The 57,671-nt window shown below is 45.7% G+C and carries 56 protein-coding genes and 2 tRNA genes (2 of these 58 cut by a window edge); 36 read left to right on the forward strand and 22 right to left on the reverse strand.

Going from position 1 to position 57,671, the window contains the following annotated elements:
* From glgB to A3IE_RS21945, 5 genes are all read right to left on the reverse strand, one after another.
* A protein-coding gene (glgB, locus tag A3IE_RS0106620) for a 1,4-alpha-glucan branching protein GlgB (protein ID WP_020394819.1) crosses the window boundary here: on the reverse strand, positions 1–1,586 show its 5' portion. The gene continues 643 nt to the left of window position 1, outside the view; the window shows 1,586 of its 2,229 coding nt (coding positions 1–1,586); its start codon is at positions 1,584–1,586; its stop codon lies off the left edge, out of view.
* Positions 1,587–1,613: 27 nt separating this feature from the next.
* Positions 1,614–3,017: a 4-alpha-glucanotransferase gene (gene malQ, locus A3IE_RS0106625; protein ID WP_020394820.1), complete on the reverse strand. Its 1,404-nt coding sequence runs from the start codon at positions 3,015–3,017 to the stop codon at positions 1,614–1,616.
* Positions 3,014–4,744 carry a glycoside hydrolase family 57 protein gene (locus A3IE_RS0106630; RefSeq protein WP_020394821.1) on the reverse strand — a complete coding sequence of 577 codons (1,731 nt, stop codon included), beginning with the start codon at positions 4,742–4,744 and terminating at the stop codon, positions 3,014–3,016. Before A3IE_RS0106630 ends, malQ begins: the two co-directional genes overlap by 4 nt.
* A gap of 100 nt (positions 4,745–4,844) precedes the next feature.
* Complete coding sequence (locus A3IE_RS21940) at positions 4,845–5,399, reverse strand: GspH/FimT family pseudopilin (protein WP_020394822.1); 555 nt, start codon at positions 5,397–5,399, stop codon at positions 4,845–4,847.
* Positions 5,400–5,408: 9 nt separating this feature from the next.
* A complete protein-coding gene (locus tag A3IE_RS21945; protein WP_020394823.1) occupies positions 5,409–6,050 on the reverse strand; it encodes a GspH/FimT family pseudopilin in 642 nt (213 codons plus the stop codon).
* A 133-nt stretch (positions 6,051–6,183) separates the two neighbouring features.
* Between A3IE_RS21945 and hemW the strand changes: the two genes are divergently transcribed.
* The 3 genes from hemW to A3IE_RS0106655 all read left to right on the forward strand — a co-directional run bounded on the left by hemW (position 6,184) and on the right by A3IE_RS0106655 (position 8,936).
* Positions 6,184–7,335, forward strand: coding sequence for a radical SAM family heme chaperone HemW (hemW, locus tag A3IE_RS0106645; protein ID WP_020394824.1), 1,152 nt, complete (start codon positions 6,184–6,186; stop codon positions 7,333–7,335).
* A gap of 537 nt (positions 7,336–7,872) precedes the next feature.
* The gene (locus tag A3IE_RS0106650) at positions 7,873–8,202 is read left to right on the forward strand and encodes a hypothetical protein (protein WP_020394825.1); all 330 of its coding nucleotides are present in this window, start codon (positions 7,873–7,875) and stop codon (positions 8,200–8,202) included.
* An 11-nt stretch (positions 8,203–8,213) separates the two neighbouring features.
* Positions 8,214–8,936 carry an SMI1/KNR4 family protein gene (locus A3IE_RS0106655; RefSeq protein WP_026154821.1) on the forward strand — a complete coding sequence of 241 codons (723 nt, stop codon included), beginning with the start codon at positions 8,214–8,216 and terminating at the stop codon, positions 8,934–8,936.
* A gap of 165 nt (positions 8,937–9,101) precedes the next feature.
* Here A3IE_RS0106655 and ubiD read toward each other — a convergent pair whose 3' ends face one another.
* The gene (ubiD, locus tag A3IE_RS0106660) at positions 9,102–10,571 is read right to left on the reverse strand and encodes a 4-hydroxy-3-polyprenylbenzoate decarboxylase (protein WP_020394827.1); all 1,470 of its coding nucleotides are present in this window, start codon (positions 10,569–10,571) and stop codon (positions 9,102–9,104) included.
* On the opposite strand from ubiD, the gene A3IE_RS0106665 reads away from it, so the two are divergent.
* A complete protein-coding gene (locus A3IE_RS0106665) occupies positions 10,560–11,792 on the forward strand; it encodes a GNAT family N-acetyltransferase (protein ID WP_020394828.1) in 1,233 nt (410 codons plus the stop codon). The two genes, ubiD and A3IE_RS0106665, sit on opposite strands and share 12 nt — an antisense overlap.
* Positions 11,793–11,847: 55 nt before the next feature.
* On the opposite strand, the gene A3IE_RS0106670 is transcribed toward A3IE_RS0106665, so the two are convergent.
* From A3IE_RS0106670 to A3IE_RS0106680, 3 genes are all read right to left on the reverse strand, one after another.
* Positions 11,848–13,083 carry an N-acetylmuramoyl-L-alanine amidase gene (locus tag A3IE_RS0106670; RefSeq protein WP_020394829.1) on the reverse strand — a complete coding sequence of 412 codons (1,236 nt, stop codon included), beginning with the start codon at positions 13,081–13,083 and terminating at the stop codon, positions 11,848–11,850.
* A 122-nt stretch (positions 13,084–13,205) separates the two neighbouring features.
* Entirely contained in the window at positions 13,206–13,643 is a 438-nt protein-coding gene (gene tsaE / locus A3IE_RS0106675) for a tRNA (adenosine(37)-N6)-threonylcarbamoyltransferase complex ATPase subunit type 1 TsaE (protein WP_020394830.1), read from the reverse strand.
* A gap of 4 nt (positions 13,644–13,647) precedes the next feature.
* On the reverse strand, positions 13,648–15,153 hold the full coding sequence (locus A3IE_RS0106680; RefSeq protein ID WP_020394831.1) for a bifunctional ADP-dependent NAD(P)H-hydrate dehydratase/NAD(P)H-hydrate epimerase: 1,506 nt from the start codon (positions 15,151–15,153) through the stop codon (positions 13,648–13,650).
* Between A3IE_RS0106680 and queG the strand changes: the two genes are divergently transcribed.
* The 3 genes from queG (at position 15,152) to A3IE_RS21950 (ending at position 17,645) form a co-directional block, all read left to right on the forward strand.
* Complete coding sequence (queG, locus tag A3IE_RS0106685) at positions 15,152–16,231, forward strand: tRNA epoxyqueuosine(34) reductase QueG (protein WP_020394832.1); 1,080 nt, start codon at positions 15,152–15,154, stop codon at positions 16,229–16,231. The two genes, A3IE_RS0106680 and queG, sit on opposite strands and share 2 nt — an antisense overlap.
* 137 nt (positions 16,232–16,368) lie before the next feature.
* Positions 16,369–16,698 (forward strand): hypothetical protein, encoded by a 330-nt coding sequence (locus A3IE_RS0106690; RefSeq protein ID WP_033406597.1) that lies wholly within the window; start codon positions 16,369–16,371, stop codon positions 16,696–16,698.
* A gap of 182 nt (positions 16,699–16,880) precedes the next feature.
* The gene (locus A3IE_RS21950; protein ID WP_020394834.1) at positions 16,881–17,645 is read left to right on the forward strand and encodes a DUF3299 domain-containing protein; all 765 of its coding nucleotides are present in this window, start codon (positions 16,881–16,883) and stop codon (positions 17,643–17,645) included.
* Here A3IE_RS21950 and A3IE_RS0106700 read toward each other — a convergent pair.
* From A3IE_RS0106700 to A3IE_RS0106725, 6 genes are read right to left on the reverse strand one after another with little or no spacing between them, the layout of a single operon-like run.
* Entirely contained in the window at positions 17,642–18,013 is a 372-nt protein-coding gene (locus A3IE_RS0106700; protein ID WP_020394835.1) for a VanZ family protein, read from the reverse strand. The two genes, A3IE_RS21950 and A3IE_RS0106700, sit on opposite strands and share 4 nt — an antisense overlap.
* 10 nt (positions 18,014–18,023) lie before the next feature.
* A complete protein-coding gene (locus A3IE_RS0106705) occupies positions 18,024–19,016 on the reverse strand; it encodes a patatin-like phospholipase family protein (RefSeq protein WP_020394836.1) in 993 nt (330 codons plus the stop codon).
* A gap of 55 nt (positions 19,017–19,071) precedes the next feature.
* Positions 19,072–20,304, reverse strand: a complete 1,233-nt coding sequence (locus A3IE_RS20100; RefSeq protein ID WP_157832845.1) for a cytochrome-c peroxidase — start codon at positions 20,302–20,304, stop codon at positions 19,072–19,074.
* Between the two features lie 10 nt (positions 20,305–20,314).
* Positions 20,315–20,740 (reverse strand): FixH family protein, encoded by a 426-nt coding sequence (locus A3IE_RS20105; RefSeq protein ID WP_020394838.1) that lies wholly within the window; start codon positions 20,738–20,740, stop codon positions 20,315–20,317.
* Between the two features lie 11 nt (positions 20,741–20,751).
* Positions 20,752–21,915 (reverse strand): copper amine oxidase, encoded by a 1,164-nt coding sequence (locus A3IE_RS0106720; RefSeq protein ID WP_020394839.1) that lies wholly within the window; start codon positions 21,913–21,915, stop codon positions 20,752–20,754.
* Positions 21,916–21,928: 13 nt separating this feature from the next.
* Positions 21,929–22,603, reverse strand: coding sequence for a hypothetical protein (locus tag A3IE_RS0106725; protein WP_020394840.1), 675 nt, complete (start codon positions 22,601–22,603; stop codon positions 21,929–21,931).
* 295 nt (positions 22,604–22,898) lie between these two features.
* On the opposite strand from A3IE_RS0106725, the gene A3IE_RS0106730 reads away from it, so the two are divergent.
* Genes A3IE_RS0106730 through A3IE_RS0106740 form a run of 3 tightly spaced genes read left to right on the forward strand, consistent with a single transcriptional unit; the run spans position 22,899 to position 27,488 of the window.
* On the forward strand, positions 22,899–25,835 hold the full coding sequence (locus A3IE_RS0106730) for a molybdopterin oxidoreductase family protein (RefSeq protein ID WP_020394841.1): 2,937 nt from the start codon (positions 22,899–22,901) through the stop codon (positions 25,833–25,835).
* Positions 25,836–25,841: 6 nt separating this feature from the next.
* The gene (locus tag A3IE_RS0106735; RefSeq protein ID WP_020394842.1) at positions 25,842–26,537 is read left to right on the forward strand and encodes a 4Fe-4S dicluster domain-containing protein; all 696 of its coding nucleotides are present in this window, start codon (positions 25,842–25,844) and stop codon (positions 26,535–26,537) included.
* Between the two features lie 12 nt (positions 26,538–26,549).
* Entirely contained in the window at positions 26,550–27,488 is a 939-nt protein-coding gene (locus A3IE_RS0106740) for a dimethyl sulfoxide reductase anchor subunit family protein (RefSeq protein WP_020394843.1), read from the forward strand.
* A gap of 137 nt (positions 27,489–27,625) precedes the next feature.
* On the opposite strand, the gene A3IE_RS0106745 is transcribed toward A3IE_RS0106740, so the two are convergent.
* The gene (locus tag A3IE_RS0106745; protein WP_020394844.1) at positions 27,626–27,967 is read right to left on the reverse strand and encodes a hypothetical protein; all 342 of its coding nucleotides are present in this window, start codon (positions 27,965–27,967) and stop codon (positions 27,626–27,628) included.
* A 75-nt stretch (positions 27,968–28,042) separates the two neighbouring features.
* A complete protein-coding gene (locus A3IE_RS20110) occupies positions 28,043–28,669 on the reverse strand; it encodes a response regulator transcription factor (protein ID WP_020394845.1) in 627 nt (208 codons plus the stop codon).
* 179 nt (positions 28,670–28,848) lie between these two features.
* Between A3IE_RS20110 and A3IE_RS0106755 the strand changes: the two genes are divergently transcribed.
* The gene (locus tag A3IE_RS0106755; protein WP_020394846.1) at positions 28,849–30,681 is read left to right on the forward strand and encodes a type IV pilus assembly protein FimV; all 1,833 of its coding nucleotides are present in this window, start codon (positions 28,849–28,851) and stop codon (positions 30,679–30,681) included.
* On the opposite strand, the gene pyrC is transcribed toward A3IE_RS0106755, so the two are convergent.
* Positions 30,678–31,727: a dihydroorotase gene (gene pyrC / locus A3IE_RS0106760; protein ID WP_020394847.1), complete on the reverse strand. Its 1,050-nt coding sequence runs from the start codon at positions 31,725–31,727 to the stop codon at positions 30,678–30,680. The genes A3IE_RS0106755 and pyrC overlap by 4 nt on opposite strands.
* 75 nt (positions 31,728–31,802) lie before the next feature.
* On the opposite strand from pyrC, the gene A3IE_RS20115 reads away from it, so the two are divergent.
* From A3IE_RS20115 to A3IE_RS0106805, 9 genes are all read left to right on the forward strand, one after another.
* A complete protein-coding gene (locus A3IE_RS20115; protein WP_020394848.1) occupies positions 31,803–32,540 on the forward strand; it encodes an SGNH/GDSL hydrolase family protein in 738 nt (245 codons plus the stop codon).
* Between the two features lie 192 nt (positions 32,541–32,732).
* Positions 32,733–33,266 (forward strand): GNAT family N-acetyltransferase, encoded by a 534-nt coding sequence (locus A3IE_RS0106770; protein WP_020394849.1) that lies wholly within the window; start codon positions 32,733–32,735, stop codon positions 33,264–33,266.
* A 377-nt stretch (positions 33,267–33,643) separates the two neighbouring features.
* Entirely contained in the window at positions 33,644–34,753 is a 1,110-nt protein-coding gene (locus A3IE_RS0106775; RefSeq protein ID WP_110721379.1) for a PQQ-dependent sugar dehydrogenase, read from the forward strand.
* A gap of 66 nt (positions 34,754–34,819) precedes the next feature.
* Positions 34,820–35,554, forward strand: coding sequence for a 1-(5-phosphoribosyl)-5-[(5-phosphoribosylamino)methylideneamino]imidazole-4-carboxamide isomerase (hisA, locus tag A3IE_RS0106780; protein ID WP_020394851.1), 735 nt, complete (start codon positions 34,820–34,822; stop codon positions 35,552–35,554).
* The gene (hisF, locus tag A3IE_RS0106785; protein ID WP_020394852.1) at positions 35,555–36,331 is read left to right on the forward strand and encodes an imidazole glycerol phosphate synthase subunit HisF; all 777 of its coding nucleotides are present in this window, start codon (positions 35,555–35,557) and stop codon (positions 36,329–36,331) included.
* A 20-nt stretch (positions 36,332–36,351) separates the two neighbouring features.
* On the forward strand, positions 36,352–38,235 hold the full coding sequence (locus A3IE_RS0106790) for an AAA family ATPase (protein WP_020394853.1): 1,884 nt from the start codon (positions 36,352–36,354) through the stop codon (positions 38,233–38,235).
* A gap of 270 nt (positions 38,236–38,505) precedes the next feature.
* Positions 38,506–38,578, forward strand: a tRNA-Leu gene (locus A3IE_RS0106795).
* Positions 38,579–38,647: transfer RNA gene (locus A3IE_RS0106800), tRNA-Leu, on the forward strand.
* Between the two features lie 244 nt (positions 38,648–38,891).
* A complete protein-coding gene (locus A3IE_RS0106805) occupies positions 38,892–40,055 on the forward strand; it encodes a slipin family protein (protein ID WP_020394854.1) in 1,164 nt (387 codons plus the stop codon).
* 122 nt (positions 40,056–40,177) lie between these two features.
* Here the strand turns inward: A3IE_RS0106805 and cybH are convergent, their stop codons facing one another.
* The 4 genes from cybH to A3IE_RS0106825 are packed head-to-tail and all read right to left on the reverse strand — an operon-like array spanning position 40,178 to position 44,025.
* The gene (cybH, locus tag A3IE_RS0106810; protein WP_020394855.1) at positions 40,178–40,882 is read right to left on the reverse strand and encodes a Ni/Fe-hydrogenase, b-type cytochrome subunit; all 705 of its coding nucleotides are present in this window, start codon (positions 40,880–40,882) and stop codon (positions 40,178–40,180) included.
* Between the two features lie 2 nt (positions 40,883–40,884).
* Positions 40,885–41,100, reverse strand: coding sequence for a hypothetical protein (locus A3IE_RS0106815; protein WP_020394856.1), 216 nt, complete (start codon positions 41,098–41,100; stop codon positions 40,885–40,887).
* A gap of 9 nt (positions 41,101–41,109) precedes the next feature.
* Positions 41,110–42,924, reverse strand: a complete 1,815-nt coding sequence (locus A3IE_RS0106820) for a nickel-dependent hydrogenase large subunit (RefSeq protein WP_020394857.1) — start codon at positions 42,922–42,924, stop codon at positions 41,110–41,112.
* 3 nt (positions 42,925–42,927) lie between these two features.
* Entirely contained in the window at positions 42,928–44,025 is a 1,098-nt protein-coding gene (locus tag A3IE_RS0106825) for a hydrogenase small subunit (protein ID WP_020394858.1), read from the reverse strand.
* A 245-nt stretch (positions 44,026–44,270) separates the two neighbouring features.
* Here A3IE_RS0106825 and A3IE_RS0106830 point away from each other — a divergent pair, with 245 nt between their 5' ends.
* The 16 genes in view from A3IE_RS0106830 to hypD are tightly spaced (at most 12 nt apart) and all read left to right on the forward strand, a layout consistent with a single transcriptional unit that may run on beyond the window.
* Positions 44,271–44,963, forward strand: a complete 693-nt coding sequence (locus A3IE_RS0106830) for a HyaD/HybD family hydrogenase maturation endopeptidase (RefSeq protein WP_020394859.1) — start codon at positions 44,271–44,273, stop codon at positions 44,961–44,963.
* A 5-nt stretch (positions 44,964–44,968) separates the two neighbouring features.
* On the forward strand, positions 44,969–45,289 hold the full coding sequence (locus A3IE_RS0106835; RefSeq protein ID WP_211206803.1) for a HypC/HybG/HupF family hydrogenase formation chaperone: 321 nt from the start codon (positions 44,969–44,971) through the stop codon (positions 45,287–45,289).
* 4 nt (positions 45,290–45,293) lie between these two features.
* Complete coding sequence (locus A3IE_RS0106840) at positions 45,294–45,698, forward strand: thioredoxin domain-containing protein (protein WP_020394861.1); 405 nt, start codon at positions 45,294–45,296, stop codon at positions 45,696–45,698.
* A 12-nt stretch (positions 45,699–45,710) separates the two neighbouring features.
* Complete coding sequence (locus tag A3IE_RS0106845) at positions 45,711–46,583, forward strand: hydrogenase expression/formation protein (RefSeq protein ID WP_020394862.1); 873 nt, start codon at positions 45,711–45,713, stop codon at positions 46,581–46,583.
* Positions 46,580–46,813, forward strand: a complete 234-nt coding sequence (locus A3IE_RS0106850; protein WP_020394863.1) for a rubredoxin — start codon at positions 46,580–46,582, stop codon at positions 46,811–46,813. The genes A3IE_RS0106845 and A3IE_RS0106850 overlap by 4 nt, the downstream gene beginning before the upstream one ends.
* Positions 46,806–47,318, forward strand: coding sequence for a [NiFe]-hydrogenase assembly chaperone HybE (gene hybE, locus A3IE_RS20120; RefSeq protein ID WP_020394864.1), 513 nt, complete (start codon positions 46,806–46,808; stop codon positions 47,316–47,318). Before A3IE_RS0106850 ends, hybE begins: the two co-directional genes overlap by 8 nt.
* Position 47,319: 1 nt before the next feature.
* A complete protein-coding gene (locus A3IE_RS0106860) occupies positions 47,320–48,348 on the forward strand; it encodes a hypothetical protein (protein ID WP_020394865.1) in 1,029 nt (342 codons plus the stop codon).
* Positions 48,341–48,682 (forward strand): hydrogenase maturation nickel metallochaperone HypA, encoded by a 342-nt coding sequence (hypA, locus tag A3IE_RS0106865; RefSeq protein ID WP_020394866.1) that lies wholly within the window; start codon positions 48,341–48,343, stop codon positions 48,680–48,682. The genes A3IE_RS0106860 and hypA overlap by 8 nt, the downstream gene beginning before the upstream one ends.
* Positions 48,682–49,626, forward strand: a complete 945-nt coding sequence (gene hypB / locus A3IE_RS0106870) for a hydrogenase nickel incorporation protein HypB (RefSeq protein WP_020394867.1) — start codon at positions 48,682–48,684, stop codon at positions 49,624–49,626. The genes hypA and hypB overlap by 1 nt, the downstream gene beginning before the upstream one ends.
* Positions 49,623–51,092 carry a sigma-54-dependent transcriptional regulator gene (locus tag A3IE_RS0106875; protein WP_020394868.1) on the forward strand — a complete coding sequence of 490 codons (1,470 nt, stop codon included), beginning with the start codon at positions 49,623–49,625 and terminating at the stop codon, positions 51,090–51,092. The genes hypB and A3IE_RS0106875 overlap by 4 nt, the downstream gene beginning before the upstream one ends.
* A complete protein-coding gene (locus A3IE_RS0106880) occupies positions 51,085–52,080 on the forward strand; it encodes a sensor histidine kinase (protein WP_020394869.1) in 996 nt (331 codons plus the stop codon). Before A3IE_RS0106875 ends, A3IE_RS0106880 begins: the two co-directional genes overlap by 8 nt.
* Positions 52,077–53,096, forward strand: a complete 1,020-nt coding sequence (locus tag A3IE_RS0106885) for an NADH-quinone oxidoreductase subunit B family protein (protein ID WP_026154824.1) — start codon at positions 52,077–52,079, stop codon at positions 53,094–53,096. Before A3IE_RS0106880 ends, A3IE_RS0106885 begins: the two co-directional genes overlap by 4 nt.
* Positions 53,093–54,532 (forward strand): nickel-dependent hydrogenase large subunit, encoded by a 1,440-nt coding sequence (locus A3IE_RS0106890; RefSeq protein WP_020394871.1) that lies wholly within the window; start codon positions 53,093–53,095, stop codon positions 54,530–54,532. Before A3IE_RS0106885 ends, A3IE_RS0106890 begins: the two co-directional genes overlap by 4 nt.
* Positions 54,532–56,874, forward strand: a complete 2,343-nt coding sequence (gene hypF, locus A3IE_RS0106895) for a carbamoyltransferase HypF (RefSeq protein WP_020394872.1) — start codon at positions 54,532–54,534, stop codon at positions 56,872–56,874. Before A3IE_RS0106890 ends, hypF begins: the two co-directional genes overlap by 1 nt.
* Positions 56,865–57,149, forward strand: a complete 285-nt coding sequence (locus tag A3IE_RS0106900; protein ID WP_020394873.1) for a HypC/HybG/HupF family hydrogenase formation chaperone — start codon at positions 56,865–56,867, stop codon at positions 57,147–57,149. The genes hypF and A3IE_RS0106900 overlap by 10 nt, the downstream gene beginning before the upstream one ends.
* Positions 57,146–57,671 carry the start of a hydrogenase formation protein HypD gene (gene hypD / locus A3IE_RS0106905; RefSeq protein WP_020394874.1) on the forward strand. It continues 596 nt past the right edge of the window, so only the first 526 of its 1,122 coding nucleotides appear in the window; it begins with the start codon at positions 57,146–57,148; its stop codon lies beyond the right edge, outside the window. The genes A3IE_RS0106900 and hypD overlap by 4 nt, the downstream gene beginning before the upstream one ends.

The following is a 57,671-nucleotide window of genomic DNA, read 5'->3' on the forward strand; positions in this document are numbered from 1 at the left end:
ATATGGACGACTTCATCGTGTGATAAAGGCAGCACAAAATTCTCGCTGTAGGCATACATTTGGCTGAAAGTGAGCTGGTTATGGTGATATTTGCGGTAAATCGGGTCTTGGCTAATATAGCGCAAATTATCGTTCATCCAGCCCATATTCCACTTCATGGAAAACCCCAGACCACCAATTTCAATGGGGCGCGACACCGCAGGCCACGAGGTTGATTCTTCCGCAATAGTGACGACACCCGGATATTCCCAGTGCACGATTTTATTAAGTTCGCGTAGGAATTCGACCGCCTCTAAATTCTCACGTCCGCCATATTGATTGGCGACCCATTGCCCTGAGGGACGCGAATAATCTAAGTAGAGCATGGAGGCAACCGCATCCACACGCAGTCCATCAATATGAAATTCATGGATCCAATATAAAGCATTGGCTAGGAGGAAGTTTTTTACCTCTAAGCGCCCATAATCAAAAATCAGCGTACCCCAATCACGATGCTCACCTTTGCGAGGGTCGGCATATTCGTACAGGGGTTCGCCTATAAAGCGTGCTAGGGCGAATTCATCGCGCGGGAAGTGCCCCGGAACCCAATCCAGAATTACGCCTAAATTATTCTGATGGCATTGATCGATGAAATAACGAAAATCTTCTGGCGTACCTTGGCGGGCGCTAGGCGCGTAATATCCCGTTACTTGATAGCCCCACGATTGGTCAAGCGGATGTTCGGAAACCGGCAATAATTCTAAGTGGGTGTAGCCCAATTCGCGTGCATAAGGAATCAGGGTCTCTGCGAGTTCGCGCCACTTATAAAAACTGCCATCCTCATGTTGTCGCCATGAACCGGCATGAACCTCATAAATTGACATGGGTTGATGACGCCAGTCACCTTCCACACGATTTTTTATCCAAGTGTTATCTTGCCATACATAAGTATTTTTTTCTGGAACCCGAGAAGTTGTTTCAGGGCGCAAGAACATCTGTTGTGCATAGGGATCGGTTTTGCGCACAATGGTGTGATGGCGCGATAAAATTTCAAACTTGTACGCTTCGCCCGCAGCCATATCGGGGATAAATAATTCCCAAATACCACTAGCACCACGTGAGCGCATTGGGTGGCGTAAGCCATCCCAATCATTGAAATTTCCCACCACACTGACCCGCAAGGCAGTAGGTGCCCATACCGCAAATTGACAGCCACTCACGCCTTCTATTTCAGTCAGATGCGCACCCAGCATGCGCCAAGCTTGTAGATGCTTACCCTCATTAAACAGGTGCATATCCAGCTCACCAATTTGGGGTGCAAAGGTGTAAGGGCTATAGCCTTCAATCCATTGCTGTGATTTTTTTTCTAGCCAACGCAAAGGGATATGTGGTGAAGCAGGCATCGCTTTCAGGTGTAATTCAAAAGCGTCGGTGCCTTCAAAACGTTGAAAGACTTGACCATCTTGGGTTTCTAGCTGGTCGGCCTGAGGCATAAAGACACGCAAGACCTTGCCAGTCTCGCTATCATGCCAACCTAAATACTGAAAGGGATCGTGATGAGCTCCAGCCTGTAGGCGCTGTAGTTCAGAGTTCAGTTCCGTTGTCATGCTCCTCACTCCTCAATTATTGCTTTATTAGCTATCGGGCTGTGGTTGTAGGCGCTGGTGTTGCGCAAGTTTTTTACGCAAGGTGGTCGCTAAGGTTTCGGGTACTTGATTCCATGTAAAGCGCCATTGCCAATTGTGTGCACCCACCGTACCCGGGGTGTTCATGCGCGCTTCACTACCTAATTCTAGTAAATCCTGCCATGGTAGCATGACTAAACCGGCGCGGCTGGCAAACAGCGCTTCCATCACTAAGGCGCTTATAGAAGAGGTTGTGTCAGTTGAGTTTGACAACATCGCGCGCGCCCAGTCTTGTTGTAAGGTGCTAAGACTATTGAACCAACCCAGCAAGGTATCATTATCGTGAGTTCCACTATAATAAACCGTATTTTCTCGCACATTATGCGGTTTGTGAGGGTTGTCTGCAAAATGATCAAAGGCAAATTGCAACACTGCCATGCCAGGTAAGTGAAATCGGTTCCTGAGGGCATTCACCTCATGGGTGATAATGCCTAAATCTTCTGCCACCAAGGGGAGAATGCCCATTTCGCTTTGGACTTTCTCAAGTAATTGATCGCCGACAACCTTTTGCCAATGCCCATTAATAGCCGTTTCTGAATCATTCGGGATCATCCACACTGCTTCCAAACCGCGAAAATGATCAATCCGCACTAAATCAAAACAGTCAAAATGATAACGTAAGCGCTCGCGCCACCACTGGAACTGCTCCGCCTGCATAAAATCCCAGTTATAGTGCGGATTGCCCCAGCGCTGCCCCGTTTCGGAAAAGTAATCGGGTGGCACCCCGGTTACAAAAGTAGGATGGCGCTGCTCGTCTAAGAGAAAGCGCTCCGGATGCGCCCAAACATCGGCACTATCATAAGCGACGAAAATCGGCATATCGCCAAATAAACGAATACCGCGTTGCTGGGCAGCTTGGCGTAGTTGTTGCCATTGATACCAGCATTCAAACTGTTGTTTGATACGTGCAAAAATCGGCTTGGCATGGTCGGTGCGAAACTGGAGTAGGCTTGCGGGATCACGTAGGCGATAGTGGTCGGGCCAATGAAACCATTCTAAACCCCCTAGTTGTGTTTTTAATTCCATGAATAGGGCGAAGTCGTCTAGCCAAGCGTTATTTTCCGTATACCAACGCGTAAAAAGCGGCCAGCGCGCATCGCCACTTTGTAGATCAGTATCCAGCGCTGTAGCAGGAAATAAGTTGGGATCTAAGGCAAAGGCTGATGTCGATTGATAGGGCGATAGATCGCTTAAAGGCACGCCAATCGGAAGTACCTGCCAAACGCTAATACCGGCTTCTTTCAGCCAATCGAGCCAGCGAATGGCATCCTCACCTAAGCGTCCAGAAGGTAATGATGTTGGGTGTAATAAAATACCGGCTTGGCGTTGATCCGGTAATAACGCTGCAGTCATGCTTTATTCCTACGCATCGTGCCCGCATTTTCTGCGCCCGCTTGATTGCCGGTGGAAAGAGGAACATGAAGTTGCTCAGGAACAGCCAAGCCCAGCATATCGTACAAGCGCATCAATTGCTGGCGATATAATTGTTCAAAATCGCTCACGCTATCGGCTGGATTGTAGTCACCAAACCACCAAAACCAATCCGAACCTTCACAGACAGCCAATTGGCGCTCTGCGGCTAGTTGCTGTTCTGCACTAAGTGTGCCAGCAGCGCTGACTGTATCAAAGGCTTGCTTAGCGGCGACTAAATAATCCCAGCCGCGATTTTTATCGGGTGAACCAATCCAAGTCGAAAAAGAACCATAGACCCAACTACCAGCACAAAGGTTGGGTAAATGTTGCGTGGGTAGGGCTTGTAGATCTGAGAAATGACTGAGTTGTAATACTTCGCTATGTGTCAGGCTAGAATAGAGCGAGTCTAAGAAGGCATAGGCATTTTCAGGATAATATTCCCACGCATTTTCACCATCGAGAATAATAGAAACCACTTGCTGGGCAGCATCACCACCCAAGAAATCGCGAATATTTTCCAGATTTTGGACAAAGTCCGCTACAGCATCGGTGGCGTTCCAAGTGCTGTATTTAAAGCCAATTAAATCCGATAAACCATCGTCACGGAAGAATAAGCGTACTTGATTGTCGCCTTGGCGATAGGGCATAAATAGAGCACGTTTATTGTGAATGTTTTCGGGAGTCGTGCAACTGGAGCGTTGGCAGCTATTACGCCACACACCTTCGCCAGTAGCGGTCCAATTAATTTGGAACTTGTCGAGTAAGGCTAATTCAGCATCGCTTACGGCACCTTCAGAAAGCCATACCCCGCGCGGTGTTTGCCCAAAATACTGTTGGAAAAAGGCAATACCTTTTTCCATATGCCAATGCGTGCGTTCGGTTCCACCCGGATAGTGTGCGCTGCTTGGCATAGGGGCATCCGGCTGGGCGCAGTTCATGCTATGGAAATCTTCCAGCAGCGGCATAATCGGGTGCATATAAGGGGTCATGGACAATTCAATTTGCCCGCGCTCTGCCAAAGCACGATAGCGCGGAATAATGCCCGCAACACAAGCATGAATAATACTGAGTAAACTACGACGATCTGCTGCATTAAATAATGAGCCTTTATTCATCAGGGTTTGTACTGCAGGCGCTAGCTTTAACGCTTGCCCCAGCCAAGACAGATGATACCAAGTCAGCAGATCGAGGAAATATTGGTCACTTAAGTATTCCAGCGCGTATTTATATTTTTTGCGTCCAATGCCAACGCTATCGGTCGCGCCAATCATGGTTAAGAGGCGTTGGAAGCAGGGGTAAGGGTGAATCATACGTGGCGCATGGCAACGCTGGCATTCTTCAATGAGCTCACTGCGTGCTTGCACATCACTAGGAATAGGCGTTAAACCTGCCAGTAGATTTAATAAACGATCTTTGAAGGGCGTATTGTGTTGTAAGTATTGCTGTAGTTGGTGAGCATAATCATTAATTTGCTCTAATAATACAGGCGAGAAGTTGACCACCAAGCGCATACGGGGATGCTGTTCGAGGTGTGTTGCCATATCGCTGTAGTCTTTCATGGCATGGAGGTAGACCCATGGTAGGCGATAGTCGCCATCCAAGCCATCGCGATACCAAGGTTGATGCATATGCCAACACAATACTACATTGAGTTTTTGCTGCCCCATTTGCTACTGCCTTTTCCGCACATGAAGAAATAAACGAGAAGGTCACAGCATAGCATTATATTTATGATAGTCGAAAATATAAAAGCGCTATGAATATGGATTAGCAGCTGGTGCTGTTTTTAAGCGTACAAGCGCGAATACGTCCGGTAATGGCAAAGCTAATTTTTGCAAACAATTGCTGAGTTTGTTGGTGCGAAAGGTGGAGGCTAAATAAGCGGCTTGAGCATTGGCCGGACGGAAGGTAGGTGATGCTTCGGGTAGCGCTACTCACGTTCGCGGCAAGTATATAAGGTGAATGGAGTGAGCCACTACGTTGTACAAGGGTTTCAGGGGTATCCGCTTGTTTATCACCGTCCGTATCAAAAAATAAGGCTTTATCGAAGCGCCCATTGCCATTGTAATCCACAAATACCAACCATCCTTGTGAATAATCATTTGCCTCCAAATCACATTGCTCTTGGTCGGTGCTAGCGCAAAAGGTAACTGGATAGCCGCGTTTGGCAGCTTCGCTACGCGCTAAATAAAGGCTAGAGACCACTTGATTAGTAAAAGTAATTTGCTGATTCCTTTCGATCATAGACTTTACATTGGGGAAAGCCATCGTAGCCATGATGCTGCTAATGGCTACTGTGATCAATAACTCGGTTAAGGTCATGTAACTAGCTCAGCAGTTAGTATTACGCTTGAGATCGCAGGTACGCACCCGTCCTGTTGGTTCGATATTAACCCGCAGGCGTGTATCAGTAGGTTCTTTAGCTAAGCTCAGTTTAAAATGGACGTCCTTAATTTGCCCCTGTAAAGCACCGTTTGGTAAATAGGTTAGGGTATTATTCGTAGCGCGGGCACCACTAGGCATACTGCTTAGCCCCACCGTACCGGAAGAAGAGTTGCTATAAGCGATTTCTAATACGTAAGCCGGATTTGGCTCGGTCGTGAATAAGACTTTTTCTGCAATATCAGCACTGCCATTATTATCCCAATCTACTGTGACTGAGGGCTCATAAAGACCGTTATTATTGAGATCCAGAAAGCCAAACCAACCCGCCGCATAGTCCTGATTTGAGCTAGAACATACTGTGCTTGTTGGCGTGTCAGAAGGGCATATTTTTACAGGATAGCCTGTCTTAGCGGATTCACTACGCGCCAAGTAAAGATTGCTGACGACCTGATTGGCATAGGCTTTGACGCCATTCGTTTCAATCATGGACTTAAGGTTGGGAAGCGCGAATGCGGCTAAGATAGAGGCCACAGCGACGGTAACTAATAGTTCAGGTAAGCTGAAACCTAACGATTTATTGTTGTTCATGACACGTCGGATACTGGTGGGATTAAAATTAATTATAAGCTATTTGCATATTAAGTCAGCCTTTCTGAGACAAATGGTCGCGCCTTGGCTCAGTTTACATTAAGCTTGGTGCCGTTTTGTTTGGTAATAATTTATGACCCCGATTCCCCTCGCGTTGTACATTCATATTCCTTGGTGTATTCGCAAATGCCCTTACTGCGATTTCAATTCACACCAAAGTCCTAATGAGTTGCCAGAAGGCGCGTATGTCGATGCCTTATTGGCCGATTTAGCGAGTGAAATGCCCTCTATTTGGGGGCGTCGCTTAGAGTCCATTTTTATAGGTGGGGGCACACCGAGTTTATTTTCAGCGCCAAGTATTGAGCGTTTATTGTGCGGCATTCAGGCACTTTTGCCATTTCGTCCGAATATCGAAATTACCTTAGAAGCCAATCCAGGCACTTTTGAGCAAGAAAAATTCCGCCACTTTCGCCAAGCGGGTATTAATCGTTTATCGGTGGGCATCCAAAGTTTTAACGATAAGCATCTAAAAGCCCTAGGGCGAGTACATAATCGAGCGGAAGCGTTAAACGTGACGCAAATTGCCCGTAACGCGGGATTTGATAATGTTAATTTGGATTTAATGTTTGGTTTGCCCGATCAAACGATTGAGCAGGCCATGCAAGATTTGCAACAAGCCATTAGTTTAGCACCCACGCATTTATCATGGTATCAACTCACGTTGGAGCCAAATACGCTGTTTCATAAACAGCCTCCCATTTTGCCAGATGATGACTTAATCGCCGATATACAGCAGCGAGGCCAAGCTTTATTAGCCGATTCGGACTATCAACAATATGAGGTTTCTGCTTATAGCAAGGCTGGTTTCCAATGTCGGCATAATCGTAATTATTGGGAGTTTGGCGATTATGTAGCGATTGGTGCAGGCGCGCACGGTAAAATTACCCAAGCGCATGATTTCAGCATTCAGCGCTATCAAAAATACCGCCAACCTGCCGACTATATGAAAAAGGCTTTGGAGGGCACTGCAAGAAGCACACAGGAATTCATTGCGGCGACGGAAGTGAATTTTGAGTTTATGCTTAATGTTTTGCGTTTGCGCGATGGTTTTGAGTTGGCCTTGTTTACTGAAAGGACAAAATTGCCAGTCGAGCAACTTGAGCAAGGCATTCAAAAAGGTATAGAGCAGGGGTTGTTAGTGCGAAATGGTGGTCATTTGAAGCCAACAGCATTAGGCTGGCGGTTTTTGAATCAGGCGATTGCGTTGTTTTTGGGGCCTAAATAAAGCCAGCATTTTTTCTAGAGCCTTGGTCTTCACTTTATAGTTAATAGCACCCTTTCTAAAAAGGATGATTTGTCCAGCGAAATGAGGACAGCCCTTATATTTCTGAGCCATTGGCCTCAAAGAAGAGCCTCGAATATCATAAGATTTATTTAAGTCTACGGTTTCGAGTTTTTTAGGTTGAGTCTCAATCGACATTTGGTCATTTTTGAGATGAAATTTCACCGATCATTCAGTAATAGCGCTTTCATTATCTAACGCTGAAAAAAGTAAAGATATTTTCCTCTAATACTATTTTTCTTGGCATTAAAAAGCTGCAGTATTTCGAAGTGTTTGAAGCAATGGGGGGCTTAAAGATACTGTTGCTCGCATCACTTTTAATGCTGTTTTTTACTGCGCAACAACATGAGGCTATTTTTGATTTATAATCGGGAATTGGCTAATAAGTGATTTATGAAAGAGGTCTAATGATGGTTAATAGTGTAAGGTAAGTTGTAATTGTGAATCTCAGGCGAAAGCTTAATAGATGTGAGAGAAATTATGGAAGATAAAGTAAGCATTGTTCAATTAAAAAAAATAACCAATTATATTTTCGATAGTATAATTCAAGATTTGAAAATTAATACTGTTCAACTAAATGATGATATGTATTGGAGTATAGATGAAGATGAGCTTTATGAGATAAATAAAGAGCCAAGTAATTTCGGTATTGGCCAATTATATGATGATCTTTTCTTCTTGAGAAAGATAGTGACTGAGCCGAAAAATACAACGTCTCTAATGTTTATGCACTTAGCACCTATACTTATATATCTTGCTAAAAAAATCGATTGGTATAGTAAAGAGCTTGTTGATAAAACTGAAGTGTAATAAGTAATTTTATGAAAAGTATGCGTAAAATTTTAGCTGATTTTAAAGCAATACCTGATATACTATTTTTTCAGCCCTTAGAGCTTAGTGATCTTGAGCATATTTTTTCAATTAAAAACATCCATATCCATGCTAGTTATAAAGAATTTCTCATTATAACGAATGGGCTTTCTGCCTATGGTAACTATTTTAGGCTATATGGAATCAGTCCTAATCACGACATGAACTTATTCACGTGGAATGACTATGAGCGCTGGCGATTTGCTTGGTCGCCGGTGCTTGATAATTATTTTTGTTTTGGCGAAACAGCATGGGGAGATCAATATGCGTATCAGATTGATATAAATGGTTATTTATCAAAAGAAATTTATATCCTAGAGGCTCATACGATGAATATCGAGATGAAGTATGACAGCTTAGAGGATTTTTTGGAGCAAGAGTTTAGAGAGAATGCGATAAATCCCTTTGATGAGAGTATTTACAGGTTGCGTCAAAAACTGGGGGATATAGCGCTAGAAGATCATCTAGTTCAATCACCCTCCCCACTTTTAACAGAGCATGAAACGAATGACTCCATACAAAAAATGCGTGCTTCTATAGCGATGATCATCAATGGCGACATTTATACTCAACTAAATACTAGAGAGCCTGAGGGGAAAATGCTTAGTAAGCTTGAGCCCTATACCGACGAAAAGGGTCGAGCTAGAGTTCGATTTTTATTCAAAAAAGATTAATAGACTTTTGTGAAAGTCGAAAATTGAGCCATTTCATGTTTCTGCTAAAGCTTGTTCTGTATAGCGCTTCTGCCCAGCACTGATCAAAATTTAGCCCATAAAGCTGCTTAACAAATGACTTTCGCAGGAGGTTTAATGGGCTGATGTTCTTATGGAGTTGTTAGGTTATAAATCTAAACCCAACTTTTTCCATATTCCATCCACTTTATCCTTCACCCCCTGATCCATCACAATCGGTGTGCCCCATTCACGATTAGTTTCGCCCGGCCATTTATTAGTAGCATCCAATCCCATTTTTGAACCTAAACCGGAAATGGGGGAGGCGAAGTCCAAATAATCAATCGGGGTATTTTCAATCAAAGTAGTATCGCGTGCAGGATCCATACGTGTCGTCATCGCCCAGATCACATCTTTCCAATCACGGGTATTAATATCGTCATCCACCACGATGATGAATTTGGTGTACATGAATTGGCGCAAGAATGACCAAACCCCCATCATGACGCGCTTCGCATGACCCGCATATTGTTTCTTAATACTGACAATGGCCATGCGGTAGGAACAGCCCTCGGGGGGCAAGTAGAAATCTACAATTTCCGGAAATTGTTTTTGCAAAATTGGCACAAAGACTTCATTTAAGGCTAAGCCCAAAATTGCGGGTTCATCCGGTGGACGGCCCGTATAGGTGCTGTGGTAAATCGGATTTTTGCGGTGAGTAATACGCTCAATGGTGAACACCGGGAAGCTATCCACTTCATTGTAATAGCCAGTGTGATCACCGAATGGGCCTTCGGGTGCTGTATCATTGGGATAAATAAATCCTTCCAGCACATATTCCGCCGTCGCTGGGACTTGCAATTCGGATAATAAAGCCTTGGCTAATTCGGTGCGCGAGCCACGCAATAAACCCGCAAATGCATATTCGGATAAGGTATCAGGAACGGGCGTTACTGCGCCTAGAATCGTCGCAGGATCAGCGCCCAGTGCGACCGCAACAGGGAAGGGTTGGTTCGGGTGTTTTACCTGCCAATCCCGAAAATCCAACGCACCACCACGATGTGATAACCAACGCATAATGACGCGATTTTTGCCAATCACTTGTTGACGATAAATGCCTAGATTTTGACGTTTTTTCTCAGGCCCTTTCGTGATGACTAAACCCCAAGTAATCAAAGGGGCAGCATCCCCCGGCCAACAATGCTGAATTGGTAATTCACTTAGATCAATAGCATTCCCTTGCAGCACCATTTCTTGGCACGCGGGGCGGCTCACGGTTTTGGGCGCCATATCCAACACTTTTTTGAAGATAGGCAGTGCATTTAAAGCATCTTTAAAGCCTTTAGGTGGTTCAGGCTGTTTTAAAATCGCGAGCAGTTTGCCAATTTCACGTAGGGCTTCCGTCGAACTTTCGCCCATGCCTAAGGCGACGCGGCGGGGTGTGCCAAATAAATTGGCGAGCACAGGCGTGGTATGGCCTTTGGGATGTTCGAATAATAGAGCAGGGCCGCCAGCACGCAGCACGCGGTCAGCAATTTCGGTCATTTCTAAATACGGGTCAACTTCGACGCTAATGCGTTTCAGCTCACCCATGGCTTCCAGTTGTTGGATAAAGTCGCGTAAGTCATGATAGTTCATGGCTTGATGATAACGGAAATTGCTAGAGGCGTTAATGGTACTTGCTCTAGTTTAATGAACTGGCACAATGCTGGTATGCAAATTGAAATCATTACCCAGTTGAATGAGGTTCCTGCGGCGGCATGGAATGCGTTAGTACAGGACAATAATCCTTTTGTGCGCCACGAGTTTTTGAGTGCGCTCGAAACGCATGGTTGTGTAGGCAAAAAGTTTGGTTGGTTGCCGTGCCATATTTTAGTCTATGACGCCGGTGAGTTGATTGGCGCTATGCCTTTGTATGAAAAATATAATTCTTATGGTGAGTTTGTATTTGATCACGCTTGGGCCGAAGCTTATAAGCGCTATGGCTTGCGTTATTTTCCCAAATTAGTGTCCTCTGTCCCTTATTCACCCGTCAGTGGCCAGCGCCTATTAGCTAAAACAGGCATGGAAAAAGCGGTTTTCCCCCGTTTAGTACACGCTGCTTGTGAATTAGCAAAAACCAAGCAAGCCAGTGGTGTGCATTGGTTGTTCGCCAATGAACAAGATTGGCTCGAAACCCAAAACCTAGTGACCCGCCATGATTGCCAATATCACTGGCGCAATTTTCATTATCAACATTTTGATGCGTTTCTTGAAACACTACAGCCCAAAAAACGTAAGAATATCAAGCAGGAGCGCCGTAAGGTTAAGGAATCTGGGGTAACACTCCGTTGTTTGAATGGCCATACGGCCTGCGATCAAGATTGGGCGCGCTTTGCCTTTTTTTATCAACACACGTTTGAAAGTAAGTGGGGGATACCTACCTTAAATGAAGGATTTTTTAAGGCGGTCGCAAAAGCCTTACCTGAGCAAGTGCTATTAGTGATGGCGGACAAAGATAATGAATGTATCGCCGGTTCATTAATGTATATCAGTAACACAAGACTTTATGGGCGGCATTGGGGTTGTGTGGAATATATTGATAGCCTGCATTTTGAAGCTTGTTATTACCAAGGTATTGAATATTGTATTGAGCATCAGTTAACTCTATTTGAACCAGGTGCGCAGGGTGAACATAAAGTGGCTCGCGGCTTTATTCCAACGTTAACGCGATCAAGCCATTATTTAGTCGAAGCGGGTTTTCGCCCAGCCATCAAGCAACACGCTCAATTCGAACGGCGCGCAGTGGCTGACTATATGCAGGAATTAAAAACACATTTGCCGTATCGGCAGGGATTTTTAGACGCGTTTAAGGGATAAAAAAAAGCCGGACAAAAGCATCCGGCTAACAAGAGATCCAACCTTCGAAACCTTTTTAAGCGTAACGTTCTTGCGTTTCTGCGAAGGCTTGCTGATAACTACGTACGCCCTTAAATATTGCATCGGCTAATTGCTGTTGATAATTATCGGTGCGTAGCCGTTTTTCTTCTAAGCGATTACTTAAAAATGCAGTCTCTACTAGCATAGATGGAATATCTGGTGCTTTCAATACCATAAATCCAGCACTTTCCACTTGTGAGCGTAGAGGATTATTCACCGCCGCTAATTCCCGCAAAGTTCGCTTAGCTAATTCCAAGCTTTTCTCTAGTGTCGCATTTTGACTTAAATCAAGCAATATCGGCGCTACTTTATTGTGTTCATCGCCTAAGGTTAAATCACCGAGTTTAAGGCCAAAAGCATTATTTTCACTTTCAGCTAGTAAACGGGCAGCCTCACTGGATGCACCATTTTGTGATAAAACATAGACAGACGAGCCATGCACTTGCGACCTGTTATTAGCATCCGCATGGATAGAGATAAACAAATCAGCATTATTGCGTCTGGCAATGTCCAAACGCTGGCGCAACGGAATGAAGGTGTCACTGTCTCGGGTCATGACTACTTTCATGTTCGAGTCGCGCTCAATTCTGCTTTTTAGCTTGCGCGCTACACCAAGCACCACGTCTTTCTCTCTAGTGCCAAGACGACCAATTGCACCAGGATCATGACCACCATGTCCAGCATCCAGTACCACGACAAAACGACCTTTTTGAGGCGGGGCGGATGAGCTAGGCGTGAGTGTTGAGGGTGTTGTAGCGACAAGCGGCGGCGTACGCGTAGCGCTAGTACTGGAGCCATTCGCCTGTAAGCTGACGGTTAGGATATGATCGCCACGCTTGGCTTTTAAGCTTGACGAAACGGCTACATTGCTGAGCATATCCAAAACAATACGCAAACCACCATCGGGTCGAGTCGCATAACGAATGCCCGCTAACGGTGGCCGATCATAGCGTCCTTGCTTGATCGAGCCTTTGATTGTGGTCCGATCTAAATCAATGACCACCCGTTCTGGATCACTCAACTTAAAAACTTTATATTTCGTCGTATCACTCAAGACGAACGAAACGTGTAAGGCATTACCCTCACTTGCAAGACTAGCGCCAGTTAAACTAGTGCCGGAGGCGGCAACCGATAAACGCGTAAGCAACAGCGGGCTGCTGACGGCTAGCAAACTAGTCACGGCTCCCATTTTTAATAAGAAATTTCGACGCGTTGTTTGGTCTTTTTTCATAATTTTTCCCAGCCTTGTTTATCCTGTAAGGTGGGGGGCCCCTGAACAAAAAACTACTAATGCTGCAATCTTAGCGCAGCATGAACATTTTTCAAGTATCTTTTTATGAATGTTTTGTAAGATTATGAAAATAAAGGTTTATTGGATTTTATGGAAATACAGCGTGCATCAGTTTTGTGTTGTATACTAAGCGTTACATCAGCCGCTGGTAAAATACCAGCACCTTTTTCTGGCCATTCAATTAAAACTAGGTTGTTAGGTTGGAGGTAATCACGGATACCCATAAACTCCAATTCTTCTGGATCAGCTAGGCGATATAAATCGAAATGATAAATAGCGCGTGCGGCAAGTTGATAGTGTTCGACTAGGGTATAAGTGGGACTTTTGACAATACCTTGATAGCCTAATGCACGTAATAGCCCGCGTACTAGCGTAGTTTTTCCAGCCCCTAAATCACCTTCCAAAAAAACCAAATTTCCATTGGGTAAGGACTTGGCTAGATCAGCACCTAATCCAAGAGTGGCCGCTTCGTCGGCTAAATCTAATTGATAAGCAAACATGAAATTAGGTTGATCCTTTAGGGGTTGCAGGGTTAACGAAGGCACGCAAAGTGCCTAAAACATCGCTGGCGAGTAAACCACGCTCACCCCGTTGCGCGGCTTGGTCGGCGGTGTGGGCGTGTAAATAAACGCCTAGCTCGGCCGCTTGTTGCAAGTTTAAACCTTGGGCGATGAGGCCAGTAATCATACCAGTCAAGATATCGCCCATACCACCTGAAGCCATACCCGGATTACCAAGGGTACAAAATGCGACATTTTGTGCACTAGCCACTAAAGTTCCAGCACCTTTTAGGACTATAACGCCACCGTATTGTTGTTGTAGTTGTTTCGCTGCGGCGACACGATCACGCTCGATATCGGGCACAGTGCAATTCAACAAGCGTGAGGCTTCACCGGGGTGGGGGGTGAGTACCCAGCGTTCATTGTGCCAACGCAAATTAGCGAGCAAGTTTAAAGCATCTGCATCCACGACTAAAGGGCAATCAGTCGTCAATGCCAAGCGCAGTAATTCATCAGCCCAATAGTTTTGTCCCAAACCCGGACCAATGGCTAAGACGGTTTTATTTAACATCAAAGTACGTAGTGACTCGCTTTGGTCAAGACTATGTACCATAAGTTCAGGGCGCATTAGGTTGAGAAATGCGGCATGGCTGGGATGCGTTGCGATGGAGACTAGACCACTTCCCACCCGTAGAGCCGCTTCGCCTGCGAGTCGGATAGCGCCACTCATACCGGCAGCGCCACCAATGAGTAAACAATGGCCAAACTGTCCCTTGTGAGCGCTACGGGCACGTGGCTTTAAGCTTTGACGTAACTGATAGTTACTAAGTGTGTATTGAGCATCAGGCACACGCTTATAAAGTGCTGGTGGAATAGACAAACTCTCCAGATGGATTTGCCCAGTATAATCGCGGGCTTGTCCAGTTAATAAGCCTTGCTTAAGGCCCATAAAGGTCACGGTGACATGAGCTTTTATGGCATTGCCAAATACTTGCCCCGTATCTGCATTTAGGCCTGAAGGAATATCGGCGGACAGGACGGGAGTCCCTTGCTGATTAATGGTGTCAATCGCGGATTTATAAGCTCCCTCCAAAGCACGGGTTAAACCGGTACCAAAAATCGCATCAACAATGACATCCACATCAGGTAATTCACCTTGGTAGTTATCTATAACGCCACCGGCTGCAAAATAATCTTGGCAAGCTTGGCGTGCAGCGCCGGTTAAATTTGCCGGTTCGGCAAGGGTGAGTAGCGTCACTTTGATGCCTTGTTGTCTGGCTAAGCGACCGAGTACATAGCCATCACCGCCATTATTTCCCATCCCACAGACAACGCAGATACGTTGCGCTTTAGGCCAGTGGAGTTTTAGATAGCGTAATAAGGCTTGGCCAGCGCGCTCCATCAGGGTATAGGCGTGAATGCCACATTCCTCAATCGCCAAACGATCCAATTCACGGACTTGTGCAGTCGTGTAAACTGTATGGGTTTTAATACTTAGATCGCTAGTCATGTCCGAATCCTGTGCAAGCTATATCCCTCTGAATATTAACGCTAAATTGAATGAATGGGGAAAACAACTTGGCTTTGCGGCGGTAGGTATAAGTTCAGTGGATCTTTCCCAAGCGGAATTGCGACTACTACACTGGCTGGCAAAAAATTATCACGGCACAATGGATTGGATGGAGCGTCATGGGACTAAGCGTTCACGTCCTGCTGACTTGGTGGGGGGCACGCTTAGTATCATTAGTGTGCGGATGAATTATTTACCACCTGAGGGCGCTGATCCAATGATGGTACTCAATCATCCCGAGTTAGGCTATATTTCACGTTATGCCTTGGGGCGTGATTACCATAAAGTGCTGCGGCAACGCTTGGAGCAATTCGCACAACACTTACAGAACGAATGGGGAAAATTCAATTATCGCGTTTTCACCGACAGTGCGCCGGTTTTAGAAAAGCCGATTGCTGTTAAAGCGGGGCTTGGCTGGATGGGAAAACACACCAATATTTTGAGCCGTGATGCAGGTTCTTGGTTTTTTCTGGGTGAGATTTACACGGATTTACCCTTAGCGGAGACGGGAGCTTTAAGCGAACATTGTGGCGCTTGTACGGCCTGCATCGAGGTTTGTCCCACGAAGGCTATTATTGCGCCTTATCAATTGGATGCGCGGCTTTGTATTTCTTATCTGACCATTGAACATAAAGGTTCTATTCCCGTTGCGCTACGTCCTTTGATGGGCAATCGTATTTATGGCTGTGATGATTGCCAATTAATTTGCCCTTGGAACCGTTTTGCCCAGTACTCACCTGAAGCTGATTTCGCAGTGCGCCATGCGCTTGACCAAGCGCATTTGTTGGCCTTATTAGAGTGGAGTGAGAACGAATTTCTTAATCGTTTTCAAGGTTCAGCGATTCGACGCATAGGGTATATAAGCTGGCGACGTAATATTGCAGTCGCTTTGGGGAATGCGCCAGCTAGCCCCAGTGTGGTGTACGCCTTACAAAACGCCTTAGCAAAAACCGACAATACTTTATTAGCAGAACATCTGGCTTGGGCACTGCAGCGTCAGCAGGCAAAAAGGCATTAAGTGTTGCTTGAATCTACAGTTAATCTGCTCATTTCAACCAATTATCGCTGATCTCGCCTTTTATCTATAATTTGAATGCGTTAATTAATTAATTTGATAATATTCAAAGCATACAAACAAACCCCAAGACAAAGACCATGAAAGCCATAATAATAAGACCGACCCAACGGTTAGCCTTGGCTGTGTTATGTGGAACAACATTAGCCGGTTGCTCAGGTATAGAACAAAATTACGTCTATCAGAGTTGGGAGAAACAAGCTTACGCCGCTTATAGCGCACAGCAACCCAATCAAACTATTAGTAGTGTCCCTGCAATTTTTAGAACCTTGCCGTCCAGTAATGTGCCACAAAACAATGTAGTACTGACTGCATCGAATAATAAACCCGTCGTGCCCAACAACAAAGTGCCACAAAAACCACTTAACACTCAAGAAGCAGATTATATCGCAAATTTCTATGGTTTATGACTTAGACAATTTATTGTTAGCCCCTAGAGTCTGTTAGCGCGGACTCTGACTTAACGCAGAGGTCTTAGCCCTTCCTTTGCGTTTTTTAGCCAGGTTTTTAACCTGGCTTTTTTCTATGTGTCGTTTTTAGCCTTTGTTTGCTATTGTTATACTAATAAATGAACATAAGTCTTTTTAAGTCCATGAAATCAACGCTTATAGTATTTGCCGTCTCCGGCTTAATCCTTAGCCTAAGTGCTTGCAGTGATAAATCAGCTGTTTCAGAGTCGGCTCAAACAAAGCCTAATACTGTAGTGGCCGCAGAAAAACCAGCTAGTAGTACTACGCCGCAAAGCACAGCGGAGCCAGTACCTACTACAGTAGATACTAAACAAGAAAATGGCATATTACAGTTAACATGGAATCACTTAACGCCTCAAGGGGCAGATGTTGAAACCATGATGGCGAAGTATCAAGGCCAAATCACCCAAGTAGCGAAAGACTCACCCGAAGAAAAAGCGTTGTTGGATACTATTATGGACGACTTTAGCAAAGCGCCTACTAATCCAGCACTAGCTGGAAAACGGATACAAATTGCTGGTTATGTCTCACCATTAGCAGAAAAAGATGGGCAAGTCTCAGAGTTTTTATTAGTGCCTTATATAGGCTCTTCGCTGGATATGCCACCGCCGCCAGCTAATCAAATTATTTGGGTCAAGCCCAAAGTTGGACAGAGTATTGCCGTGTCGGACATGTATCAGCCGGTTTCTGTTATCGGTGATTTGAAAGTAGAAAGTCTTGTGACAGACGCGGCAAAGGCCGGGTATCAGCTTGAGAATGCTGAGGTGCAGCCTTATTCGGAGTCTAGCTTGCCCGGTGTGGAGGAGCTAGATGAGGAAATTGCATCGCCCGAATCCGAAGAAGATGCTCCAACAATAGAACAAGCTCCTGCGGAAACTAAGCCTTAAGCATAACGAGGCTTAACTTGTAAAATGGCGCGGAAAAGTAGCCAATAGAGTAAGACGCCCAAGGCATCTGCTACAAAATCCGCAACTGAGAAACTGCGCCATGTCGTAAAGTATTGTAGGCACTCAATCAAAATACCATAGCCTAATAAGATGGGGACTTGGAAGCGTAAGAAATTTCGATTGCTTGCCATATCTAATAAAGCAGCAAAGCCGAAAAAGGCGAATGTATGCATCATCTTGTCATTAGCTTTGGGCAAATCTTCCGTTGGCATGAGTGCAGCCACTAAGCCTAAGAGTAATAAAACGACAAAGAGTATTTTTAAATAGCGCTGCTGAGTGGAGGAGCGCTGAAATAATGATTTAAACAAGTTATTTTTCCTATTGATAAACTTTTTCTACTAAAGCTTCTAGTTCTGGGCGCACCCGCTGTACACAAGCGTAGCCTTCATCAATGGCATCCCGCGCCCGATGAAATTCTAAGAGGCTAATATCATTGACTTTGGGGCTCAGAATAACATCTGGTGCATCAAACTGCAGGCGCGTGGTAGCGATTTGTTTTTGCATAATGTTAATCGAACGGGCAAAAATATCAATTAAGCCCGGTGGTTGTGGGTCGCCATTTTTCAAGCTATTGATAAAGCTTGAATACGATTTAATAGAATTTGAGACATTACTTACTAATTGGGAGCGAGAACCTAACAGCTCTTCCAAGGCTGCTTGTGTAGATGATTTTTTAGTGGGTGCTGGCAAGGCTGGCAACGCTAGGCTTTCTGATTCAGGCTTCTCTTTTTCTCTAAAGCCACGTCGTTCAGCAAGCTCATTCAAATTGACGGCAATAATGACATCAGCACCTAAGGCTCGGCATAAGGAAGCGGGGACAGGATTGAGTAAACCACCATCGACGAGCCATTTATTCTGGTAATAGTAAGGTGCAAATAAACCGGGTAGTGCAATAGAGCTGAACACCGCATCCATGACTAAACCTGTTTCTAACCAAATCTCTTGCCCAGACTCAAGATCGGTAGCGACGGTAGCGAATTTGCGTGATAAGCCTTCAATCGATTGGCGGCGAGCGCAGACATAATCATTAAAATCTTGCTCGATTTTGGTTTTATCCATGACACCATTCATGGAAAGATTAATTTCAAAGAAACGTAATAAATCACGCCGCTGTAAGCTTAAGACCCATGTTTCAAAACGATCTAAATTATTGGCAACATAAGCGGCACCCACAATCGCTCCACTTGAGCAACCACAAACAATGTCGGGTTGTAGCTGTAACTCTTCCAGTGCTTTTAAAACGCCGATGTGGCTTAAACCGCGTGCTGAGCCACTGCCCAGAGCAACACCTACTTTTAATTTTTTATCCATATGACTACATTTTAACTATTCAACGCGCTGACTATAGTGCTTCTCCGTCAGCAAGTCATAGTCTTTCGTTTGTAATAGCATCCAACGTTTTAAGAAAAGCAAGAAGTTGTTGTTTTTCTTCTGAACTTAAGGATAGGGGACTCAAGTGAATACCTGCATTGGTTTTGTGGCTTGCCGTCACATAGTAATCCAAAACGGTTTCTAAATTGTTAAAACGCCCGTCATGAAAATAGGGTGCGGTTTTGCTGATATTGCGTAAGGATGGCGTTTTATAAGCCCCGTAATTTTGATGGCGGCTGCGTTGTAGAAAGTTGAGTTCGTGACAAGTGTCCGACTTTGCATCACTGAATGCGCCAAGGCAATTAAAGCGATCAAGCCGTAATTCATCTAAAACAGCGGCACGTCCGCTATCGTGGTTAGGCGTACTGGTACCGATATTGTGAAAGCTTTGATTCGTTAACAAAGCGCCACTGTGGCAATTAATACATTGTGCTTTAGGACTAATGAAAAGGCGTAAACCTTTCAGTTCTTGCGGACTCAAGATCGTTTGACTAGACCCTGTTTGCTTGGCGCTAATGTATTTATCTAGGCGCGTTGGTTGAACCGGAAGGCTGCTGACATAAGCCGCTAAGGCCTTGCCTATATTGGAAAAATGTCGGTCAATCTGTTGACGTTCTTGGCCAGATAAAGCATTCCATGCACGAATTTCTGCGACGCTACCTGAAGGTTTAGCGCTAACTAAGGTATTGGTGTCTAAGGGTTCGAGTTGGAAAATATGCTGGTATTGGTTGCGATACTGAGGATCACTAAACACCTTTTTAAGTAGATCGGTTCGGGTTAAGCCGTGTTCATGCTCATCTTCTAGCGGCGCTAAAGCTTGTGACCACAGACTATCTTTGCGGCCATCCCAAAAAAACCACGTCTGATAAGCAGCACCATATAAAGAAGGAGCATTACGTTTACCAACTCCTAAACCACGAGTAATGGCCAAACCATCCGCGAACGCCTTGTCAGGTTGATGACAAGAAGCACAACTAATAGAGCCATTACGACTGAGGCGCTTGTCAAAAAATAAAGCTTGACCAAATCGTGCAGCTTCCGGATCTTGGGCAAAGCGATTGGATGGATCAGAGGGCTTAGTAGGCAAATTTGCTAAACTCAGCGATTCAATTTTTTGCCATTCTTGGGCTGTCCAAACGAGATCAGCGGAAGCAAAATAGTTGGCACTAACGCGGCCAATCAGGGTGATCAACACCACTCTTAGAAGGATTTGCCAGAATCGCCACATGATTTTCATCTCAAATCACAAAATCAAATACCACTTTATCTTGTTGTTCGGGTGTTTTAATCATAAACCCTAACAACCAAGCGCCGGTCATATTGAACTTCAGCCCCTCGATTTTGTAGACACCTTGGTCATTCACTAAGGTAACTTGTGGGGCTGTGGGTAGGCCATGACCATGAGCTGGCATACCACCATCGACTGCAATTTCAGCCTTGATGAGTGGTTTGCCATTTATTTCCATCAGACGCACACGACAGTCTTGAAACTCGCCCACACTGGGGAGGTTAGTACAGCTTAAATGGGCTTGGTAAAGACCTTTGGAGCTGAGCTGAGATAAACTCCAAGAGGGTTTACTCGGGATAGGTGATAAACAGGCTGTATTGAGACAAGCACTGCTTAACAGTACGCTGCATAGTTTTACATATTTCAGTGGTTTCATCGTCGCTTACCTTAAAACATGTTTTGTGCATTCCAATCGCGCGGAACTAATTGAAAGCTACTCCAACGCGTACCGATTAAATTGCTATCCTCGCCCCGTGGAAGAAAATGTTGAGTGTGTTTATACCAAACCACTACATCGGCTTGATTTAGGGGTTCATTATCAGTGAACTGATTGACTGAGCTAGCGCAGTTGGTGGTGTTTGAATTATCGATTGCGAAACGCTCACAATTTTTGAAGGTGGTAAACCAAATATCGTTACTTAGCCAAGGCTCATTAAAAGGATTGGCGCGGCTTTGATCATAGGCATTGGGTACAATTTCGTAGGAAATATAACCAATCCCATTGCCTCCATGAATAGCGCCATCGCGTACTCGCCAGAAACGTTTTATTTCAGGTTCAAAGCGTCGACCTACTTCCGTTTGTACAATCGAGAAGGAGCGCGTTTTGCGTAATTTATCAGCGCTAGGTGTGCTAATAATTTCTTCCACAACATCATTACTGGCGGTGCTATCCAAATCAAAATCTAAGCGCCATAAGTAGTGATCTAGGAAACTACTGGCGATAGTGCCTTGAGTATTTAAAGGCCAACCAAAGGCAGCATTACTGGTATTCACAGAAGGTAAGGTCCCACTCAAACCTATTGCGGGCTCTAGCGTACCGTTTTCGTGGAATGTCCAGCGCAAGGTATAAAGGCGTGAACCAATCTTCGCGTTGGTGCTAATTTCGTAGCGCTCGGATTGGCGTTGTCGATCCTCATATTTATACAAATAGCCGCTTTGCAAGTTACGGGTACACAGCACTGGACGGCCATTAAAGTTTTGTAAAGTGCCGGACGGGCAATCTTGCGGCTTTAAGCTTAGGCTATTATTTCCACCTAAGCCTATTTGGGTGCTAACAAAAGTGGAGCCCACCAGAGCATCATCAAAATTACCTTGAATTTGGGCTAAAGCGGCCTCGCCAAGAACACGGCGATAGGTCCCATAAGGTGCTTGATAGTGTACTTGCGATAGCACCAAGCCTTCCTGAGCGCGAATCGTCCAGCAGAAATTCCAGGCGGCACCGGATGCAAAAGTTTTACGTAGGTTCTGGCCTTCACAAGTATTATTGGGATTAGCATAAGCGGTAGAGGCACTGAGGGTCGCCAATAAAACCAAGTAGTTAAATATTTTCATGGGTTAGCTCCACTTAGAAACCAATCGTTTGTGTAACAAGACCCACCGATAAATTAACAATCGGGCTGACTTCAAAAACGATGTCATCGTGGGTATAGAGCAATACTTGCGCACAACGTTGTATTCCGCAGGTTTGTGAAGCCGCATTTAAACGTTCTGGTAGGGAATCGGCACTAAAGCTAAAGGCTTTAATATTCAATGAGTCAGGATTGATTAACTCACTACCAGTGATGCGTTTGTATTCTTGTTTAATTAGCGCACTTTGTTCAGCATCCGCGAAGATCAATTGGCGTGCTCGCGTGATTTCACGCTCGGTCAAGGGCAAATGTTGCTGCTTCAAGCGTTCACTCGATAAGATTTGGCCGTTGGCTAAGTCGACGACGGCATGAATAGTTTCATCAACGCTGTAATCATAGCTATAGACATCGGCTAAACGTTGGTTGGGCTGTGCCTTGTCGCTTGGGCGGCGCTCCACTAATAATTGCTCCAGCGTGGGCGAGGTTTCTATTTCGGTATTCGACACACTACGTGCAGCCTGTTGTAAGCGAGGCACCATAATGGCTTGCGTGGCTTGTCGGGCAAGATTTAGCTCGCTGCTAGTTAAAGGGTCGCTCAGTGCATAGCTCAAGGGACTTAAACCACTCAGTAAGCATCCTAAGATCAGTGCCATGTTGGATTGAACATTCATCGTGCGCATCCTGAATAAAATTAACTTTTCATTAATTAATTTAATTTTCGATAAGCCAACTTTAGGCGTCAGCTAGCTAAAGCTGTTAAGTGTCTCTTTCTTAGCGGCACGAATCGGATGATAAATAAGAAATAGCTTATATAAGCTGTCGAGTTTGCTTGATCAGCGGTGAAAATTGGTCTTTTGATAAGATAAATTTATTTATGTAGATAAAATATATTGTTGAAAGCTTGGGAAATATCGAGCAAGATGCGAACTTAAGTATATTACTGTATTACTATATTCAGAGGTACAGATGAGCGCATTGCCCGAGTTCGAAAAGCGCAGTCAGCAGGAGGTCAAAGCGACCACTTGTTATATGTGCGCCTGCCGTTGTGGTATTAAGGTCACGGTTGAAGATAATAAAGTCCGTTATATTCAAGGTAACCGCGATCATCCCATCAATAAAGGTGTACTGTGTGCCAAGGGCAATGCAGGCATCATGAAGCAGAATTCGCCTGCTAAATTAAAATCCCCCTTAAGACGTAAAGCAGGCACCGAGCGCGGTGCGGGCGAATTTGAAGCCATTAGTATGGCGGAAGCGCTTGATATTCTCGAAGCACGTTTACGTAAAATTCGTGAAACTGACCCTTTAAAGCTGGCCTATTTTACGGGGCGCGACCAGATGCAAGCCCTCACAGGCTTTTGGGCGTCACAATTCGGTACGTTGAATTGGGCAGCACACGGCGGCTTTTGCTCGGTCAATATGGCAGCAGGTGGTCTTTATACCATGGGACACGCCTTCTGGGAGTTTGGTGATCCAGACTGGGATCGAACTAAATATTTCATGATGTGGGGGGTCGCAGATGATCATGCTTCCAATCCGATCAAGATTGGCCTCGAAAAGCTTAAGCGTAACGGTGGCAAATTCGTTGGTATCAATCCTGCGCGCACGGGTTACCAAGCGATAGCAGATGAGTGGGTTGCGATTAAGCCGGGTACTGACGCCATACTCGCGCTTTCCATGCTGCATGTATTACTAAAAAATAATCAATTTGATTGGGAGTTTCTGATTCGTTATACGAATGCCGCTTATTTGGTGGTACACACGCCGAATCAAACAGGGCATGGCTTACTACTACGTGATGCTGAAGGTAAACCGCTGGTTTGGGATATGAGGCTAACAGCAGCGACTGATGGTACGCGTCCCAGTATTACACCTGCATTATTTTATGAGGGTGAAGTGCAGGGCAAGCCAGTGAAGTCGGTTATGACGCTGATTGCGGAAGAATATCTGGATGAGCAATATTCACCAGAAAATGCCGCCAATATTTGCGGTGTTCCCGCCGAGCAAATCGAGCGCTTAGCGTTAGAAATGGCGCATGTGGCCTTTAAAGAAAGCATTGAAGTGGATGTCCCCGAGGGTTGGACCGATTGGGCAGGACGTAAGCATTATAAATTTATTGGGCGTCCTGTTTCTATGCACGCCATGCGTGGTATTTCAGCACATTCTAATGGCTTCCAAACCTGTCGTGCGATTCACTTCTTACAAATTATGCTCGGCACGGTAGATGTGCCTGGTGGGCATTTAGCTAAACCGCCTTATCCAAAACATATTCCACCTGCGATTAAGCCTGCCAAAGATTGCGCGCCGAATACGCCATTGAAAGGACCACCCTTAGGTTTTCCGACAGGGCCTGAAGATTTGGTAATGGACGCCAAGGGCAAGGCGAAGCGTATTGATAAGGCCTATTCATGGGATGCGCCAATGTCGAATCATGGCCTCATGCACATGGTAATCACGAATGCGGTGAAGGGTGATCCTTACAAAATCGATACGCTCATGATGTTTATGGCGAATATGGCGTGGAATTCGACCATGAATACCGCCGAAATTCAGGACATGCTGCGTGAGAAAGAGGTGGGTGGGGAGTATAAGATTCCATTTATTGTGGTGTCTGATGCTTATCACTCAGAAATGGTTAATTTCGCTGATTTGATTATTCCTGATACGACCTATCTGGAGCGTTGGGACACGATTTCCATGCTGGATCGCCCGATTTCTGAGCCACATGCGGCCTGTGATTCGATTCGCCAACAAGTGATTAGACCGGATCGGGATGTGCTGTCATGGCAGGAAGTGCAGCTCGAAATGGGAATGCGTTTGGGATTTCCGGCGCTGACTAATGCTGATGGCTCGCGCAAATATGAAAGTTATAAAGACTTTATTATCAATTGGCAAAAAGAACCAGGGATTGGCTTTTTAGCGGGGTGGCGTTTAGACGAGGAGGGCAATGAAGTGCATCTGCGCGGTAAGCCCAATCCTAAACAGTGGGAGCGTTATGCAGAAAATGGGGCGTTCTTTGAAATGCACTTGCCGGAACATATCCGCTACTACCGTCACGCCAATAAGGATTATTTGGAGTTTGCTAAAAATGCTGCGTGGGTCGGTTCCACCCATCAGATCGTGATTGAACTTTATTCTGAAACCCAGCAGCGCTTCAAGTTAGCAGGGCAGGGTTTGTACGATGGCCCCATGCCAACTGAAGCTCACCATAAAGAACGTTTGAGTACTTATTTCAATCCCCTACCATTCTATTACAAGCCTTTGGAACAGTGTCGGATTGATGAAGATGAATATCCATTGTTTGCCGTGAATCAGCGCCCTATGTTCATGTATCACTCATGGGATTCGCAAAACGCTTGGTTACGTCAAATCTGTGCGCAGAACTTTTTGTATATGAATCGTCAGCGCGGCGCGGCATTAGGTATTCAGGATGAGGCCTGGTGCTGGGTAGAATCACATCATGGCAAGATTCGTGTGCAAGTTAAGCTGGTCGAGGCCTGTCAATACGATACGGTGTGGACTTGGAATGCGATTGGTAAGCAAAAAGGCGCGTGGGGTTTAAAGGAAGACGCCAATGAGTCAAATGATGGCTTTTTGATGAATCATCTGATTTCGGAGTTGCTACCGGTGAAAAATGATGCACTGGATAATGTCACCAACTCGGATCCGATTACGGGACAGGCCGCTTGGTATGATTTGAAAGTGAAAGTATCTCCAGCCGCAGAGGGTGAAACCGGTACATGGCCGACTTTCCCCGCGCTTAAGCCCTTACCGAATGCCCATGTTGCCCCTGATATTTTGCGGTACCAAGCGCATAAAGCTGTAAATTTAGAGCGTCCACTGGCGGATGTATTAAGTCGTGGCAGTGTACATGACGGTCAACGTGGCACAGCGAATAAGGAGTAAGGAACAATGAAATTAGGTTTAGTCATTGATCTGGATGTCTGCGTTGGCTGTCACGGCTGCGCGGTGTCCTGTAAGCAATGGAATACATCAGGTACCACAGGGCCACTCACCGATTACAACCCCTATGGTAAAGACCCCAGTGGTGTCTGGTTTAATCGTATTCGTAGCTATGAAGTGGGTGATTACCCGCATAATAAAACCATCAATTTCCCAATGTCATGTATGCACTGCGAACAGGCTGACTGCGTCGATGTTTGCCCAACGGGTGCAAGCTATAAGCGTGCGGAAGATGGAGTGGTGTTAGTCGATCAAGATAAGTGTATGGGCTGTAACTATTGTTCATGGGCCTGCCCTTATGGGGCGCGAGAATTAGATCGTGCTTCGGGTACTATGAAGAAATGTACCCTGTGTATTGACCGTATCTACGATGAGCGCCTTGATGAATATGATCGTCAGCCCTCTTGCGTCATTACTTGTCCTGCTCATGCACGTCATTTCGGGGATTTTGATGACCCCAATTCTAATGTGAGCAAATTAGTACGCGAGCGGGGTGGCTATGCCCTCATGCCTGAACTGGGTTATAACCCTACCAATCGTTATTTACCACCGCGCGTAACCCGTCCGATTCCGACTAATGATGTGAAAAAGAAATCACTGATTAGTTCGGTGAAAGAATGGGTCAACCAAGCTGTTGCGCGTTAAGGAGAATTTGCCATGCATCCAGCTTTTTCTGTTATTTTCTTTACCGTTTCCTCCGGTGCGGGTTATGGCTTATTCATTTGGCTAGCGATTGCGCAATTATTTGGTCTAGCGTCTTTAAATACCAAAACCACCTTAATAGCAGGGGGGATTGCCCTAGTATTAATTACAGCGGGTTTATTATCTTCTACCTTGCACTTAGCGAATCCCAAAAATGCCTGGCGTGCTGTTATGCGTTTTAAGACTTCGTGGTTATCCCGAGAAGGGGTATTCGCTATTTTATTTTATCCTAGCGCCTTATTATACTTGCTGGCGATTTTTATGAGTGATCATGAAACGACGACGTTTATAAAGTTATTAGCGCTCAGTGTAATTATTATAGGATTAGCCACGGTATTTAGTACGGGTATGATTTACGCTTGTCTTAAAACGATTCGTCAATGGCATACGGCTTTAACGCCTGCGAATTATATTCTAATGAGCTTAACGAGTGGTGCGGTGTTATTAACACTGGTTTTGTTAAGTAATAAAGTATTTGCGGCTAGCATGGCTATAACTGGCATTGGCTTATTGATTTTAACGGCATTGACTAAAGCTATTTACTATTTTTGGGTACATAAAGTAACAGGGCCTACTATTAACACCGCTACAGGCTTCACGCGGGCGCAAGTACGCTTGCTTGACACTGGGCATTCGGCCGGTACTTTCTTAAATCAGGAATTTGGCTATCAAGCTGATCCTAGTTTATTAAAGAATCTTAAAGTAGGTGTTTTCGTATTAGCTTTTTTCGTGCCGAGCTTATTATTAGCAGGTGTTGCTACCGATTATTTAGGGGTTGGCGCTGCTTTATTGGCCTTTGCTTCCGTATTAGCTGGTTTGGGCGCAGAGCGCTGGTTATTTTTTGCTGAAGCTCGCCATGTCATTCGACTCTATCATGGTGCACAACATACCTAATACTTAAGGTTATTTAATAGCCTGTCACTAAAATGCCTGATCAGTGAAAGCTGATTAGGTATTTTTTTTGAATGATTTTATAGGGGTGTTGAGTTGTTATTTAGAATATAAAATAGGTGTTTGTTTATGTTGTAGAGTTAGGAGGTTTGTTCGTTTAGGTAAGATTTCATATGATGGATATAAGTGTAATAACAAAGTGCTAAGTCACGATGAAATTCAGCATTAGCAATGACAGGCAAATTGGTATTTTCAATCGCTACTAAATAGTCGAGCAAGTCATTCATCCCTAATAATTTAACCACAGATTTGCACTTATAGGCTTGACGTGCAGCAGCTGGCCAATCATTGGCTTGCAAATACGTTTGTAAGGCTTGGTAGTCATTATCTAATTCGGGAATAGCGCTGATTAGAAATGTCATTAATTGTTCGGTGTTAATTCTGTCAACTAGGCTCCCCAGCCAGCCTTTTGAGCTACTCATGACCTATCCTTTAGAAAGTATCCCCCTAATGCGGAGTAACATTTTACAGGATATGTCGAATTTTTATACTAAAAGTTACAATGTTAAAATGCCCCGCTGTCTGGCACAGTCAATAGCCTCAACGCGATTGTTGGCTTCTAGTACTTTGAAAATATTATAAACATGTCTTTTTACGGTGCTTTCGCTTAAACCGAGGCGAGTAGCTATTTGGCGATTGCTCTTGCCGGTGGCGAGTAAACCGAGAACTTCTTGCTGACGCTTGGTAATCAAGCTGGCGCCACCAACCACTTTTAAGGAGGAGTTACTCGACCAAAGACTCGGTGGGACGTAGACCTGACCACTCATAATCTTACTCAGCGCTGTTTTCACTTCATCAATTTCACTGACCTTTGAAATATAGCCTTGCACACCTATTTCGAAGGCCATTTGTATATCATGTCGTGAGTTGGAGGCAGAGATGATACAAATAGGTATAGGGGGATCTTGCTGTGTCATTAATAAAGTAAGTTCTTTTTCCCAGCTATGTCGACCGGGCATGAATAAATCAAGTATAATTAAATCAAAACTTTGTTGATTTAAGGTGTTTTGTAGCGTTTGCCAACTAGCAACCTGCGTTGTTTCGACACTCGGAAATAAGGTTTGAATAACTAATGCGAATCCCTCGCGAAACAGGCCGTGGTCATCGGCCAACAATAAGCGCATATCTGGATACTCCCAACTGATAAACGGTAAAGTATATCATTCACATCAACATTTACACAGTTTCCTTTACGCTATTCATTTAGCTACTCATCTGCGATTCAACTTAACTGGGTTATCCTAAGAGTGAGCCTAACTCTAATAAAAAACTTAAATAAAAAAGGGCTGTGAAGGATATTATCGTGAAAAAACAAGCACTGCGTGTTGCCATTAGTCTAGTAACTCTTCCTTTTCCACTCAGCTGCGCCGCTATTAGCCTAGGTGAGGTGATCACTGTTTCTGAGCCTAATCAGCCCTTAGTCGCTAAAATTGAATTATTAGGGAGTAGCAATTTAGATGCAGCCGATGTGCAAGCTAATTTTGCACCGCCAACCTTGTATAATCAGGCACGTGTTCCTCACCCTAGTTTCTTAAAAGATGTTGAAATTTCTACCCGTAATGAGGGTGGGCGACCTTTTTTAGTGCTGCGCTCTAATAAAAAGATTCCACAGTCTCAATTTGGTGTGTTACTAGAAATAACGACTCCAGAAGGCAATATTCTTAAAAAGTTTAATATTGATTTAGATCAGCGACTTAAACAGCAAGTTACTCAAGATATTCAAACGCCTGAGCCTGTTACCCAAGTGGCTAATTCGCCGCAGTCACCTGTCACTGGGGCAGCGGTGTCAGCAACTAAAGCCGTCACTGGGCACGTAACACGACCGCTACTAGCTAAGCCTAAGGAAGTGGCACCAGCGCTACCAGCTAAGCCTAGTATGCCTATTAACGAGGCAGCCCAAGTGTTATCAGCTGAGCTAAGTATGCCGATTAACGAGGCTATACAAGCGTTACCAGTTGAGCCAAGTATACCGCTTAACGAGGCTAGTCCATCGCTAACATCGCTAAGTACGGCTACAGCGGTTTCAGGGGTGTTTGCTAGATCAAGTCATGTTAAAGAGCCGACCAAAACCTATGTTGCTTTTACGCATCGTTATCAGATTAAAAAAGGCGATACCTTAGCCGGTATTATTGGACGCTTGAAAACCCCTAAGGCACAAACTAAACAACAATTAGCCGCCGCTTTATATCAACAAAATCCTCAAGCGTTTGTTAAAGGTAGCAAACGTTTGCTCAAAGCGGGATCATGGCTGAAAACACCCACGAAGGTGGCAGAAGAGATGATTTTACTGCCTGTGGCAGAGCGTAAAAAATCACCGAGTCCTGAGAACCCTGTTATTACGCAGGTGACACCGCCTGCCATCACATCAACATTAAGCGCGAGTCAGCCTGAAAATACTGCAAAACCGGCTCAAGTTGCCGACGTGGCGGCACAAACGCCATCTTCCTCCAGTCTTGTAAAAACGGGGCCGATGATGCCGGAAGTTTATGAGACCATGACAAACTTACAAAAGACTGTCAGTAATTTGGAGCAAAAACTGGGAGAAGCGCAGGCTGAGCTTTTAACGAATCGTCAAGAAATCGCCAGCTTCAAAGATTTGATTCAGCAAAAGAATCGACAGCTAGCAGAGCGCGATGAAGCTTTGTTAGAGCAGGCTCAACAGGTGGCGACAGAAAAAACTACTGAGTCTGCCTTGGGTGCTGCTGGTCCATTAGGGCCACAAACGCAGGCCTTTAAGGGGTTAACCGCCAGTGATCAGAGTAAATTAGCGCAATTGTATGATCTATTAACTTCACCCGAGTCCCGCAAAATTGAGGCGGGAAGTTTATTGTTATTATTGGTGTTAGGTCTGGGGTATTGGTATCGCCGACGTCGCGTGATTGTAAGCGACGCGAATAACGAACCAATTTTACCTACGACACCATCTCCTGCAACTCCTGCATCTCCTGTAGCCTCTGCACCACGCGCCAATCAGCCGCTACCAAGTGGCTTGTTCGCTAGTGTTGAATGGCGCTCGACACCGGAACTGCACACCATTGAGGGGCAGTTAAGTAAATTGCGGCATTCTTTGGAAATGCTACGTGAGGATGGCAAAGCCTTACAGCAATACCTCAATCGCAAGGAATCAATGGCCTAAGCGTTGACGCTCCAATAAACCGGCATCATCGGGTCGAAGCTAGTTAACTCACCTTGGGAAAGTTTGACACGTTCGGGAATAGCCTGTGCTGTTGCTGAACGCTCTAAAGTAAGGCGACGGGGGTTAGGCGCTAAACCGTAGAAAGCTGCGCCGTGTAACGACACAAAGCCTTCTAATTTATCCAAGGCATTTTCTTGCTCAAATACTTGCGCCAGTACCGCTAGGGTATTGGCCACATTAAAAATCCCTGCACAACCACAAGCACTTTGTTTGGCATGATCTAAATGGGGCGCAGAATCTGTGCCCAAAAAGAAACGTTTATCACCGCTAGTAGCGGCTTTGCGTAAGGCTAAACGATGTGACTCACGTTTGGCGACAGGTAGGCAGTAATAATGCGGGCGAATCCCACCCACGAGCATCGCATTACGATTAATGACTAAGTGATGGGGTGTGATGGTGGCAGCGGTGTTTTCGGCACAGGATTGCACATAATCAACCCCTTGTTGGGTGGTCAAGTGTTCAAACACGATCTTGAGTTTCGGAAAGTGTGCACGTAGCGGGATTAATTTGGTTTCAATGAAAACTGCTTCACGATCAAAAATGTCCACACTAGGATCGACTACCTCACCGTGCATCAATAGCGGCATACCTATGGCTTCCATGGTTTCGAGCACTGGATAGACTTTTTCCAAGTCTCGCACACCGGCATCAGAATTGGTGGTCGCACCCGCAGGGTATAATTTAACGGCGCTGACCATACCGGCTTCAAAACCAGCTTTGACATCGGCTTTATTCGTTTGCTCAGTCAGATACAGGGTCATTAAGGGGGTAAAGCTACTATCGTTAGGCAATAAAGCTTGGATTTCAGCACGATAGGCTTGTGCTTGGGCGCTGGTAACAATCGGCGGCTGTAAATTTGGCATAACAATAGCACGCCCAAAGTGGCGTGCCGAAAATGGTAATACCGTTGCCAGTAATTCACCCGAACGTAAATGGACGTGCCAATCATCAGGCTGAGTAATCGTTAAGCGGCTTGGCATTGTCATGGTAGGGCTCGGTTAGGGGAAAGTGGAATAATGTTAACAAATCTCTGCACAAAAAGCAGAGTGTGGAGTTTAACGATGAAATGGTTATTCAGTGCAATCTTGCTTGGCTCTTTAGCAGCTAATGCTACTCTGTTTTATTTGACTAAAAAGTTTTATCAAGAGGCTCAAACGGTAAGGCTTAATCCCTTGGAATTAGAGCGTTATCCTTCAGCGCTAGCAGACAAAAAGATCGGGCAAAAACGGGTTGTATTTTTTGGCGATTCGCGGGCTTTGGGTTGGCCAGCTCCCGCCGCGCAAGGGCTAGAGTTTATTAATCGTGGCATTGGTGATCAAACATCTACGCAAGTGCGTTATCGTGTTGCAGCACATCTAGCACCCTTAAAGCCTGATCTCGTGTTATTGCAATTGTGTGTCAATGATTTAAAAGTCATTGCGCAAATGCCTGAGCAGCAGGCAGCGATTGTGCAGCGTTGCAAAGAAAATGTAACGAAGATTGTGCAGGAGGTGCGTGCGAGTGGTAGCGAGGTCTTGCTGACAACGGTGTTTCCCGTGAATAAGGCTAGTTGGCAATATTGGATTCGTTGGTCAGAGGCGGTCGATGTAGCGCTGCAAGACGTGAATCACTACATAAAAAGTTTAGCGGGTGAAGGCGTTTATGTGTTAGATGCTTATGATGTATTGGAAGGTGAACCCAATCAAACCCACCCACAGTTTAGCCGAGATTTACTGCATTTGAATGAAGTAGGCTATGCGCAGCTTAATCAAGCTTTGAGTGAATGGCTAAAAGCCTATTTAGCCGAGTCTGCTGAGTAGTGATTCGTGTGCTGCGGTGACGAATAGGAGTTTCTTCACCAAAGATATTTTAGAATTGGATTTAATCAAAGAATTTCATCTTCAAATGCACACATGAAGAATGTGTTGATGACGGGCGCGGTGACTTTAGCAACTTACTCTCCGCCGTGCTTATAACACGAGCCGTTGTAGGTTAATAGAAGGAAACATACTGTGCTTGAAACTAAACGACTACAAATATTGCCTCCATCCTTGAAGCTACAACCTTTGATTTTGGCAGCTATTGTCGAAAGCCAGAATGACTTAAAACAATTTTTGGCATGGGTTCCTTCTAGTTTGACTGTCGAGGCATCTATTAAGAACACTGAACAAGCTATTGCAAATTTTCAAGATTTTGATAATGAATTACGCTTTTCACTTATTGCAAAAGCATCAGGCCAATTTGTGGGTGCAATAGGTTTGATTATCCGTGACAAGCAAATTCCTTTTTTTGAAATGGGCTATTGGTTGAGGAGCTCTTGTGTAGGTTTCGGTTACATGAGTGAGGCTGTCGTCACATTGGAGGATTATGCTTTTAATGTTCTCAAAGCCAAACGCGTTGAAATCAAAATGGCAGAAAATAATTGGAAAAGCCGTGCTGTTGCAGAGCGTTGTGGTTATGTATACGAGGGTACACATAAGAATGATCGTATGCTCCCGAATGGTAAAATAAGCAATACCGTTGTTTATGCGAAAACGAGCTTATAAGCATAGGGGCTTAATAATCTAAACTGGTGATGAAGAATTGAATATTATTCAGCCTCTCCTTTTTAAATTTAATGGTTTTCGGATATTTCCACTACATATTCTGAGATTAACAAGAGTTTGAGTGAAACAATTACCTATTTAAAAAATAGACCGACGCTTGATTTAATTGTGACCAAAAAGGCTAAGTTGCCACTTTAGTGTCTTGAGAAGGTTTAGGCTTGTAAGGCTTTGCGTGTTAATTGAAAACAGCATCGCTTAGCCGAGGCTGACCTACTCGTGGCTACCACTAGCCATCAGCTTTTCTGCGGTGATTGGCTGGCCGACCCGCGATTTGGGTTACAATGAATAATTACTACATTAATTCGCAGAGGTCTGCCATGAACCTGCCTAAAAAACTTTTAAGCAGTTTAGCTTTCGGTGTTTATCTTGCCCTTTCTCCCATGACCCAAGCGGCGTCTCTCGAAGCCGTGCCGGTGATCACTGGCTTAGATTATCCGTGGAGTATGGTATTTTTGCCAGACGGCGAAATGCTTATCACTGAACGTTCAGGCCAATTACGTCGCGTAAAAGATGGAAAGTTACAGCCAAACCCTGTGCAGGGCTTACCTAAAGTGGCCGTACTGGGGCAAGGTGGTTTATTGGGTTTAGCTTTGCATCCACAGTTTGCTCAAAACCATTGGTTGTATTTGAGTTATACCGAACAAGGTCAAGGCGGCTATAGCACTTCCTTAGCGCGTGCCAAATATCAAGAAGGGCGTTTAAGTGATCTGCAAGTATTATTTCAGGCTACACCTCGGATAACTGGAGCGGTGCATTTTGGCGGTCGTATTGTATTTGATAAACAAGGCTATTTGTATGTAGGTTTAGGGGAGCGTGGTCGGCAAGATTTAGCACAAGATACTACTAATCATGCAGGCAGCTTAATTCGTTTAATGGATGATGGCAAAGTGCCGACCAATAATCCTTTAGTGAATAATAAAAATGCTAAACCCGAAATTTATAGCTTTGGGCATCGCAATATCCAAGGACTCACCCTGAATCCAAAAACGGGCGCGATTTGGGCACATGAACATGGGCCGCAAGGTGGTGATGAGGTGAATCTGATTAAGGCCGGTGCGAATTATGGCTGGCCTATCATTACTTATGGTGAGCAATATGGGGGCGGTCGCATTGGTGAAGGAAAAACTAGCCAAGCCGGAATGGAACAACCTTTACACTATTGGGTTCCCTCCATTGCACCTTCGGGAATGACGTTTTATAGCGGTGATAAATACCCCCATTGGCAAGGTGATTTATTTGTTGGCTCCTTAAAATTTGGTTTGGTAGTGCGTTTGCATGATGTGGGTAATGGCAAATGGCAGGAGGAGCGTTATTTGAATAACGCGATTGGACGGATTCGCGATATTCAGCAAGCACCCGACGGTTATTTATATGTCCTGACCGATGAATCCAATGGCGGGCTTTATCGACTCACTCTCAAACCCTAGACAATTTACGCTGCATCGCATCACGATTTTGGGTAGGATGTGGGCTTCATTTTTAAGGATTTTATCATGCTGCTGATTCCTGCCATCGACCTGAAAGATGGTCAATGTGTCCGTTTGCGTCAAGGACGCATGGACGATACCACGGTGTTTTCTTCCAATCCTGTTGATGTTGCCCAACGTTGGGTGGATGCGGGTGCACGTCGTCTGCATTTGGTGGATTTGAATGGCGCATTTGAAGGCAAGCCAGTCAATGGCGAAGTAGTACGTGCAGTAGCGGCAAAATTTCCCCATATTCCTGTGCAAATCGGCGGTGGAATTCGTGATGCTGCAACCGTGGCGGCTTATTTAGAGGCTGGTGTGCAATTTTGCATTATTGGTACGAAAGCAGTACAAGAACCACAATTTGTGGTCAATTTATGCCAGCAATTCCCCCAGCATATTATCGTCGGTATTGATGCGAAAAATGGCATGGTAGCGACTGATGGTTGGGCGGAAGTATCGCGTGTTTCTGCTATTGACCTAGCCAAGCAATTTGAACAAGCCGGTGTGAGTGCCATTGTTTATACCGATATTGCGCGAGATGGGATGATGCAAGGTGTAAATGTCGAAGAAACAGCGCGTTTAGCAGAAAGTATTTCCATTCCAGTGATTGCTTCTGGTGGTGTAACAAATATGGATGATATTAAAGCGCTGTTGACGGTAGAAAATAAAGGTGTCATGGGCACGATTTTAGGGCGCTCGATTTATGAAGGGACGATTGATTTAGCAGAAGCGCAGCGTTTTGTGGATAAGGTGAGTTAAATGGGTTTAGCCAAACGCATTATTCCTTGCTTGGATGTGGATAATGGCCGCGTCGTCAAGGGTGTTAATTTTGTGGATATTCGTGATGCCGGTGATCCCGTTGAAATCGCAGCACGTTACAATCGCGAAGGTGCAGATGAACTAACTTTTTTAGATATTACCGCCAGTTCTGATAATCGTGAAACGATTGTGCATGTGGTTGAAGCGGTGGCTTCTGAAGTATTTATTCCCTTAACGGTGGGAGGTGGAATTCGCAAATTAGAAGATATTCGCCGTATGTTGAACGCGGGTGCGGACAAAGTGTCTATTAATACCGCTGCGGTTTTTAATCCTGAATTAGTGCGTGAGGCTAGCGGTTATTTTGGCTCACAATGTATTGTGGTGGCGATTGATGCTAAGCGCGTGAGTCAAGAAGGTGAACCATTACGCTGGGAAGTATTTACGCATGGCGGTCGCAAAACATCAGGGATTGATGCGATTGAATGGGCAGAGCGTATGGCAAATTATGGTGCCGGTGAATTATTAGTAACCAGCATGGATCGTGACGGTACCAAAATTGGTTTTGATCTTGCATTAACAAAAGCTATTACTGATCGGGTAAATATCCCGCTTATTGCTTCTGGCGGTGTGGGTAATTTGCAGCATTTGGCGGATGGGGTCTTGAGGGGTGGGGCTGACGCGGTATTGGCGGCCAGTATTTTCCACTTTGGCGAGTATACTGTCACCGAAGCCAAACAATTTATGGCAGAACAGGGCATTGAAATGCGCCTGTCATGAGAATAACTAAGGTATAAAAAATGTTAGCCTTCGATAAAGCATTAATTGAACAACGTAAAGCTGATTTAGAGCGTGCCCGCACTGAGCTGAAAACTCATTTCGTTGGTATTGATGCGATCATCGATGAACTCATTAGTTATATCCAAGTCTGGTATTTAATGCCTGAGTTATTAAAACGTCCTGTGATTGTCAATTTATGGGGCATGACAGGGGTGGGTAAAACCGATTTAGTGCGCAAATTAGTGCGTGCCTTGGCGTTTCAGGATCGTTTTGCTGAAATTGAATTGTCGAATATTGACCAAACCTATTGGCAATCTTCCGTTTCTAGCGTCTTAGATAATCATGGCTTTCATGATGGCAAGCCGAGTATTGTCTTTTTTGATGAAATTCAGCGTTTTAATACGATTGATGATGAAGGTAAGCCAATGGCGCAGACCAAATTCATCGACTTTTGGGGCTTATTATCCGATGGCCAATTAGCACGGCGCGATAAAGAAGATTCTGAAATCGATAATTTGTTGGCGAACTATTTTTTAGAGCGTAAGCAACGGCAAAAACGGCGTGAATCCGGTAATGAAGGCGCTTATGACGAGAGTAGTATTTTTAGTCCATGGCAGACCTTACCGCTGCGCAAATTATTAAATATTGATATGGATATGGAGAGTTTTCTCGATTTATCCGATGAGGATTTAATTGAGTTAATGCTCACCGCAAAACGCCAAAAAACTATTTATGAACCTATTAATCATGCCCAAACCTTAATTCTTATTTCCGGTAATTTGGACGAAGCCTTCAGCATGGCACGCCAAGCAGCAGAAGCGGACGTGGATGCGGATATTTTTCATGCTTTAACCAAAAAAATTACCTTAATGGATGTGAAGGCGGCCTTATTACGCAAATTCCGTCCAGAGCAAGTGGCGCGCTTTGGCAATATTCATGTGATTTATCCGAGTTTGCGCAAGCAGGATTTTGTCGAGCTCATTGCGCGTGAAATTCAGCGTGTCCAAGACGATACCTTTAAGCGTACGGGTATTAGCTTGTGCGTTGACCCTAGCTTGGAGGCGCTGATTTATCGTAATGGCGTGTTTCCGGTACAAGGTGTGCGTCCGGTGTTTTCGAGCGTGACCGATATTTTGGAAGTAAATTTATCGGGCTTATTGCTGGAAGCACTCACTATTAATGCCAAGTTGATTGAGCTGGCTTACGATGAATCGGGGCAGGCTTTAGTCGCGAAGATTGGCGATGCCTTGATTCGAGTCCCTTATGTGGGACGGATTGATAAAATTCGTGCCAGCAATGAAGAGGCGGTGGTGGCTAATATCAGTGTGCATGAAGCCGGTCATGCCGTGGTTTACATGCTGCTATTTGGAATTGCACCGATTCAATTACAAAGTCGTATTGCCAGTAGTTATCCGGGCGGTTTCACTTTCCCGCATCAGATTTATCATACCCAACGCAGTTTGCTCGATATGATTAAGGTCTATCTCTCGGGTGGTTTAGCCGAGGAGCTTTATTTTGGTAGTGGTCAGGCTAGTATTGGTCGTTTGCAAGATCGTGAAGAGGCGACAGGTTTGGCCTTAGATTTTATTCGCCGTTATGGTTTTGATGCACATTATCAAGCGAACTATGTGCTTTATGATCATGTGCATCAAATGGCCAAGGATGTCACAGATAAGGATGTAGAAAGCTTGATGGCGCGGATGGTTGATGAAACGCGTCATTTGCTGTCGGAGCATTTGCAATTAGTTCATATGTTGGCGCAACGCCTGAGTGACGTCGGCAAATTGGAAGCCGCCGCGATTGCTGCCTTGGCGCGTGAATATGGCTTGGCGGTGAGTGTGCAAGAAGAAGGGTATTTGTATATTCCTCCTTATGCTCTGCAGAAACCTAACAGCTTTTCTTGATAGTTAGGTGTTTTACAAGACTTTTGATTTGATACAAGCCTATCTTTTTAGATACGGAAAGTGTGCTATAAAAAACTTTCTGTATTCGTTGTTCGACATAAAATCACTATAAATCAGTATTTTAAATTTATTTCTGAACTTTGGCACGACTCGTGCAATCTATGTATCTGTCTGTAATCCTCCACTGTCACTTGTGGACTAGGTTCACAAGCCTAGCTGACGCAGCCGCCTATGGCGCGTGTGCGTATCGGTGCAGTATGAAACAGACCTGCGACTGTAGCGCAGTGGTAGCGCGCCCGAGTAACTCGGGAGGTCATTGGTTCGACTCCAATCAGTTGCTCCATGCTATAGCTCACTGGCAGAGCACTTGATTTAGGATCAAGGGTCATTGGTTCGACTCCAATTAGCAACTTACCCTGAAACGGTAATTCGCCCGCAAGGGCACATCAACGGCAAACCTCCGCGCTTGGCGTGGCATCTTCGGATACCACCATGCTGAGCACTACTGCGCTAGCCTGAGTACTGGGTAGGTAGATGGCGAGCGTTGTCATGCGAGCAGTTTAGACTGCGAGCAGCGCATCGTTTCCCCGTTTACCCAAAGTATTCAGCCTGTGGCAGTGGGGAGGAATGCCAACTTATTAATAAAGGACAACACCATGTTATTTAAAAAAACCGTTATTATTCCAGAAGCAAGTCGCGGGCTGTTGTTCAAAAATGAGCAGTTCGTAGAGGTTTTAAAAGCCGGTAAACACGAGTTCTGGGAATTAAGCGATACTTATAAAGTACAGATCACGAGCACTTTGGGAACGGTCACTAATCCTGTCTTAGAGCAGGTGTTAACACTCGCCGATACTTATCCCGAGCACTTCGCCGAGGATATTCAGCGTTGGGAAACCGGTGAACAAGAAGTTGGTTTGGTCTACCAAGATAATGTGCTGAAAGACATCAAAGCCCCTGCACAGCGCGGGGCGTATTGGCGTGGGCAGCGTGTGATTGAAGTACGCAAAGTCAATATTGCGGATGATATTCTTGTGCCCAAACACTTAGCGAATATCTTGATAAACGCGAAAGAAGCAGCTTTGCGTAATGTTGTGCTATTTTCGGTAGCAGTGAGTCATATTCCTGAAGGCCACATCGGTTTTTTAGAAATCGATGGTGAACAGCGCGAAACTTTGACGGCAGGTTCGTATGCGTGGTGGCAGTTTAACCACAGCATTAAAGTTACTCAAATGGATATGCGCTTGCAGAATATGGAGGTGAATGGTCAGGAAATTTTAACCAAAGATCGTGTCGGTTTGCGTATTAATTTGTCGGCCTTATGGCAAGTCAAAGATGCAGCCTTGGTAAGAACAAGTCTTGCTGATCACAAAGACTATTTGTATCGCGAATTGCAATTAGCTTTGCGCACCGTGGTGTCAACGCAGACTTTGGATGAGCTATTGGCGGATAAAAATCTGTTAAATCAAACCATTCAGAGCCTTGTTGCGGAAAAAGTGTCAGCCTATGGCTTGGAGCTAAACACGGTTGGTGCGCGTGATATTGTCTTGCCGGGTGAAATGAAAGCGATTTTGGCGCAAGTTGTGGAAGCTGAGAAAAAGGCCGAAGCTAATTTAATTCGTCGTCGCGAAGAAACCCAAGAAACCCGTTCTTTGCACAATACCGCGAAAGTCATGGAAGGAAATCCCGTATTATTGCGCTTAAAAGAACTAGAGATTTTGGAAAAAATCACCGGACGTATTCAAAATTTGAATGTGTATGGTGGTTTGGATGGCGTGATGAATGATTTGGTGAGATTGACCGAGCGCACTAAAAATCCTTAGTTTGAAGCTGCGATAGCTGAAGCAGTGATAGGCTCACTGAGCCTATTACTGCACTCACCCAAAAGCATTGGATTAGGTCAAAAATGCCACCTAAAGAATTAAGTGGCAAATCCCAGTACTGGTTAATGACCGTCGTCTACTTTGCGTTCGTCTTTGAAGGTGCGCCAGCCGCTAATCATAGAGCTGATTAGTGATTGGCGGGACATGATGTCTTCGCGGATGGCTACATAAATGTGAATCATCGCGAATAAGATAATCCACCACATCCCTAAATGATGCCAAGTGTGTAAATCCATGCTCTGACCCACTAAGGGAATCAGCCATGAACTAAACCATTGGAATTGCCAAGAATCGAGGCCCGCGCCTTCACCATAAAGGGCTAGGCCGGTAACAATCATGAACAACATGCCCCACACAAACATGATGTGCATAGTGAGCACGGCTAAAGGATTGTGGCCGGTATATTTGCGTGGTTCGCCCGCAAAAAACGCATACCACTTTATTTCATGCCACACGCCTCCCCAAAACTCCCGCTTAAAAATAGGAGGCAGAAAAATCTCACGTGAATGTTTGTTACCGACAAAAGCCCAGTAGATACGCGCCAAAAAGCCAATTACTAAGATATAACCCGCTGCAAAATGGACAAAGCGGATATAACCCATCAAAAAGTGGTCACTAGCCTCACCGGATAGCGTAGGCAGGGGGCTACCTATCAAATAGCCGGTCAAGGCTAGTGCCACAAGCGCGGCGGCATTGATCCAATGCCAAATACGTACCGGCGCTTGGTAGACATAGACCGCCGGTTGATAAGAAGTGGGGCTAGCCATGCTTAACCCCTTTGGCGATAGTGCCAAACCATGATGCCAGCAATGACCGCCGCCATCCCAACCAAGCCTAACAGATGATAAGGATGGCTAAGAAAGTGGGCGAGTTGCTGTAGGTGGGTGAGTGCATGATGATCGCCCGCATGAGCCATTAATGTGCCAGCATAAGCCGAAGTCGTTAGCAGGAGGATCATTTGAGTCAGTTTTAGGGTGTATTTCATAATGCTCTCCTAACGTATTTTAACCTGAGTCAGTTCTTCGCCATCGGGTCCCATCACGTGGGTCGAACAGGCTAAACAAGGATCGAAACTGTGCAAATTACGCAGAATTTCGACGGGTTCTTCGGGGCGCTCAACGGGTGTATTCATGAGGCAGGCTTCAAATGCGCCAATATTACCGGCGGGGTCGCGTGGTGAGCCATTCCATGTCGTTGGTACGACGCATTGATAATTCTCGATTTTTCCATCTTTGATGCGAATCCAATGCCCTAAACCACCACGCGGTGCTGCTACCGTGCCAAAGCCCTTGGCTTCTTTCGGCCATGTATCAGGATGCCATTTATCCATATTCGCTGTTGCGGTATCACCGGCTTTAATATTGCCGATTAATTGATTCCAATCATCCATCATCATATCAGCACAATATTCGGACTCTAAAGCACGTGCCAAGGTACGACCAATCGTACTATTGAGCGCGGTTTTCGCATCCAAGCTAGTGCCAGCCAGTTTATTAAACGCTGCGAGGCTGGTATCGACTTGGTTTTTCACATACTCAATACCTTTAGCATAAGCGAGCGTATAACGGGATAAGGGACCGACTTCGACCGCATGGCCTTTCCAGCGTGGCGCTTTAATCCATGAATATTTCGCACTTTCATCCAATTGCTGAATGTTGGTTGAGGTGCCGATCGTATTTTTACCTAGTTCATATTTCGGCTCAGTAATGCCATCCCAAGGATGTAGGCCTTTGGACTCATCGGGATAGGTGTACCACGAGTGAGTGACAAACTCTTGCACTTGCGCCGGATCAGTTGGATCAATCGGAAACACTTCATTCCAATTACCATTCAGGATAACGCCACCCGGCAATTGATCGGTGGATTTGTCATACGGCACTTTGGCGTAATCACCATAATCCATCACATTAATTGCGCCATGACCGCCACCCCACAGTTGATTCTTATAGAAGCTGGCAATGGCAATTACGTCTGGCACATACACGTTCTTATTAAACGCGATCATTTCTTCAATGCGTGCTTTGACGAAATTTAAACGCTCCATATTGAGCGGCGCACCGGCAGAATAATTCTGATCCATATTGATGGCACAAGGGACACCCCCGACTAAATAGTTGGGGTGAGGATTCTTGCCGCCAAATACCGTATGAACCTTGACGAATTCTTTCTGCATATCCAATGCTTCGAGATAATGTGCTACCGCCATTAAATCGGCTTCGGGTGGTAATTTGTAGGCGGGGTTCGTCCAATAGCCATTTTTGAAGGGGCCAAGCTGACCCGATTCAATAAAGCGTTTAATGCGCGTTTGCACATCACGGAAATAGCCGGGGCTGGATAAGGGATGTGAGGGGGAAACCATGTGTTGTAGTTCCGACGTCCCACGCGGATCAGCCTTCAGCGCATTCACCGGATTTACCCAATCGAGCGCATGCAGATGATAAAAATGCACAACATGGTCATGAACTTGCAGAGTTTTCGCCATAATTTCGCGAATCAGATGCGCATTCAGCGGAATTTTAATATCTAAGGCGTTTTCCACTGCGCGTACCGAGGTAAGTGCATGACAGCCCGTACACACACCACAAATCCTTTCTACGAAAGCCCAAGCGTCACGCGGGTCACGACCTTTTAGGATCACCTCTAAGCCACGCCACATTGTGCCCGTAGAAACCGCATTGCGGATCACATTATTCGCATCAATATTCACTTCGCAGCGCATATGACCTTCGATGCGTGTCACTGGATCGACTACCACACGTTGACCGGAAGTATCCAGCGAATAACCATTAGGCGTTTGAATAACGGCCATGTATTACGCTCCTTGTTTGGGCTCGTCGTGAGCAGCAGTAGTTTGAGTGGATTTAGCACGCTTCACCGCAGACATTGCGGCATGGGCAGCGATGGCAGTGCCTACGGTCGCAGCGGCAGCAATACCAATTTTGTCGGCATTCGCTTCCACACCAAAGGCTGGAATATCGGTGAGACGTGCATACCACGAGCCTTTATCCCAGAAGCCATCTTCCGAGCAGCCAATACAACCATGACCGGCTTGGATCGGGAAAGACGTGCCTTCATTCCAACGGATGGTCGAGCAAGCATTGTAAGTAGTTGGCCCTTTACACCCCATTTTGTATAAACAATAGCCCTTACGTGCGCCTTCATCGTCGAAGCTTTCCACGAATTGACCCGCGTCGAAGTGGGGACGACGGTAGCATTTATCGTGAATCCGCTGGCTATAGAACATTTTGGGACGGCCTTGGCGATCCAATTCAGGGAAGCGTTCAAAGGTCAGAATATAAGTCACCACCGCTGTCATGACTTCGGCAATCGGTGGGCAGCCAGGGACTTTTATAATTGGCTTGTCGGTAATAATTTTGTGAACTGGCGTAGCTTTAGTGGGATTGGGTTTGGCTGCTTGCACACAGCCATACGATGCACAAGAGCCCCACGAAATAATAGCTTTGCAATGTTTTGCGACTTTGGTGAGTTGTTCCACGAAGGGTTTGCCAGCGATAATGCAGGACATCCCTTCTTGATTGAGCGGCGGATTACCTTCCACGGCTAGGATGAAATTGCCATCATATTTTTGAATAGTTTCTTCAATGATAGCTTCGGCTTGCTGACCAGCGGCCGCCATAATGGTGTCATCGTAATCCAAGGAAACCATGGATAACACCACATCTTTAGCTAAAGGATGCGCTGAGCGAATAAAGGATTCGGAGCAGCAAGTACATTCCAAACCATGCAGCCAAAGCACCGGAATCCTTGGTTTATTCTCCATGGCATGAGCAATTTTACCAGCAAATTCAGGGCCTAAGCCGAGTGCAGCAGCGGTCAAGCTACAGTATTTCAAAAAGCTGCGGCGTGAAATCCCTTGACGACGCATCACATCATAGAAGGTTTCTAACATGGGGGAAGCTCTCCTCTTTTTAGTCTAGGCTTACGCCTTTCGTCGGTTTCTGCAAATCCTGTGCCAAGCAATCCTAAAGAGTTTTTTTATTATTCTTTTGTGAATAAAATCAGACATTAATCATTGCTTCTTAGTATTGAGCGGAAGTATCCAAGTAGTTAATTTGTCAGTTATTGGAAATAAGTCTTTCAATTTTTTTCAAAAGTGTAATAGGATATTTCACTTGTGAGGTAAGGAGGTTTCCAGTGACAGTAAAGCGTGTATTGCTGTTGGGTATCGGCAATGTGCTCTGGGCCGATGAAGGTTTTGGGGTTCGTTGCATTGAAGTACTGCATCAGCATTATCAATTCCCTGAGCATGTCACCCTGATGGATGGTGGCACCCAAGGCATTTATCTGGTTCAGCACGTACAAGCGGCGGATATTTTAGTGGTATTTGATGCTATTGATTACGGCTTGGAAGGGGGTACGCTCAAACTGATAGCTGATGCCGATGTGCCTAATTTCATGGGCGCAAAAAAAATGAGCCTGCATCAAACGGGCTTCCAAGAGGTCTTAGCGACTTCGCAATTGCTGGGACATTATCCGGAAAAGCTTTTATTAATTGGCGTTCAGCCGGTCGAATTAGACGATTATGGCGGCAGCCTTCGCCCAGCAGTAAAAGCCCAAATTCAGCTTGCTATTGACTGTGCGCTTCGCTATTTAGCAGATCAAGGTATTCATGCAATACCCCGCGCTACACCACTACCCAGCCACGAACACTTATCGCCTTCACAAATAGCACTGGCGCAATATGAGTCAGGACGCCCTTCCGAGCAGCTTGCGTGCCGTTTGGGAGATGATCGGGTGTTGACTGACCCAAGCCTTAAGTTTGATCCAAAACCTTCTCCCATTGAGCAAGCCATGAGTGTGTCTGTGGATCATTGGAGGGATCGCTGATGTGTATGGGGATTCCAATGCAAGTGCTGGAAATGCGCGGCACTTATGCTTTGTGTGAAGCTGAAGGGGAACAGCAATTACTGGATATGTTATTGGTTGGCGAACAACCCGCCGGAACATGGGTATTAAATTTCTTAGGTGCGGCGCGTGAAGTGATGAGTGCAGAACAAGCACAGGCTACGCGCCAAGCCTTAAAGGCCATGCAGTTGGTGATGCAGCAAGGCGTGAATGCTAACGCGAGCCTAGATAGTTTATTTGCTGATTTGATCGAGCGCGAACCCCCCTTACCTGAGCATTTGCGTGCGCAAGTGTTGAACCGAGGATAAACCCATGTCATCTCCTTTAATCGAGCGTCTTTTGCAAATCTATCCTTTGGTGGATGCAGCGAGTTTGTCTGCGTTTTTGGATGAGCATGAGTACAGTGTGTTGTTTTTTACCGAAGACCCTAATCGCTTTCCTGAAACCAACGATGTGGCAGTCGTGTTGCCCGAGTTAGTAAAGGTTTTTCAAGGTAAGTTTCAAGCGGCGATTATTGCTCAGCCAGATGAGAAGAAATTGCAAAGTTTGTATGGCTTCCAGTCTTGGCCAGCCTTGGTATTTATGAAACACCAACACTATCTCGGTGCAATTACCGGTATCCAAGATTGGTCGGTTTATCTACAAGATATTCAAACCATTTTAGCCTCGCCACCCAAGCGACCCTTATCCATTGGCATTCCTGTGGTCAGCCAGTAGAGGAGAAAAACGATGTCTGAGTTTCAATATAAGGGACGCCCACTGGGGATTCCGATTGTAGGCATTGGCACCCAGCCGATAGAAGAGGGGGATGAGCAGTTCAATTTCACCGGTTCACCCGGTGCTATGCCTACTTACCATCCGCCGATCTTGCCCGAGCCAGAAGAGATTGAAAATTTAGTTGAGGCAAAAGCTTTATTGCGGCGTTTACAAGAAGCGATGGCGAACTACCGAGCGGGTAGGCCAGCGCTAGTGTTTGACCTTTCGCATTTGGATGCGGCCAATTTGGATTTGGTCAATCAAGTCTTGAATGAAGGCGAGGTCAGTGTGGTTTACGAGGGTAGTCCACGCTTACACATTCAAGAATCGGTATTGACCGGTATTTGGCGGGTAAGAACTTATGATGCGCAGCAAGTGCTAGTCAGTGACGTGATTGAGGTTGGCGATATTCCTTCGGTGGTGCGTGACAAGACCTTTGCGAATGCAACGCCCATCGATACTGATTTAGAGCATTTACCCCAAGGTATTATTAATTCACCGTCACTGATTACGGAAATCGTCGAGCAAAGCCACGCATGGCAAGCCAACACCTTAGCACATGTGATTAATTTATCCTTATTGCCGCTTTCGCCTGATGATTTGGCGTTTCTGGGTGAGCGTTTAGGGGTGGGGGAGGTCACGATTTTATCGCGTGGTTATGGCAATTGTCGTATTGGTAGTACGCAAAAACGTAATGTGTGGTGGGTGAAGTTTTATAACTCTGATGATGCACTGATCCTCAATACGATTGAGATTATCGATGTACCAGAAGTGGCGCGTGCCGCACAGGAAGATTTGCAGGATAGTGCGCTGCGCTTGGCAGAAATTTTGGAGATTTATCAATGAGTATGCCAAGACAGGGCGGTTTTGAAGGTTCTTATGGTGGTGATAATGCACGCCTTAAGGATGCGGATAAGATGGAGTGCAAGATTTGTTGGCGTGTCTATGATCCGGCTGAAGGTTGCGACTATTGGCAAATAGCGGCTGGAACACCCTTTTCACAATTGCCGGAGCACTGGCGTTGTCCCGAATGCGATGCGCCCAAGCATCAATTTATGGTGTCACAGGATGAATGATCGTGTGCCACTAACATCGGCTATGTGGGTTGAACGTTTTGAGCATTTATTCAAGAACATTCAACAGATGCGTATGCAGGATTTGCCCTTTTTGCATACCGGCATAACCGTAAAAGCGTTTGGTTTTGAACCGCATCAGCAAGGTTTTTTAGGTGTCGTGCTCACACCTTGGTTTATGAATCTGATTTTTGTGCCAGAGGTTTTAACGCAGGAGCAAGTAGGTAGTAGACAGTTTTTGCAATTACCCGCAGGGACTTATGATTTTATTGTGAATTACGAAGATCCGATTGGTTTTTACTGGACTTGCTCTCTGTTTTCGCCAGTGTTGGAGTTTGAAGATCAACAAGCTGCCGAGCAAACCGCGCAATATGCCTTATTAGCCGTGCTGCAGCCGGATCACAGTTCAGCCAAAGACCAATACCAAGCCGAAAAGCCTTTAGCCGAACGCCTGCAACAGCCTATGTCGCGGCGTGCATGGTTGCAAGGTAAGTTTCTAAGAGATTGAAATGCAAGCAGGTATTGAGGGAGGACTGCATATTGTCATGAATGTTGAGCGTACTGACGTACACATTCGCTCGACACGTCCTTTGCAGGCTATCAATCAACTCTTGCAAGGTAAAACAATGGATCAAGCGTTAGCGCTGATACCGTTGTTGTTTCATGTCTGTGGTACGGCGCATGGTCTAGCAGCGTTGAAGGCAAACGCTGCACTATTCAATAAGCCTATAGACCCAGAACATTATGCTGCTTTGCAGGACTTAGTGGCACTTGAAACAGGGCGTGAGCAGGTACAACGCATTTTGCTTGATTGGAGTGCGTGGCGGGGTTTGAAGCCGGAGCTAAGTGTGATACGTGAAGCGATGCAGTTTCTTACCACCGCTAAACAAACCTGGTTTAAAGCGGGTAACGTTTTTCGTGCGGATAGTGAGCTATTGCAGACTAAAGCGCAGCGTGAGTGGCTCAAGCAGCGATGGCGGCAATACCTAGAGCAGCATATTTTTGCAGTAAGTTTGGAGCGTTTTCAGGCGTTTAATAGGGATGATTTACAGACTTGGATACACCAAGCAGAGACTATCCCAGCTCACGCTTTACGGCGTTTAAAAGAGAAGGATTGGGGAGGTTTGGGTGCTAATTCTTTAGTACCTGAGCTAGAGAACTCGGTGTTAGCACGGCAGGTACAACAGCCTTTAATCCAACAGGTTTTGCGGGAGTTTGGTAATGGTGTGCTGAGTCGTTGGTTGGCACTTTTACTTGAATTAGTAAGGGGTACTACTGAAGTGGATGATCATGCCGTGCCAGCAGCACGTGGTAACTTGCGGCATCAAGTCGCCTTGGATGCAAATCAGTTCATTCAATGCTATTCGATTCTCGCGCCAACCGAGGTGAATTTCGCAAACGATGGTGTGGTAGCAGCGGGTTTAAAAGCTTTATGCCGGAGTAGGCCTTTAGAGGATCTAAAAGACCGCGCGAATCTTTGGATTCAAGCGGTTGACCCTTGTGTCTCTTATACGCTCGAGATTCAAACTCATGCATGAAATGTCCTTAGCGGAAGGGATGCTGCAAGTGTTAGAACAGGCCGCGCAAACCCAACAGTTTAAAAAAGTGAAAACCGTCTGGTTGGAAATCGGTGCCTTAGCCAATGTCGAAGTGCCTGCTTTGGAGTTTGCCTTTGAAGTGGTATCGCGCCACAGCGTTGCCGATCAGGCCAAACTAGAAATTATTCATTTACCCGCGATCGCATGGTGCATGCAATGCGGCAAAAGTGTTGAGATTAAACAGCGTTATGATGCTTGTCCTGATTGTGGCAGTTATCAATTGCAAGTCAGCTCAGGTGATGAAATGCGTATAAAAGAATTGGAGGTGGATTAATGTGTACAGTATGCGGTTGTGGAGCAGGTGAAACGCGCGTTGAAGGGCATGAGCACCACCATCATGATCACCCACACGATCATCACCATCATGGACATGAGCACTCACAGGATCATGCGCACAATCATAGCCATGAGCATCACGAACACTCAATTATTCGTGGCCTAGGCACACAGCACCAACATTATGGACAAGGCCCTGCACGTGCGCATGTGGCGGGTTTAAGTCAGTCGCGTATGGTGCAGATTGAGCAAGATATTTTGGGTAAGAATAATCAATATGCCCAGCAAAATCGGCGTTGGTTTGCAGAACAAGGTGTATTAGCCCTAAATCTGGTCTCTAGTCCAGGATCGGGGAAGACGTCGCTTTTAGTGCGCACCCTCACCGATTTAAAAGAGGAATTTGCCTTAGCTGTAATTGAAGGCGATCAGGAAACCGCGAATGATGCGGATCGGATTCGTGCCACAGGTGTACCAGCTATTCAGATTAATACAGGTAAGGGTTGTCATTTAGATGCTCACATGGTCGGACATGCCTTAGAAAGCTTGAAGCCTGAGCCTACCAGTATCTTATTTATTGAAAATGTGGGGAATTTAGTTTGCCCTGCGGCCTTTGATTTGGGTGAAGCGAATAAGGTAGCGATTTTGTCGGTCACCGAAGGCGAAGACAAACCGATTAAATACCCTGACATGTTCCATGCCGCCAAATTGTTATTACTGAATAAAGTGGATCTACTGCCTTACCTACAATTTGACGTGGCAAAATGTATTGAATACGCACGTCGAGTCAACCCTGATATTCAAGTCTTGCAAGTGTCAGCGACCACAGGACAGGGTATGAATCAGTGGTATCAGTGGCTGCGGATGACGCAGCAAATGCGTTTACTCGGTCATCCGTTGGCGAGTGCTGCGACTCAAACAAGGCCGACAGGAGTGCAGGCATGACCGAGCGTCCAACCATATTAGTGGTGGATGATGAAGTGCGTTCCTTGGAGGCAATGGAACGCATTTTGGCTGAAGATTTTGATATTCATACCGCCCATTCCGCGCAGCAAGCCTTAGATATTTTGGCGCGAGAATGGGTGCAAGTGATAGTCTGTGATCAGCGTATGCCTGATGTAACAGGGGTGAGTTTATTGGCACAAGTACGCGAGCAATACCCTGATGTCGTGCGCATGATTATCTCAGGCTATACCGATTCGGAGGATATTATTCGTTCGATCAATGAGGCGGGCATTTACCAATATATTAGCAAACCTTGGCATCCTAATGAATTGCGTTTAAAGCTACGGAATGCCGTCGAATTATTTGAATTACAAAGACAAAACGAACGCCTAAGTCTGGAATTAAAACTCAAGCCCAGTACCTTAGAGGCAGCGATTCAAAGCAAACGCCAAGCGCTACAACAGCGTTACGATTGGGATATGGGCGTGGTACGCAGTCCCAATAGTTGTATGAATGCGGTTTGCCAAGAGATTTTCCAAGTTGCGCCTTATGATGTGAATGTCGTGCTCACGGGCGAATCAGGGACAGGTAAGGAGTTATTAGCGCGTGCCTTGCATTATAATAGCTTACGTCAAGATCAAGTATTTGTGGCACAAAACTGCGGTGCTTTACCCGACGAATTATTAGAAAGCGAACTGTTTGGACATAAGCGTGGGGCATTTACGGGGGCAGTGGCTGATCGGGTCGGGTTATTTGAGTTGGCGGATAAGGGTACGATCTTTTTAGATGAGATTGGCGATATTTCACCTGTGTTTCAGGTCAAATTATTACGCGTCTTGCAAGAGGGAGAAATTCGCCCGCTGGGTACTAATACCACGCGTAGTATTAATGTGCGGGTGATTGCCGCCACCAATAAGAATTTGGAAGAAGAAGTCAGGCGCGGACGGTTTCGCCAAGATTTATATTATCGTTTAGCCACTTTCTCCATACATCTTCCCCCCTTACGCCAACGCTTAGCTGACGTACCCTTGTTGGCTCATGCTTTATTGCAAGAGGCAATGGTGCAATTAGGCAAAACCGTTAAAGGTTTTACTAAAGAAGCCTTGGTGTGTTTGCAAGGCTATCATTGGCCTGGCAATGTGCGTGAATTACAAAATGAAGTAAAGCGTATGTTGGTATTAGGGCAGGGTGATTATTTGGGGGCAGAATTGATTTCCTCGCATGTCTTGCGTGCCACACCCGAAGAGTTTCGCCAAGACATGCGTTTATTGACGGAAGATGTGCAAGGTACTTTAAAAGATCGCGTCGAACAGTTGGAAGCGCGGATTTTAAAAGAAGTATTAACTCGTCATCGTTGGAATAAGAGTCGTGCAGCGGAGGAATTAGGTTTATCGCGTGTGGGATTGCGTTCCAAGTTGGAGCGCTATGAATTAGAACGCCTAGCCCCCCTGTCCAGCGATGACTGAAACGCTGCTCCAGCAAGCAGGACTGGAACAAGGTTTACCCGATCACTTTGAGGAAAGCGCATGGGTGGAAGTCATCCAACGCATGGATGCGATTTATACCGATTTAGTGCGCTATCAAATTGAATTAGAAGAGAAGAATGCTGAATTAGAACGTGCCTATAGTGAATTAAAACAAGCTCATCAAGCCTTACAAGATAAACAACAACAATTAATCCAATCGGAAAAAATGGCCTCACTCGGACGCCTAGTAGCAGGCGTGGCACACGAATTAAATAACCCCATTAGTTTCGTCTTTGCCAATATGCACGCGTTGCTCGGTTATGAAGAGCGCTTTCGGCGTTATTTGGAGGCTGTACATAGTCATATTGCGTTACCCGAACGTGAAGCCTTACGGCAGAAGCTACGTATTGATCGCATCTTGCAAGACATTCGACCTTTGTTAGCAGGCTCCATGGAGGGTGCGGAGCGGGTGAGTGAGATTGTCAAAAACCTGCGCCAATTCTCCACCCCTGCCAGTCAAAAGCCTGAGTCCTTTGATATTGTCGCGCTTTGCCAACGTACCGTGATGTGGTTGGTGCGCTCTGCCCCTCATAAACCCCAGATTGACTTGGACTGCCCTGAACAATTGGTGATTTATAATTACGAGGGCTATGTCAGTCAGGTCTTAGTCAATCTGATTCAAAATGCGCTGGATGCGATGGATGGCATTGCCAAACCCTTACTCAGTGTTAAATTATGGCAGGAGCAAGACAAACTACATCTGACGGTCAAAGATAATGGTCATGGTATTAAGGATGTGGATTTGCACAAACTGTTTGACCCCTTTTTTACGACAAAGCCTGTGGGCAAGGGCACAGGGTTAGGCTTGTATATTAGTTATGGGCTGATTACCGAACAATGTCGTGGCAGTTTAAGTGCGCATAATTATTATCAAAACGGTGATAATGGCGCGGTGTTTAAATTGTCCTTACCTGTGAATTTAGTATGAAACAGGACACCACTCACAAGACCTTCAATCTTTTATGGCTCCAGTCAGGCGGTTGCGGTGGGTGTTCCATGTCGTTATTGAATGCAGAAAGTCCTGATCTTTACCAAACCCTTGCCCTCGCCAATATAAACCTGTTATGGCATCCCTCGTTAAGTGAGGCATCCAATCAGCAAGTTATTGATTTATTGAATGATATTCTCAATGATCAGATTTGCTTAGATGCCTTATGTTTAGAAGGCTCAGTCATTCATGCGCCCAATAATACAGGGCTGTTACATAAGTTTGCGGGCACGAATCAAGCCATGAAGTACTGGTTGCAAGCCTTGGTGGAGAAAGCGCGTTATGTGATCGCAATAGGTTCATGTGCAGCCTTTGGTGGGATTACTGCCGCAGGCGACAATCCCACCGATGCCACAGGCTTACAATACGATGGCGCGAAACAGGGGGCTTTATTACAGCCTGAATGGCGTTCGCGCGCAGATTTTCCCGTGATTAATATTGCGGGTTGCCCAACACATCCTGCATGGATTACTGATACCTTATTACAACTCGCCTTGGGACAATTTTCTCAAGATTGCTTGGATGAGTTTAACCGTCCCCGTTCCTACACTGATCACTTAGTGCATCACGGTTGCCCGCGTAATGAGTTTTATGAGTATAAGGCCAGTGCAGAACAAGCAGGTGATATGGGTTGCATGATGGAGCATCGCGGCTGTTTAGGAACACAAGCGCGTGCCGATTGTAATACTCGTCTATGGAATGGTTCAGGTTCATGTTTGCGCGGTGGTTATGCCTGCATTAATTGCACTGCCCCCGACTTTGAAAATCCGCCTCATGCTTTTGGTGAAACACCCAAGATTGCCGGTATTCCTATTGGTTTACCAAGCGATATGCCTAAGGCTTGGTTCGTCGCACTGGCTTCACTTTCTAAAGCAGCTACCCCGAAACGGGTGCGCGATAATGCCTTGGCGGATCGCGTGGTGATTGCCCCGCAAGGCAAGGGGCGTAAGGTATGACACGCAAGATATTAGGCCCTTTTAATCGGGTGGAAGGTGATCTTGAAGTTCACTATGAGGCGGAGCAAGGCAGGATTACACAGGCATGGGTAAATTCATCCTTATTTCGTGGTTTTGAACGCATTTTGATCGGTAAAGCGCCTAGTGATGCCTTGGTATATACACCACGCATTTGTGGGATTTGTTCAGTGGCGCAATCCGTGGCAGCAGCACGTGCCTTAGCGGATGCACAAGGGTTAAAGCCTGCACCCAATGGTCAGTTAGCCACCAATTTAATTCTCGCTTGTGAGAATGTGGCGGATCATCTCAGTCATTTTTATCTGTTTTTCATGCCAGATTTCGCGCGTGAAGTGTATCAAACTAAGGCATGGTATCCGGTCATCGCACAACGTTTTAAGGCACAAAGCGGTTCAGCTATGCCGGAAGTCTTAAAAGCGCGCGCGGAATGGCTGCATATCACTAGTTTGCTTGCAGGCAAATGGCCGCATAGCTTGAGCATACAAGCGGGCGGCACGACCAAAACCTTAGAAATGCAGGAATGGCTCAGACTACAATTATTAATTCGTCAATTCCGCTTATTTTTGGAAAAAACCGTATTCGCTGATACGTTGGAAAGCGTGGTATCGCTTTCATCTTATACAGAGCTGAACGCATGGTTGGAGCAGCATCCCTACGGGGATTTTGCTCAGTTTTTACAATTAGCCCACGATCTTAATCTATTTGCATTAGGGCGTGGCTATGACCAGTTCTTAAGTTATGGGGCTTATGCTTACCAGAATCAGTATGCGTTTGCGCAAAGCGTGTGGTGTAAGGGTGAGGTGACAAGCTTAGATACACAAGGGATTAGCGAAGATATTAGTCATGCCTTTATGCAAGGTGTGCAGCGTGTAGCACATCCTCAGCAAGGAGAAACCGTGCCGCATTTAGAGAAGGAAAATGCTTATTCACTGTGTAAAGCACCGCGCCTGTATCAACAGGTGATGGAAACGGGTGCATTAGCGCGCCAACTGATTGATGGACAAGCCTTGATTCATGGCGTAGTAGAGCAGTTTGGTGGCACGGTGGCGACTCGGGTCATTGCGCGCTTAATCGAATTAGCGCGAGTGGTCTTGGCTATGGAACAGTGGTGTCAACAGTTGCAATTAAAGGAGGCCTTTTGCACGCACGGCAAATTACCCAAGCAAGCTGAGGGTGTGGGTTTAGTCGAGGCAGCACGCGGTAGTTTAGGGCATTGGTTACGGATTGATGAAGGGAAAATCTCGCATTATCAAATCATCGCACCCACCACTTGGAATTTTTCACCCCGTGACGAATTAGGGCAGGCGGGGGCATTGGAACAGGCATTGGTCGGAACAGTGGTCGAAGACGAGGGTGCGATTAATGTGCAACACATTGTGCGTTCCTTTGACCCCTGTATGGTGTGTACGGTGCATTAATGGCAGAACGCATTCGCATTAAAGGTTTGGTGCAAGGTGTTGGTTTCCGCCCCACGGTGTGGCGTGTAGCGCAAGCCTGTGGTTTGCGGGGCACGGTATGTAATGATGGTTGGGGCGTATTAATTGAAGCGGAAGGCGATATGGAAGCTTTCCTACAGGCTTTAACTAAACAGTTGCCACCACTTGCACACATAGATGCCATTGAGCGTGAAGCATTAAGTCACACCTTAAATGCGAACAGTTTTGAGATTATCCATAGCCAACAATCTGCTGCCCACACACATATTGTGCCTGATGCTGCAACCTGCCTTGACTGTTTAGCCGAAATCAATGACCCACATAATCGGCGCTATCGCTATGCCTTTACCAACTGCACCCACTGTGGGCCGCGACTGAGTATTGTCACGGGCATTCCTTATGATCGTGCGCAGACTACGATGCAAGTGTTCAGCCTCTGTGACGCTTGTCATGCTGAATACGATAATCCTCAGGATCGACGTTTTCACGCGCAACCCAATGCCTGTGCAGACTGTGGCTGTGAGTTGTGGTTAGAACAACAAGGTGAAATCGTCGCACGCAATTTTACGGCACTTCAAGCCGCCGCTCAGGCTTTACAACAAGGTAAGATCATTGCCATTAAAGGTATAGGTGGGATTCATTTGGCTGTGGATGCTAGCAATGCCGAAGCAGTCGCTTTATTGCGCGAACGTAAGCATCGCCCTGCTAAACCACTGGCCTTAATGGCTAAGACTATTGAACAGATTCAACAGTATTGTTTTGTCAGTGAACAAGAATTGCAAGCCTTACAAAGCAGTGCTGCACCGATTGTCGTCCTAGAAAAACGTATTGATGGCAACCTCCCAGAAAATTTAGCACCCCAGCAACATCACTTGGGTTTCATGCTGCCCTATACGCCCTTGCATCATTTGCTCATGGCAGAATTAGAGCATCCTATCGTGCTCACCTCGGGGAATCGTTCGGGTAATCCACAATGCATTCATAATGCACAAAGTCGCAGTGATTTAGCCGAGATTGCTGATCTACAACTGTTACATAATCGTGAAATAGCCAATCGGGTGGATGATTCGGTGGTGCGTTGGATGGCAGAAGAGGTGCGTGTGTTACGCCGCGCTAGAGGCTATGCACCTGCACCGCTTAAGTTATCCCATGAATTTACAGCCGCACCAGAATTATTAGCCTTGGGTACAGAGCTGAAAAATTCCTTTGCTTTATTGCGGGAAGGTGAAGTGATTTTGTCGCAGCACATCGGTGATTTGGATAATTACGCGACCTATCGAGATTTCCAACATCAATTAGCCTTATATCAGCACCTCTATCAAACCCAGCCACAAGCCGTGGTAATCGATGCACATCCCCATTACAAAGCCAGTCATTGGGGGCGCGAATGGGCGGAGCAACACGCTTTACAACGGTTTGAAGTACAGCATCATCACGCACATTTAGCCGCTTGTTTGGCGGAGAATCAATACCCACTTTCAGGTAAAAAGGTATTGGGTATTATCTTGGATGGTACAGGTTATGGAACAGATGGAACGCTGTGGGGTGGGGAGTTCTTACTAGGTAATTATCTGACATTTGAACGCCTGACACATTTTGCCACTGTGCCTTTATTGGGTGGCACACAAGCAATCTTGCAGCCGTGGCGCATCGCTTATGCTCACTTAAAAGCCTTGGGTTGGGAGGATGTGTGTCAGCAGTATGGTGATTTGGAGATAATTCACTATCTACAGCACAAGCCCTTAGCCACTTTGGATCGTATGCAGGCGCAAGGGGTAAATAGTCCTAGCACTTCCTCCTGCGGGCGTTTATTTGATGCGGTGGCGGCGGTTTTGGGTTTGTGCCGTGAGCAGGTGACGTATGAGGGGCAGGCGGCGATAGCATTAGAGGCTTTGGCGGGAATCAGTTTTAAAGAACCCCTCCCGACCTCCTCTTCTCAGGGAAAGAATACTAAGCTTCTTACGTCCTCCCTTAACAAGGGGAGCGTTGGGGTGGGGTTATCTATGTTGTGGTTTGCACTGCTGGATGATCTCAAGAATGGTTTAGATAAAGCGCACATTGCCGCTCGTTTCCACCTTAATCTAGTGGATTTATTAGTACAAACCGTTACTGATTTAGCGCAAACGCATAACTTTCAAACCGTCGCCTTATCAGGTGGCGTATTCCAAAATCGTTTTTTATTAGAACAGTTACAAACGCGTTTACAAGCACTGTTTCACGTATTGACGCATCGACTCGTTCCCATGAATGATGGAGGGATAGCCTTGGGGCAGGCGGCGATAGGGGCGGCACGTATTATTCAGGAGCAAACAGCATGTGTTTAGGCATTCCAGCACAGATTATGGCAATTACCGATGCCGAGCGTTGTATGGCAAAGGTCAATGTCGGGGGCGTATTGCGCGAGGTGAATATTGCCTGCATTGTCGATGAGGAACATCCGATTGAGCAATGTGTGGGGGATTGGACACTAGTGCATGTGGGGTTTGCCCTAAGTCGGATTGATGAAGACGAGGCACAACGCACCTTGGAATTATTAGCCGAGTTAGGTGAATTGCAGCAAGAGTTAGATGCTATGGAACGCAGTGGAGCCGCCGCATGAAATTTGTCGATGAGTTTCGCGATAACCAAAAAGCGCAATATTTGCAGCGTGCCATTCATGAATTAGCCGCACAACTTGAGCCAACCCTAAGCCGTCCTTTGCAAATTATGGAGTTCTGCGGCGGGCATACTCACACGATTTTCCGTTATGGCATCGAGCAGATGTTGCCTAAATCGATTGAAATGGTACATGGTCCTGGCTGTCCTGTTTGTGTATTGCCGATGGGGCGAGTGGATGATTGTGTGACCTTGGCGGAGCGTCCTGAAGTGATTTTTACCACCTTTGGTGATGCGATGCGTGTGCCAGGTTCGCGTAAGAGTTTATTGCAAGCCCGTGCCGATGGGGCGGATGTGCGTATGGTCTATTCACCGATGGATGCGTTGACTTTGGCGCGTAAGCATCCTGAGCGTGAGGTAGTGTTCTTTGCCTTAGGCTTTGAAACTACCATGCCTAGTACGGCTTTAACGGTATTACAGGCTGAACGTGAAGGCATTAAAAACTTTTCCTTATTCTGTAATCACA

Origin of the sequence: Thiolinea disciformis DSM 14473, from assembly GCF_000371925.1 — a bacterium.
Taxonomy (GTDB): Bacteria; Pseudomonadota; Gammaproteobacteria; order Thiotrichales; family Thiotrichaceae; genus Thiolinea; species Thiolinea disciformis.

Bases quoted from the DNA above. Each gene is read 5' to 3' on its own strand.
- A3IE_RS0106705 (WP_020394836.1), bottom strand. From the start codon at position 19,016: ATGGATAAAAAATTAAAAGTAGGTGTTGCTCTGGGCAGTGGCTCAGCA.
- cybH (WP_020394855.1), bottom strand. From the start codon at position 40,882: ATGGCTAGCCCCACTTCTTATCAACCGGCGGTCTATGTCTACCAAGCG.
- A3IE_RS21940 (WP_020394822.1), bottom strand. From the start codon at position 5,399: ATGACCTTAACCGAGTTATTGATCACAGTAGCCATTAGCAGCATCATG.
- hypB (WP_020394867.1), top strand. From the start codon at position 48,682: ATGTGTACAGTATGCGGTTGTGGAGCAGGTGAAACGCGCGTTGAAGGG.
- A3IE_RS0106890 (WP_020394871.1), top strand. From the start codon at position 53,093: ATGACACGCAAGATATTAGGCCCTTTTAATCGGGTGGAAGGTGATCTT.
- A3IE_RS0106860 (WP_020394865.1), top strand. From the start codon at position 47,320: ATGCAAGCAGGTATTGAGGGAGGACTGCATATTGTCATGAATGTTGAG.
- A3IE_RS0106735 (WP_020394842.1), top strand. From the start codon at position 25,842: ATGAAATTAGGTTTAGTCATTGATCTGGATGTCTGCGTTGGCTGTCAC.
- hybE (WP_020394864.1), top strand. From the start codon at position 46,806: ATGAATGATCGTGTGCCACTAACATCGGCTATGTGGGTTGAACGTTTT.
- A3IE_RS0106670 (WP_020394829.1), bottom strand. From the start codon at position 13,083: ATGAAAAAAGACCAAACAACGCGTCGAAATTTCTTATTAAAAATGGGA.
- A3IE_RS0106690 (WP_033406597.1), top strand. From the start codon at position 16,369: ATGAAAGCCATAATAATAAGACCGACCCAACGGTTAGCCTTGGCTGTG.
- pyrC (WP_020394847.1), bottom strand. From the start codon at position 31,727: ATGACAATGCCAAGCCGCTTAACGATTACTCAGCCTGATGATTGGCAC.
- A3IE_RS0106845 (WP_020394862.1), top strand. From the start codon at position 45,711: ATGTCTGAGTTTCAATATAAGGGACGCCCACTGGGGATTCCGATTGTA.
- malQ (WP_020394820.1), bottom strand. From the start codon at position 3,017: ATGACTGCAGCGTTATTACCGGATCAACGCCAAGCCGGTATTTTATTA.
- A3IE_RS21945 (WP_020394823.1), bottom strand. From the start codon at position 6,050: ATGAACAACAATAAATCGTTAGGTTTCAGCTTACCTGAACTATTAGTT.
- A3IE_RS0106730 (WP_020394841.1), top strand. From the start codon at position 22,899: ATGAGCGCATTGCCCGAGTTCGAAAAGCGCAGTCAGCAGGAGGTCAAA.
- A3IE_RS0106665 (WP_020394828.1), top strand. From the start codon at position 10,560: ATGATAGTTCATGGCTTGATGATAACGGAAATTGCTAGAGGCGTTAAT.
- A3IE_RS0106880 (WP_020394869.1), top strand. From the start codon at position 51,085: ATGACTGAAACGCTGCTCCAGCAAGCAGGACTGGAACAAGGTTTACCC.
- A3IE_RS20100 (WP_157832845.1), bottom strand. From the start codon at position 20,304: ATGTGGCGATTCTGGCAAATCCTTCTAAGAGTGGTGTTGATCACCCTG.
- A3IE_RS21950 (WP_020394834.1), top strand. From the start codon at position 16,881: ATGAAATCAACGCTTATAGTATTTGCCGTCTCCGGCTTAATCCTTAGC.
- A3IE_RS0106825 (WP_020394858.1), bottom strand. From the start codon at position 44,025: ATGTTAGAAACCTTCTATGATGTGATGCGTCGTCAAGGGATTTCACGC.
- hemW (WP_020394824.1), top strand. From the start codon at position 6,184: ATGACCCCGATTCCCCTCGCGTTGTACATTCATATTCCTTGGTGTATT.
- queG (WP_020394832.1), top strand. From the start codon at position 15,152: ATGTCCGAATCCTGTGCAAGCTATATCCCTCTGAATATTAACGCTAAA.
- A3IE_RS0106775 (WP_110721379.1), top strand. From the start codon at position 33,644: ATGAACCTGCCTAAAAAACTTTTAAGCAGTTTAGCTTTCGGTGTTTAT.
- hisF (WP_020394852.1), top strand. From the start codon at position 35,555: ATGGGTTTAGCCAAACGCATTATTCCTTGCTTGGATGTGGATAATGGC.
- A3IE_RS0106835 (WP_211206803.1), top strand. From the start codon at position 44,969: ATGGGGATTCCAATGCAAGTGCTGGAAATGCGCGGCACTTATGCTTTG.
- A3IE_RS0106745 (WP_020394844.1), bottom strand. From the start codon at position 27,967: ATGAGTAGCTCAAAAGGCTGGCTGGGGAGCCTAGTTGACAGAATTAAC.
- A3IE_RS0106650 (WP_020394825.1), top strand. From the start codon at position 7,873: ATGGAAGATAAAGTAAGCATTGTTCAATTAAAAAAAATAACCAATTAT.
- A3IE_RS0106720 (WP_020394839.1), bottom strand. From the start codon at position 21,915: ATGAAAATATTTAACTACTTGGTTTTATTGGCGACCCTCAGTGCCTCT.
- A3IE_RS20105 (WP_020394838.1), bottom strand. From the start codon at position 20,740: ATGAAACCACTGAAATATGTAAAACTATGCAGCGTACTGTTAAGCAGT.
- A3IE_RS0106725 (WP_020394840.1), bottom strand. From the start codon at position 22,603: ATGAATGTTCAATCCAACATGGCACTGATCTTAGGATGCTTACTGAGT.
- A3IE_RS0106900 (WP_020394873.1), top strand. From the start codon at position 56,865: ATGTGTTTAGGCATTCCAGCACAGATTATGGCAATTACCGATGCCGAG.
- A3IE_RS0106740 (WP_020394843.1), top strand. From the start codon at position 26,550: ATGCATCCAGCTTTTTCTGTTATTTTCTTTACCGTTTCCTCCGGTGCG.
- A3IE_RS0106820 (WP_020394857.1), bottom strand. From the start codon at position 42,924: ATGGCCGTTATTCAAACGCCTAATGGTTATTCGCTGGATACTTCCGGT.
- A3IE_RS0106875 (WP_020394868.1), top strand. From the start codon at position 49,623: ATGACCGAGCGTCCAACCATATTAGTGGTGGATGATGAAGTGCGTTCC.
- A3IE_RS0106840 (WP_020394861.1), top strand. From the start codon at position 45,294: ATGTCATCTCCTTTAATCGAGCGTCTTTTGCAAATCTATCCTTTGGTG.
- hypF (WP_020394872.1), top strand. From the start codon at position 54,532: ATGGCAGAACGCATTCGCATTAAAGGTTTGGTGCAAGGTGTTGGTTTC.
- tsaE (WP_020394830.1), bottom strand. From the start codon at position 13,643: ATGTTTGCTTATCAATTAGATTTAGCCGACGAAGCGGCCACTCTTGGA.
- A3IE_RS0106815 (WP_020394856.1), bottom strand. From the start codon at position 41,100: ATGAAATACACCCTAAAACTGACTCAAATGATCCTCCTGCTAACGACT.
- A3IE_RS20115 (WP_020394848.1), top strand. From the start codon at position 31,803: ATGAAATGGTTATTCAGTGCAATCTTGCTTGGCTCTTTAGCAGCTAAT.
- A3IE_RS0106790 (WP_020394853.1), top strand. From the start codon at position 36,352: ATGTTAGCCTTCGATAAAGCATTAATTGAACAACGTAAAGCTGATTTA.
- A3IE_RS0106850 (WP_020394863.1), top strand. From the start codon at position 46,580: ATGAGTATGCCAAGACAGGGCGGTTTTGAAGGTTCTTATGGTGGTGAT.
- A3IE_RS20110 (WP_020394845.1), bottom strand. From the start codon at position 28,669: ATGCGCTTATTGTTGGCCGATGACCACGGCCTGTTTCGCGAGGGATTC.
- ubiD (WP_020394827.1), bottom strand. From the start codon at position 10,571: ATGAACTATCATGACTTACGCGACTTTATCCAACAACTGGAAGCCATG.
- A3IE_RS0106680 (WP_020394831.1), bottom strand. From the start codon at position 15,153: ATGACTAGCGATCTAAGTATTAAAACCCATACAGTTTACACGACTGCA.
- A3IE_RS0106805 (WP_020394854.1), top strand. From the start codon at position 38,892: ATGTTATTTAAAAAAACCGTTATTATTCCAGAAGCAAGTCGCGGGCTG.
- A3IE_RS0106655 (WP_026154821.1), top strand. From the start codon at position 8,214: ATGAAAAGTATGCGTAAAATTTTAGCTGATTTTAAAGCAATACCTGAT.
- A3IE_RS0106885 (WP_026154824.1), top strand. From the start codon at position 52,077: ATGAAACAGGACACCACTCACAAGACCTTCAATCTTTTATGGCTCCAG.
- hypA (WP_020394866.1), top strand. From the start codon at position 48,341: ATGCATGAAATGTCCTTAGCGGAAGGGATGCTGCAAGTGTTAGAACAG.
- hisA (WP_020394851.1), top strand. From the start codon at position 34,820: ATGCTGCTGATTCCTGCCATCGACCTGAAAGATGGTCAATGTGTCCGT.
- A3IE_RS0106630 (WP_020394821.1), bottom strand. From the start codon at position 4,744: ATGGGGCAGCAAAAACTCAATGTAGTATTGTGTTGGCATATGCATCAA.